This is a genomic window from Actinomadura sp. HBU206391, from assembly GCF_014323665.1.
Taxonomy (GTDB): Bacteria; Actinomycetota; Actinomycetes; order Streptosporangiales; family Streptosporangiaceae; genus Actinomadura_C.
Genome location: NZ_JABVEB010000039.1, coordinates 1 through 44,650 on the forward strand (window position 1 = coordinate 1; position 44,650 = coordinate 44,650).

The window sequence follows — 44,650 nt, forward strand, 5'->3', positions numbered from 1 at the left end:
TCTGGGGCTCATGCTCCGGGGCCACGGCGCTCCACTCCAGGGTCACCTCACCCAGCCGCCATCTGGCTCGGCCGCCGCCGGGTGGCCGGGTGACCACCGGCCAGGAGCGGGCGAGGGCCTCGACCGAGGCCAGCCAGCGCTGGCGGGGCCCGAACGCCGACTGCGGGGCCGAGGCGGCCCAGCAACGGTCGAAGTCGGTCAGGAGCGCGTGCACCGGCTCACCCGGCACGTTCCGGTGGATCAGCGTCTTGGGCAGCCGTTCGGCCAGTTCGGACGGGCGTGGCAGGGACGGCAGGTGCGCGGCGAACGTGATCGTCTGTGGCCCGTTCCGGCCGACGGCCACCCAGACGGCGCGCCGCCCGATCTCGTCGCAGGTGCCCTCCACGAGCAGGCCTCCTGGCGCGAGCTTTGCGCGGAGCCGGTCCCACGCCTCCCGGGCGGCGGACTCCTCGTACTGCCGCAGCACGTTGAAAGCCCGCACGAGGACCGGCGGCCGGTCGACCGGCAGCTCGAAGCCGCCCCGGCGGAAGGTCAGCCCGCCACGGGCGAGGGCGCTCATCGGCCCGGACGCGACGAGGAAGGCCTGACCCGCGGCGACGCGTACCGGGTCGATCTCCAGGCCGACCACCTCGACCGCCGGGCGTACGGCGCGGAGCCGGGCGTACAACTCGGCCGCGGTGACCGGGGAGGCACCATAGCCCAGGTCGACCACGAGCGGCCGGTCGGCCGAGCGCAGCACCGAGGCCTGGGTCGCGGCGATCCAGCGATCCACCCGGCGCAGCCGGTTCGGCGCCGTCGTGCCGCGGGTGATCTCACCTTCGGGTCTGCGTGATCGGGCCATGGTGGACGGTGACGGCTACGACGAGGGCGACGGCGGCGGCTACGACGAGACGCGGTGGATCTTGTACGGGGCGGCCTGCACCCGGGGCTGCACGTCGATCCGGTCGATGTTGACATGCTCGGGCCGGGTCACGGCCCACGCGACGCAGTCGGCCACGTCGTCGGCGACCAGCGGCTCGGGCACGCCCTCGTACGGCTTCGCGGCCTTGTCCGCGTCGCCGCGGAAGCGGACCAGCGAGAACTCCTCGGTCTGGACCAGGCCCGGGGCGATCTCGGTGACGCGCACCGGTTCGGCGACCAGTTCGAGCCGCATGGTGTCGTTGATCGCGGCGGCCGCGTGCTTGGCCGCGACGTATCCCGCCCCGTTCTCGTACGGAACGTGCGCGGCCAGCGACGTGATGTTCACCACGTGGCCGGCTCCGCCCGCGATGAGCTTGGGCAGCAGTGCCTTGGTGACGCGCAGGAGGCCCAGCACGTTCGTGTCGTACATCGCCTGCCAGTCGGCCGGGTCGGCCTGGGCCACCGGCTCCAGCCCGACCGCGCCGCCCGCGTTGTTGACCAGCACGTGACACTCGGGCAGCGCGGCGGCCAGGGCGTCGACCGACTCCTGCGACGTCACGTCCAAGGTCACGGCCATGGCCGCGTTCGGCCGACCCGACGGGTCGGCGTCCTGGATCTCTTTCACCAGGCCTTCGAGGCGGTCACGCCGCCGGGCGGCCAGCACCACGTTGAATCCCTCGGCGGCGAGGCGCCGGGCGGTCGCCGCGCCGATGCCGCTGCTTGCTCCCGTTATCACTGCCGTTTTCCGCACGGCCACATCATTCCAGGCTCGTCCCGTTCTTTCACGGCGGCTCCCCATCCGCTTCGTGCCGTTCGTCCGGCATGACGCGATCTTTGGTGGGAACACCTGGCAGGACCCGTGGGTTTCCGTATCCGGAGGTGGTGCCCGTGCCGCAGCGAATCACCCGGGTCGCGACGATCAGCATGCACACGTCGCCGTTGGACCAGCCCGGGACCGGCGATGCGGGCGGCATGAACGTCTACATCGTCGAGGTGGCCAAGCGGCTCGCCGGGCGGGGGATCGAGGTCGATATCTTCACCCGCGCCACCTCACGGGCGCTGCCGTCGGTCACCGAGCTCGCCCCGGGCGTCATGGTCCGCAACATCGTCGCCGGCCCGTTCGAGGAGCTGGACAGGACCGATCTGTCCGCCCGGCTGTGCGACTTCACCTCGGGGGTGCTGAGCACCGAGGCCGCCCACGAGCCAGGGCACTATGACCTCGTGCACTCCCACTACTGGCTGTCCGGGCAGCCCGCCTGGGCGGCACGGCAACGGTGGGGCGTGCCCATGGTGCACTCGATGCACACGCTCGCCAAGGTCAAGAACATCTCACTCGCCCCCGGTGACACCCCCGAGCCGGCCGAGCGCGTGCACGGCGAGGAGCAGGTGGTCGAGTCCGCCGACCGGCTGATCGCCAACACCGCCGACGAGGCCGGTCAACTCGTCGACCTGTACGGCGCCGACCCCGCGCTGGTCCAGACCGTACCGCCCGGGGTGAACCTGTCGATCTTCCGGCCCGGTTCGAGCGCGGCGGCGCGGCGGCGGCTCGACCTGCCCCGCGACGCGCACGTGCTGCTGTTCGTGGGTCGCATCCAGCCGCTCAAGGGCCCCGACGTGCTGATACGCGCCGTCGCCCGCATGCTGGCGCAGGACGCTTCGCTGCGCGGCCGGCTCGTCCTCGCCGTGGTCGGCGGGCCGAGCGGGTGGGCGCGGGCGCGTCCGGAGGAGCTGCAGCGGCTCGCGGCCGAGCTGGGCATCGCCGACGTCGTACGGTTCGAGCCGCCCTGTCCCCAGCCCGAACTCGCCGCCTGGTACCGGGCCGCCGACGTCACCGTCGTGCCGTCGCGGAGCGAGTCGTTCGGACTGGTCGCGGTGGAATCACAGGCCTGCGGCACCCCCGTGGTCGCCGCCGCGGTGGGCGGGTTGCGGACGGCCGTACAGCACGCCGATTCGGGCGTACTGATCGACGGCCACGATCCGGCCGACTACGCCGAGGTCCTCCGGCGGCTGCTCTCCCGGCCGCGGCTGCGCGACCGGCTCTCGCGCGGCGCCGTACGGCACGCGACCGGGTTCGGCTGGAACTCCACGGTCGACCGGCTGCTAGCGGTGTATACCGGGGCTATGGATGCCAAAGTCACCGAGTCGGTGGTCAGCGCGTGAGCGCCGTGTCACGCGTCATCCAGGAGGCACTGGACGCTGCGGAGCTCGAGTACGAACATCCGCGCGAGGGCGCCTACCTCGTCAAGCTGCCCGGCCGGCACAAGCTCGCCACGATGGCGTGGCTCATAGTCCGCGAGTACAGCCTGCACGTCGAGGCCTTCTTCTGCCGCCGCCCAGACGAGAATCACGCCGACTTCTACCGGTTCCTGCTGGAGAAGAACGGCCGGATGTACGGGGTGAGCTTCGCGCTCGACGCGGTCGGCGACGTCCACCTCACGGGCAGGGTGTCACTCGACTCGATCGGCCCCGAGGAGATCGACCGGCTGCTCGGCTGCGTGCTCACCTACTCCGACGACAACTTCGACAAGGCACTCGAACTGGGCTTCAAGTCGTCGATCCAGCGTGAGTGGGACTGGCGGGTCAAGCGCGGCGAAAGCCTGGCCAATCTGCAGGCCTTCGCCTCCTTCGCCGATCCCGACCGCCGCTGAGCTCCTGCCGGCGCCTCCCGTCGCCTCGCTTCGGTCCGCCCCTCCCCGCGTCGCCGGTCGCATCGTGGTGACCGGATAAGCTCGGGCGCATGGCGACGTTGGTTTTGCTGCGGCATGGCGAAAGCGTGTGGAACGCGGAAGGTCTGTTCACCGGCTGGGTGGACGTCGATCTCTCCGAGAAGGGTGAGACAGAGGCGACCAATGGCGGTGACCTGCTGTTGGACAACGACATCGTGCCGGACGTCGTGCACACTTCGGTGCTCAAACGGGCGATCCGTACTGCCAATATCGCGCTGGACGTGGCCGACCTGCTGTGGATTCCGGTCCGGCGGTCGTGGCGGCTCAACGAGCGGCACTACGGCGCTCTGCAGGGCAAGAACAAGGCCCAGACTCGCGAAGAGTTCGGCGAGGACCAGTTCAAGATCTGGCGACGTTCGTACGACACGCCTCCGCCGCCGATCGCCGACAACGACCCGCTGTCCCAGGTCAACGACCTGCGGTACGCGGGGTTGCCGTCGGAGCTGATCCCGCGCACCGAATGCCTGTCCGACGTCGTCGACCGGATGCTGCCGTACTGGTACGACTCGATCGTCCCGGACCTGGCGGCGGGCAAGACGGTCCTGGTCGCCGCGCACGGCAACTCGCTGCGCGGCCTGGTCAAGCACCTGGACGACATCTCCGACGAGGAGATCTCCGGCCTCAACATCCCGACCGGGATACCCCTGGTCTATGAACTCGACCACGACTTCGCGCCGCTGAAGCGCGGCGGCGAGTATCTCGACCCCGAGGCGGCGAAAGCGGCGATCGAGGCCGTCAAGAACCAAGGGACCGCCACGGCCAAGGCCTGATCAGGTCACAGCCGGACAATCGCGAGATCACGGCGTTCGGCAGCTCGTGATCTCGCGCTTGTCCGGTGCGGAGGTGGCTCCGCGTGGGCGTGGGTCAGGGCTTGTCGAGGATCTCTTCGGGGCGGTGGCCGGTGACCAGGTAGACCACGTCCTCGGCGACGTGCACGGCGTGGTCGGCGTAGCGCTCGAAGAACCGCCCGGCAAGAGTGATGTCGACGGCGGGCTCCACGCCGTACTTCCACCCCGGCGAGAGCAACTGGTCGAAGAGTTTGCGGTGCAACCGGTCCATGGCGTCGTCGTCGGCGTCGAGTTCCAGACCCAGTTCGACGTCCTGCGAGGCGATCACGCTGCCGGCCTTGGCGATCATGCGCTCGGCGATCTGTCCCATCTCCAGCACCGTCGCCTGCAGTTCCGGGGGGATGGCCGACTCAGGGTGACGCCGCCGCGCTGTCTTGGCGATGTGCACGGCGAGGTCGCCCATCCGCTCGAGGTCGCCGCTCATGCGCAGGGCGGTGACGACCGTACGGAGGTCGCCGGCGACCGGTTGCTGGCGGGCCATGAGATCGAAGACGACCTGCTCGATCTCCAGGTCGATCTTGTTGACCTGCTCGTCGGAGCTGATCACCTCTTCTGCGAGCCGGAGGTCGGCGTCGAGGAGCGCCGTCGTGGCCCGCGCCATTGCCGAGCGCACCAGCCGGGTCATCTCCACGAGCCGGTCGGAGAGGCCGTCGAGTTCCTCGTGGTAGGCGTCTCGCAATTCAAATCCTTCCATGGTGGGATCCATGGCGAACCCCGTAATTGTCCAGAGCACAGGATGTCCAGCGGTTGTGAACGAACCCGGATATAGAGGTGAACTCTGGGCGAACGCGCTCACGTTACGTCCTACTGTGGTGCATGAACGCATCGAATGGCACCTACGATCCAAAGTGTGGACGTCGAGGTTGTCGCTGGTCTGGCTGCACTCGCCGGCTTGGCGACCGGGCTGGTGACCGGATTGGCGGTGCGGGTGAGCGAGCGCGCTCAAGGCTCTGTGCATACCCAGCCGCCTACCTCCGGGCTCCCTCCTGGCGTGGCCTCGGTGCTGAGCGTCCTGTCGTCCTCCGCCGTCGTGGTGGACGCCGAGGACCGGGTGCTGCGCGCCAGCTCGGCCGCCCGCGCGTTCGGCATGGTCAGCGGTGATCGGCTGGTGGTCGACGAACTGCTCGCCATGGCGCGCCTCGTCCGCCGCGACGGTGAGATACGCGAGATCGAGATCCAGCTCGGCTCCACCCGGGGCCGCCGTGACGGGCGCTGGTTCGCCGTACGCGTGGCACCGCTCGGCACGCACGGACTCGTCCTGGTCCTGGCCGAGGATCTCACCGAGATGCGTCGCGTCGAGGCGATTCGCCGGGACTTCGTGGCGAACGTCAGCCACGAGCTCAAGACACCGGTCGGCGCACTCTCGCTGCTCGCCGAGACCGTGGAGGGCGCTGCAGATGATCCCGAGGCGATCCGCCGGTTCGCCGGCCGGATGCAGCAGGAGGCCGTACGGCTCACCAACCTCGTACACGACCTGATCACCCTCGCCCGGGTCCAAGGCGACGAGCCGCTGCCCCAGCTGCGGCCGGTGTGGCTCGACCAGGTGGCCGCCGAGGCCATGGACCGCTGCCGGCTCAAGGCCGGCGCCAAGAACATCGAACTCGCGATCGGCGGATGCGAGGGCCTGCAGGTCCGCGGAGACGACGAGCTGCTCGTCACCGCACTCCGGAACCTGGTCGACAACGCGGTCGCCTACAGCCCCGAGAACACCCGCGTCGTGATCGCCGCCCGCCGGGCGGACGCGGACCAGGTGGAGCTCAGCGTCACCGATCAGGGCATCGGCATTCCGGACGCCGACCTCGAGCGGATCTTCGAGCGTTTCTACCGCGTGGACCCGGCCCGTTCCCGCCAGACCGGGGGGACGGGCCTCGGGCTCGCCATCGTCAAACACGTCGCGACCAAGCACGGAGGTGAAGTGACCGTCTGGAGCAAAATGGGCTCCGGGTCCACCTTCACCCTCCGTCTGCCTCTACTCAGCGCACCTGTGAAAGAACCCGTCCAGGAGGCCACACCGTGACCCGCGTGCTCGTCGTAGAAGACGAGGAGTCATTTAGCGATGCTCTCTCGTACATGCTGCGCAAGGAGGGTTTCGAAGTCGCCATCGCGGCGACCGGCCCCGACGCTCTGGACACCTTCGAGCGCAACGGGGCCGACCTCGTCCTGCTCGACCTGATGCTGCCGGGTCTGCCCGGCACCGAGGTGTGCCGTGAGCTACGGGCACGTTCCAATGTGCCAGTGATCATGCTGACCGCCAAGGACAGCGAGGTCGACAAGGTCGTCGGGCTCGAACTCGGCGCCGACGACTACGTGACCAAGCCGTTCTCCTCACGCGAGCTGGTGGCCCGGATCAGGGCCGTGCTTCGCCGCCAGGGCGACGTCGAGGAGCTCGCGCCGGCGACGCTGGAGGCCGGCCCGGTCCGGATGGACGTCGAGCGGCACATCGTCAGCGTGGGCGGCGGGTCAGTGCAGCTGCCGCTCAAGGAGTTCGAGCTGCTCGAGGTTCTGCTGCGCAACGCCGGACGGGTGCTCACCCGCATGCAACTGATCGACCGGGTCTGGGGCGCCGACTATGTCGGCGACACCAAGACGCTCGATGTGCACGTCAAGCGGCTCCGCGCCAAGATCGAGCCGACCCCGTCGGCGCCGCGCTACATCGTCACCGTGCGTGGCCTGGGCTACAAGTTCGAGCCGTGAGCCCCGCGGCGTACGCCGTGCCGCCCCGGGTGTTGTGATCCGGGCCTGCGGCGACCTCTACTCGGCCGGCGAGGCCGGGGCCGACGGATCCGTCGAGGGCTCCGCCGGGGTCGACGGTTCTGCCGGAGTCGAGGGCTCTGTCGACGTCTGGGGAGCGCCGGGTGTCGTGGTCGGCGTGGTGATCGCCGAGGGCGTGGGCGGCGCCGGGGCGTAGGTCGCGTAGGGCTCGGCGTGAGGCACGACCGGAGCGAGCACGTTGAGGTCACCGCTCCGCTGGAAGCGCAGGGTCAGCTGGACCGATTCGCCGCCCAGCAGCACCTTGCCCAGGCCGCCGAGGATCACGGCGGTCGTCGGCCGGCTCTGGGCACCGAGCTGGACGATCTGCTGGGCCGGGAGATCGATGCCGCCACCGGTCAGCTGCGCGGGCTGCTGGAAGTCCGGGGAACCGACGGCGACGAGCCGGTCCGGCTCCCCGCCGGGGATGTCGTTGATGACGGCGGCGTAGACGGGGACGGAGGCGCCGGGAGTCAGCCTCTGACCGGGCGCCGGGCCGAGGATGAACAGATTGCGGACACTGATCCCGGAATCGGTCGAGACGTTGACGCCCTCGGTGAGTCGTTCCGGCGAGGAGGTCTCCGGGTTGTGGCCGGCGCCGCAACCGGACACCGCAGGTACGAGGGTGAGGACACCGGCGATGGCGAGGGTGGCCACTCGGCGGTTGTTGCGGCTCACGGCGTCGATCTCCTCGTCGGGGGGTTCGGGGGATGAGGTCGTCAGACGGAAGGGTAGCGAGTGCCACCTGAGACCCCTCCTCGGGGTCCTCCGAAATGAGGCCTTTGCCTGCCTCTCTCAAGCGTCCGTCGTCTCTCCGGACGGCCTGACGACGTCTCCTGGAGGCGCCGGAGGTCAGTTCTGGAGCCGCTGGAGCCGCTTCTCCAGGTGCAGGCCCGGCTGGAGGTTCTTCATCACGTCGTCGACGACCCCGTCGGCATGGACGAACACGGCGGTCAGCCCCGCGGCCTGGTAGGTCGTCGCGAGCACGGCGTCTTCGTCGCGTGCCACGATCGCCACGGCGTGCCTGGCCGCGCCCGCCAGCTTCCGCATCTCCTTGGCCGACTGCTGGACCGTCTCCTCGGCATCGCGGCGGTCGGCGACGAGGTAGAGGCCTATGCGGTAGTCGTTGGTCTGCCGGCTCATCTCGTCGATCGTGGTCTCGCAGCGGCAGCCCGGCGGCACGATCATCAGGACCGCCGGGCGCAGGTCGATCAGTTGCTTGCGATGCCCGGGGACGTCCACCTGGCCCTCGGGGAGCACTCCGCCGATCTTGCCGCGCGCCGCGGTCGGCCGTTGCGCGACGGGGGCGCCGGTGGCGCGCGGCACCGGGTTGGGGCCGAACACGGTGATCACCGTGCCGCTGATCAAGGCGATGAGCAGCGCCCCCGCGATGATCGGTGCGGCCAGCCCGTAGCGGGTGAGCGGTGACGCCACTCGCCGCCAGCGGCGTTGACGACGGCGGCGGCGCTCTTCGCGCCGGTAGGCGACGATGTCGGGGTCGAGTTCGCGGGCGTCGTCGGGCACGACGATGTCGACGTGCGGTAGTCCGTAGTCGTCAGGGTCGCCGCTGTGTCTCACACCGCACCTTGCCCTTCCGCTAGCCCGCCTGACGGCTTGCGTGGCCCGGTCCGTTCATCTCCAGTATGAGCCGCATCCATGACAGAGTGAGTCCTCCGCGGCAAGCTCGTTCGGAGGAATTGCCCGAACCGGGGGCCGGTGGTGACGCCTCGTGGCCGGGTTGCGATCGCGTTGCGATCGCATTGCGACATGAGCACGGCGGTGGTGACAGGCTCCGCATGCACCAAGCCCACGCTTTGTCAAGACCCCAATTAGGGTGCTGACCTGCGCATATGTCCCTAAGGCCCGTGCGGCCACCGCGCAGCCCGTGCTACCCTTGGGTTTAGCGGAAGGGGTACTTGTCATATGACTTTCACGGTCGGCGACACCGTCGTCTACCCCCACCATGGGGCTGCTCGGATCGAAGCCATCGAGACTCGCACCATTAAAGGTGAGGACAGGACCTACCTGGTCCTGAAGGTCGACAAGGGTGACCTTACAGTGCGCGTCCCTGCTGACAATGCCGAGCTCGTTGGCGTTCGTGACGTTGTAGGCCAGGAAGGCCTGGAGAAGGTGTTCGAGGTGCTGCGTGCACCCTACACCGAGGAACCGACGAACTGGTCTCGACGGTACAAGGCGAATCTCGAGAAGCTCGCCTCTGGGGATGTCAACAAGGTCGCCGAGGTCGTACGCGACTTGTGGCGTCGGGACAAGGAACGTGGCCTGTCGGCAGGCGAGAAGCGGATGCTGGCCAAGGCCAGGCAGATACTGGTGAGCGAACTGGCACTGGCCGAGAAGACCAACGAGGACAAAGCCGAAGCGCTCCTCGACGAAGTCCTCACCGGCTGAAACGGAGATGTGCCCACGAGTAGTGGGCTATCGCGAACGTGAGCACACTATGTCCACGGGTGGGCGTCGGTACCGACGTCCACCCGTTCGCATCTGGTCGTCCACTCAGAGTCGCGGGCCTCGACTGGCCGGGTGAGGGCGACGGCCTCGCCGGTCACTCCGACGGTGACGTGGCTGCGCACGCCGCGTGCGACGCCCTGTTGTCCGCTGCCGGGCTGGGCGATCTCGGCGCCGTGTTCGGTACGGCCGACCCTCGCTGGTCCGGTGCCGCCGGCGTCGATCTGCTTCGCGAGGTCGTACGGCTGCTGAACGAGGCCGGCTATGCCGTCGGCAACGTCGCCGTTCAGATCGTCGGAAACCGCCCCAAGATCGGGCGACGCCGCGCCGAGGCGGAGAAGGTCATGAGCGAGGCGATCGGCGGCGCGCCGTTCAGCGTCTCGGCCACCACCACCGACGGGCTCGGCCTCACCGGCCGCGGTGAGGGCCTGGCGGCGGTGGCGACCGCGCTGATCTGGCCTGTCGACTGATCCACTATCCACCTGTCCGGCCCGTCCACCGATCCGGCCATCAGCTGATCTGCTCCGTCCGCTGATCCGGCCATCGCGCGGCCGGACACGCGGATCGGCTGAGACTCCTAGTCGGTGGGCGGCGTCGGAGAACTGCGGAACTTGCTCGACGGCGGCCACTCGACATTCCGCGCGGGCTCTTCGAAAGGATCGCGGTGACGCCGCCGAAGGCGGCCGTCGGTCGATTCCGAGGCCCACCGTTGGACGTCCTCGGCATCCGCCGCATTCCAGCGGTCGACGTCCTCCTCGGTCTCGCCGGGCTCTGGCGCCGCCGCCGTCCCGTAGTCCTCGCCATCGAACCGCCCTGAGCCCATCGGCTCGTCCTCGCCGGCGTCCGGGTCCTCGGCGCGGTCGACGCCGGAGGCGTCGATGTCGTCCTCGGCCGGGTCCGGCGGATCCGCGATGACGATGTCGGGCCAGGTGGTGGCCGCCGGACCGGCGGGTGAACGGCCGACCAACTTGACGTCTGTCGGCAGGCTCGCCGGTGCCGGACGCGGTGGCTCTTCCTCGTGGACGACGCCGAGGTGCGGTTCCGTCTCCTCGGGTTCGGTGTCCGGGTCGGTATCGGCCGCGTCAGACGGCGTAGCCGGCTCTGACGGCTCGGCGGGCTCTGACGGCTCGGGCTCGGCCGGCTCGGCCGCTTCGGACGTCTCGGCCGGCTCGAACGGCGCGGACGGGACGTCGGCCTGTGGCTCATGGCCGGCCGGTACGGAGTCGACCGGCTGGGAAGCGTGGCCCGGTCGAGCGTCTGCCGGGTCGGTGTGGCCTGTGTCGGTGTCGGCTGGGTCTGTGTGGGCCGGGTCGGTGCGGCCCGGGGCCGTGTGAACGTGGACCGAGTCGGTGAGGACCGGGTCGTTCTCTTCGGCGTCCAGCCAGGACTCGACCCCGTGGGATCGCCGCTCGGGCCGCTCTTCCTCCCGCTCGGGCTCCTTCGGCAACGTCAGCGGTGGGGGTTGCTCCGTCATGTCGGTCATGCCAGGGACGAGGTCTCTGCTCGTACGGGCGCCGTGCGCGTGCGGCTGATCGGTGCTGGGCTCCGGGACGTGCCGCATGGGAACGGGTTCCGCTCCGACTTCGTGCACGGCGTCGGCCCTGGGAACGGCATCGAACCCCGCCTCGGCCGCAGACCAGGTGCCGACCTGCGGCCCATACCCGGCCCCGGCCCCGGCCCCGATCTCGGTTTCGTCCTGGCCCTCGGACTCGGGTTCCGGCACCGAGTTCGCCGGGCGGCCCTCGCCCGCCCGCCGGGCCAGCGCGGCCCGCGCCTGGCGGAACATGGTGATCCACAGCACGACCGCGATCACCAGCATCGCGTGCGGTGCCCCGGCCACTCCGGCCACCAGCGTCTGGTCGGGCAGCGGGTCGTAGCCGTCCACCGCCCGCTGGACGCTCGCCGCCGCAGCACCGCCCACCAGCACGAACAGCAGCAACCACCGCGACCAGCGGGACCACCAGCGGGCATGTCTGGCGACCACCAGCGACAGGATCGTGACCCCGACCAGCGTGTCGTACATGACCGGATAAAACGATGCGAACCGCCTGGCGGCACGACCAGCGAGCGCGAGGGCGCGCAGGTCGTCGAAGGACAGGACGAACAGCGCACCGGCGAGTGCGGCGACGCCGAGGCCGGCCGACAGCGTGAGCAGCCGTCGCTGCAACGTCGTGTAGCGCGGGACCCCGGGGGGGCCGGAGGAACCAGAGGGCATCTGACTCATCTCGGAGGGAGGGCCACATATGTGGGGGGACGTCTTACCGGCGGCCCTTTGGGGAGGGTAACGAAGAGGCCGTCGGTCTGGGTCCCATCTTGACTCCGCTGATCCCGTCCGGCCCGGAACCAACCGGCGCGTGTCGTGTCTTCGCGGTGCGCGTCGTACGGTGAAGAAGACGTAGAAGTCCGGATCTGGAGGGCAACGATGCCGTACTACCGGGCCGTGGGTGAGATTCCGCGGAAGCGCCATGTGCAGTTCCGCCGCCCAGATGGTGGCCTTTACGCCGAGGAGCTCATGGGCGAGGAGGGCTTCTCGTCCGACTCGAGCCTGCTCTACCACCGGCACGCGCCGACCGCGATCATGAAGAGCGAGGGAGTCCAGGACCCGGTGGGGGAGGCCGAACTGCGGCCCAACCACCCGCTGCAGCCGCGGGCCTGCCGGACGCACGATCTGCCGCTGGGCGGTGATCTCGTGCTGGGGCGCCAGGTGCTGTACGGCAACGACGACGTACGGCTGTCGTTCGTGGCGGCCGACAGGGGCAGTGACCTCTACCGGAACTCGGTGGGCGACGAGGTCGTCTACGTGCAGTCCGGTTCCGCGCGGTTCGAGTCGACGTACGGTGCGCTGGACGTCGGCGAGGGCGACTACGTCGTGATCCCGGCCGGCACGATCCACCGCTGGCTGCCGGTCGGCGGCGAATCCGGGACGCCGGCCGGCGCCGACGCCGGAGCGGTGGCCGGCGACGGCATGGTGCGCGCCCTGGTCATCGAGGCGCGCGGGCACATTCGCGCGCCGAAGCGCTACCTGTCGCAGTACGGCCAGTTTCTCGAGCACGCCCCGTACTGCGAACGCGATCTGCGCGCTCCGTCCGAGCCGCTGGTCCGCGAGGGCGGCGAGGTACCGGTGCTGGTGCGGGGCCGGGCCGGGCTGTCCCGGCTGACCTACCTGCGGCACCCCTTCGACGTGGTCGGATGGGACGGCTGCCTCTACCCGTACGCCTTCAACATCCGCGACTTCGAGCCGATCGTGAAGCGGACGCATGCCCCGCCCCCGGTGCACCAGACCTTCGAGGGGCCGAACTTCGTCATCTGCTCGTTCTGTCCCCGTCCGCTCGACTTCCACGAGGACGCGGTCCCGATCCCGTACAACCATCACAACGTCGACTCCGACGAGATGATGTTCTACGTCGGCGGCGACTACTCGGCCCGCAAGGGTTCGGGGATCGGCGTCGGGTCCGTCTCGCTGCACCCGTCGGGGTTCACCCATGGGCCGCAGCCGGGTGCCGTGGAGGCCTCGATCGAGGGCGTGCGCGGCGGCAGGACCGAGACCTCCGAGATGGCGGTCATGATCGACACCTTCCGGCCCCTGCTGCTCGGCCCCGCCGCCCGCCAATGCGAGGATCCCGAGTACGCGTGGAGCTGGGCACGGGCCTGAGCCGTTCGGCCGGTCGCCTCGGCCGGCATGATCATGAGTACGCTGTGGTCACAGCGTCACGAACGCACGGTCACACGAACGCACGGTCACACAATCACACGAACGCACGGTCACACAACGCACGGTCACACAACGCACGGGGGAGACCACGATGCCGCAGCCGTTGCCCGATGAGGCCCGCGACTTGTTCGACGGGACCAACTTCGTCACCATCGCGACGGTCAACTCCGATGGCGGCCCGCAGACGAGCATCGTGTGGGCCAAGCTCGACGGCGACGACATCGTGTTCTCGACGATCAAGGGCCGCCGCAAGCACGAGAATCTGGTGCGGCACCCGCGGGTGAGCGCGATCGTCTTCGATCCCGCCGATCCGTACCACTACGCCGAGGTTCGCGGCGCGGTGACGATCGAGGACGACCCGGGCGGCTCGATGCTGCAGGAGCTGGCGCGGAAGTACACGGGCGGCTCCTGGTCGGACAGCGACCCGGCCAATCGGGTGATCGTCCGGATCAGCCCGGACAAGGTCATCGCGCACTGAGGACGCGCACTCAGGACGGGCCGCGCCGCCGTTCGCCGTGAATATCGACGGCGCGGTACGGCCCGTCTATTAGCCTTGTCCTGTGAGCCTGCGCCTTTACGACACCGGAACCCGTACGATCCGCGACTTCCACCCGCTCAAAGCGGGCCAGGTCGGGATGTACGTGTGTGGTGCCACGCCGCAGGCCGCTCCGCACATCGGGCACATGCGGTCCGGCGTGATCTACGACATCGTCTTCCGCTGGTTGCTCCGATCAGGTTACGACGTCACGTTCGCCCGGAACATCACCGACATCGACGACAAGATCCTCGCGGTGGCGGCGGACAGCGGGGTGCCGTGGTTCGCCGTGGCCGAGGCCAACCAGCGCGTCTTCAGCCGGGGCTACGACGAGCTCGGCTGCCTCCCGCCCACCATCGAGCCGCGGGCGACCGGGCACGTCCCCGAGATGATCACGCTGATGCGGCGGCTGATCGACGCCGGTCACGCCTACGACGTCGGGGGCGACGTCTACTTCGACGTGACGTCCTGGGCCGATCACTACGGCGCGCTGTCCAACCAGAAGCTCGACAACATGCTCGACAGCCACGACACGGCGGGCGCCGGCCTCAAACGCGACCCGCGGGACTTCGCGCTGTGGAAGGGCGCCAAGCCGGGCGAGCCCACCTGGGAGACGCCGTGGGGGCCCGGCCGTCCCGGTTGGCACCTGGAATGCTCGGCGATGGCGAGAAAGTACCTCGGCGCCACGTTCGACATCCACGGCGGGGGGATGGACCTGATCTTCCCGCACCATGAGAACGAGGTCGCCCAGTCGCAGGCCGCCGGCGACGGCTTCGCCCGCTACTGGCTGCACAACGGGCTGCTCACCGTCAACGGCGAGAAGATGAGCAAGTCGGTCGGCAACGTCGTGCTGCTGACCGACCTCGTCGAGAAGGCCCGCCCCGTGGAGGTGCGCTACTACCTCGGCATGGTGCACTACCGATCGATCATCGACTACACCGAGGCCTCGCTGGCCGAGGCCGCCACGGCTTACCAGCGGATCGAGGGCTTCGTGACCCGCGCGACCGAGGTCGCCGGTTCCGTGGCGCCCGCCGCGGAGCTGCCCGAGGCGTTCATCGCCGCCTTGGACGACGATCTCGGCGTGCCCCAGGCGCTCGCGATCGTGCACGACGCCGTACGCGCGGGCAACAACACGCTGACCTCCGACGATCATGGCAAGGTCAGAGAGGCGCTCGCGTCGGTGCGTGCGATGCTCGACGTGCTCGGTCTCGACCCCCTGTCGGCACAGTGGGCCGCCCAGGGCGGCGATGATCTGCACTCCGTCGTCGACGCGCTCGTCGCCGTCACCCTCGAACAGCGGCAGGCGGCCCGCGCCCGAAAGGACTACGCCGCCGCCGACGCCATCCGCGACGGCCTCAGCGCGGCCGGGATCCTCGTCGAGGACACCCCGCACGGCCCACGGTGGGAGCTCAAGCGCGGCTGACCGACCGGCCGCCCCGCGCCACCTGGCACGCCGCGTACGCTTCCCTGATCGGGGGCGTCCGCCCGGTGTGCCGCCCGAGAACATGGAAGGCATATCTCCGATGAGCAAGAGTCGTAAGAAGGGGTCCGGCAACACCCCCAAGGCCGAGGACCGCCACTGGTACGGCAAGCGCCAGTCGGCCCGCAGCGCCAAGTCGGCGGCGCGAACCGGGACCCCCACGGCCCGCCGGGGCGGCAAGCGCCCGACCGAGTCGAGGACATCCGGCGAGGGCGGCGCCACGGCGGCGCGCCCGGGCGGCAGGGTGCCCACGTCGCGCCGTACGCCCGACGCGCCTGAGATCGTCACCGGCCGCAACGCGGTCGTCGAGGCACTGCGGGCGGCGGTGCCGGGAACGGCGCTGTACGTCATGTCCGACACGGACGAGCGCGTACGGGAGTCGATCCAGCTCGCCGCCGACCGCCGGATCCCGCTGCTCGAGGTGGGCAAGCCCGAGCTGGACCGGCTCACCGACGGGTCCATCCACCAGGGAATCGCGCTCCAGGTACGGCCGTACCGGTACGCGCATCCCGATGATCTGCTGCGCGGCGCCACCACACCGCTGATCGTCGCGGTCGACGGGATCACCGATCCGCGCAACCTCGGCGCGATCATTCGCTCGGCGGCGGCGTTCGGCGCCAACGGGGTCCTGGTGCCCGAGCGGCGGGCGGCCGGGGTCACCGCGGGCGCGTGGAAGGCGTCGGCCGGCACGCTGGCCTCCGTACCTGTCGCCCGGGCGACCAACCTGGCCCGGACGCTCAAGGCCTACCGGCAGGCGGGCTGCTTCGTCGCCGGCCTGGACGCCCGAGGCGGGGTGGCGATCGGCGATCTGGAGGTCGCCGCCGACCCCTTCGTTCTCGTCGTCGGCTCGGAGGGCAAGGGCCTCGGCCGGCTGGTGGCCGACACCTGCGACATGCTCGTGACCATCCCGATGAGCGGCAAGGCGGAGTCGCTGAACGCCGGCGTCGCCGCGGGCATCGCTCTGTACGAGGTGTCCCGCCGGCGCACGGACGCGTGACGCCGGGCGGTCGCCCTGTACGCGGTCGCCCGCCGTCCGCGGATAACGGTTTGGCCGCCCATGGTGACCCGCTGCTAGCCTATGAGCGCCATGCCGGTGTAGCTCAGTAGGCCAGAGCAGCCGCCTTGTAAGCGGCAGGTCGTCGGTTCGAACCCGTCCACCGGCTCCACGTATCATCCGGTGGCCGCGCCCCACGACGGGCGCCAGATCCGTGTGCCGAATCCGAGTGCCAGAGTCGTGCCGGAATGGGCGGATCACCGAGGTGTTTGACTCCGCCGTGGCACAATGATGGCCGCGCATGACGGTAGAGCTCAGGCGCCATCGCGAACACGGCGCCCCAGCAGCGGGCCGTTTTCCATCTTGCGATGGGGACGGCGCCGGCTCGACCGCCGCCGCTATCCGGGGAGGAGGTTCGGTGCCGTGTCCCATGCCGGCCGACGCCGACCAGGACAGGCCCGTAGATCCGCGGGAGGCGTCCGCGCCCCGCTCGGCATCCAGCTGACGGCCTCGGCGGTCACCCTGGCGCTCGTCACCGCCATGGCGGCCCCCGCGGTCGTCGCCCACGGCGCCACCGACGCGTCCCCCGGCAGTGCATTGCGCGGACCCCTCAGCGAAGCTCTCGACGGGTCCCCCGGCGGACCTTCCGAAGGGCTTTCCGCGGGATCTTCCGCGGCGTCTTTCGGCGGATCTCTTGGTGGCCCTCTCGGTGGATCGGGCATCGCGTCGGCCGCGTCGGCACCGGCCCCGGCGTGGGCCGCCGGTCTGCGGGGGGGTGTCGTCTCGGCGGACCTGATCCGCAGCCGCGAGTGGTGGCTCTCCGCCGTGCGCGCGACCGGCGCGTGGAAGTGGTCCAAGGGCAAGGGCGTGACCGTCGCCGTCCTCGACACCGGCGTGGACCCGCGCCATCCGGACCTCGTCGGGCAGGTCGTCACCGGTGAGGACTTCACCGGAGGTGTACGGCGCCCGGGGAACAAGTACTGGGGACGCCACGGCAGTGCCATGGCCGGGATCATCGCCGGGCACGGGCACGGCACCGGGATGACGGCCGGCGTCATGGGGGTGGCGCCCCAGGCCAAGGTCCTTTCGATCCGCGTCACCTGGGAGAACGACGACCCGCTGCGGACCGGCAGCGCCGAGGTGAGCCGCAGCCGAGACGCCGTGGCCAAGGGCATCCGCTACGCGGTCGACCACGGCGCCAACATCATCAACATGTCGCTGGGCGGCGGCAAGCTGTTCTACAACGGCAACCCCACCGAGGAGGACGCGATCAGGTACGCCCTGAGCAAGGGCGTCGTCCTCATCGCCTCCGCCGGAAACGACGGCGCCGGCGTCAACCGCAAGAACTTCCCGGCCGCCTACCCGGGCGTCCTCGCCGTCGGTGCCGTCGACCGGAACCTGCGCCCGTGGCGGAACTCCAACCGGCACGACTACGTCAAGGTGGCCGCTCCCGGAGTGGAGATCGTCAGTGCCGACGCGGGCGGGGGCTATGTGCTCGGCACGGGCACGAGCCCGTCGTCGGCCATCGTCGCGGGCATCGCGGCTCTCATCCGGTCCCGCTATCCCAAGCTCACCTCCGTACAGGTGGCGGAGGCGATGGCCGAGGGCGCCGGCGGCAGCGCCTCGGCCGGCGCCACTCCGGCGGTCGGCGCGGGCGTCACCGACGCGGTGAAGGCGATCCTGGCCGCGAACAGGATCAACAAGGCGGCGAACAGCGGCCAGGCCGTGGCTCCGCCCCCGGCGGCCCCTCAGACCGAGACGCAGACCAGTACGGGCGGACCGAACCTGCTCCTCATCGGTGTTCTCGTCGTCGGTGGCATGCTCGTCGTCATCGGTCTGGTGATGGGCTTCGTGCAACGCCGCCGGCGTGATGATTACGAAGACGATGAGCTGTCCTGGTCCGATGAGCATCAACCGCGTTACCCGGCAGGGACCGGCGCACACGGTCAGGGGCAGAACGGATGGGCGAGCGGGGACGGCCACCAGCCCCCCGCCGCGCACCGGCAGCCGTACGAGGCCGACGCGCCGTCACCCTGGCAGCAGGGAAGCAGCAACTGGAGCCATGCCGACGAGGTCCGGCAGGACGGCTTCGCGAACGAGTTCGGTGCGGACCCGCAACAGAGGGGTGCGGCGAGCGGGGTCCCGTCGATCGAGCCGCCGGCCGTCGACGAGAGCTGGCGGCCCGCTCGCAAGACGAGACGCCGGCCGGCGTCCTTCGGCCAACCGGCCGTTCCGCTGGAGGAGCAGCCGACCGGAGCCTTCTCGGCGGTGCCTGCCCCCCCGGAGGAGCAGCCGACCGGGTCGTTCTTCGCGGTGCCGGCGCCACTGGAGGAGCAGCCGACAGGCGCTTTCTACGCGGTACCGGAGGCCCCCGACGAGCAGCCGACAGGCGCTTTCTACGCGGTACCGGAGGCCCCCGACGAACAACCGACGGGCGCCTTCTACGCGGTACCCGAGGCGCCCGGCGACGAATTCGGCGGACCGCTCTCGTTGCCGGATGATCACACCACCGCAGCGCTCGTTCCGCCGCCGGAGGCCTTGAGCGACGAGCCCGCCGGGTTCCCGATGGTCGCCCCCGACGATTCGGCGGCCGACGATCCGCTGGGCGTACCGTTCGCCGCGCCGCCCGGCGGGCCCCTCGGCGCTCCGCCGGCCGAGCGCTTCGGTGACGAGTCCGGCGAGCGCTTCGGTGACGCGCCCGAGCCGGTGGGCGACCCGCTCAGTGACCCGGGTCCGTTCCCCGCTCAGGGTCCCTTCCCTGACGTGGCGGCTGCGGATCCCCTCTACGATCCGCCCGGCGATCGCCGGGCCGATCCCCTCGGCGACCCGCTGTCGGGCGAGTCGGTGAGCGGTCCTCTGAACGTGCCGTTCAGGGATCCGTTGAACGATCCGCTCGGCAATCGTCCTGGTGAGCCGTTGAGTGATCCGCTGGGGAACCGTGGCGGTGATCCGCTCAGCGATCCGCTGGGGAACCGTGCCGGTGAGCCGCTGAGCGACCCGCTCGGTAACCGAACCGATCCGTTGAATGATCCGCTGAACGACCCCCTCGGCGAGGGTGTCGGCGACCCGTTGAGCGATCCGCTCAGCAAACGGGTGAGTGACGTGCTCAGTGATCCGCTGGGCAAACGGGTCAGTAACGCGCTCAGCGATCCGCTCGGCGGCTCGCTGGGCGACCGTCCGGCGGGTGGCGCCTTTGCGGATCCGGTCGGCGGACCGGTCGGTGGACCCCTCGGCGGCCCCCCCAGCGGGTCGCTCGCCGATCCGCTGAACGGTGGTGGGTCTTTCGGTGAGCCGCAAGGTAAGCCGTTCGGCGATCCCCTCGGTGATCCGCTGAACGGTCCGGCCGGCGAAGCTTTCGGCGACCCGGCCGGCGATTCCTACGGCGGCGTGATGGGCGGCGCTCGCTACACGCCCAGGATCGATCCCGCGGAGGACGAGGGTCACCGCCTGCCGTGGCGCTGACCTGAGGGACGCAGGACCGAGCGACGCTGAGCTGATGCGAGCCGGGGTGCGTTCCGGGGTGATGCGCGGGCGCTCACCCGGTGCCGGAGCCGGTTCCTCCGGCCTCGGCCTCCTTGAAGATCCGGTCGATTCCGGAGGGGTCTATCGGACGCCTGGCGGCGGACTCCGTGAAACGGGTCAGCAGACGCGCGAACTCGCTGGACTCATCGGCGGTCCAGTCGGCCATCAGCTCGGCGATGTACATCCTGCGGTACCGGTCGGCCGCCTCCACGACGCGCCGGCCCGCGTCGGTCAGCTGAAGGTTGGCCCGGCGAGCGTCCGACGGTGAGGGCCGCCGGGAGACGAGGCCGGCGTCGATGGCGTGACCGACGAGGCGGCTCGCTGTGGACGGATCGACGTCGAGCCGGTCGGCGACGCCTCCTACGGTGACCTCGCCGCCCGTCTCAGGTGTCAGCCTGGCCACGGCCGAGACGACCGAGAGGTTGGACATCTGCAGCGGCCGCTCGCAGTGGGTCTGCTCTCGCAACTTGCGCATGAGGTCGGGCTTCGCCCACACCCGTCGCAGGTGAAAGAGCGCCACACCGATCTCGGTGAGGAGTTCGTCCGCAACGCCCTTTGGGACGCTCTTCGTCCCCATCGATGGCCTCCGTTTGATTGCATGCAACATACAGATGTACAGTGGCGCAGCCTATATGTGTACCGTACATGCGTTCTCTGTGTGAGGAAATTGATGAGTGACCAGAGTCCCGCCTTGACCCATCGGCAGACGCTGGTGGTGTTGTCGGGGCTGCTTCTCGGCATGCTGCTCGCGGCGCTGGACCAGATGATCGTGTCCACCGCGCTACCCACGATTGTCGGCGACCTCAACGGTCTCGAACACATGTCGTGGGTCGTCACGGCCTACCTGCTCGCCTCGACGGTGGCCATGCCACTCTATGGAAAACTCGGCGACATCATCGGCCGGAAGCCGATCTTCCTCTTCGTCATCGTCGTCTTCCTGATCGGATCCATCCTCTGCGGGATGGCGCAGTCGATGACGCAGCTGATCATCTTCCGTGCCATCCAGGGGCTGGGCGGCGGCGGCCTGATGCTCAGCGCCATGGCGATCGTCGCCGACATCGTCCCGCCCCGGAACCGCGGCCGCTACCAGGGGCTGTTCGGCGCGGTGTTCGGCCTGGCCTCGGTCGCCGGTCCGCTGGTCGGAGGGTTCTTCACCGACCACCTGACCTGGCGCTGGATCTTCTACATCAACCTGCCTCTCGGTGCCGCGGCTCTGATCGTGACCGTGCTGGTCCTGCACCTGCCCCGTCCGGCCGGCAAGGTGAAGATCGACTATGTCGGCGCGGCGCTGATCGCCGGAGCCGCTTCGTGTCTCGTGCTGCTGACCAGCTGGGGCGGCACGCAGTACGAGTGGGGTGACCCGGTCATCCTCGCGCTCGGTGTGGCCGGCGTCGTGCTGCTCGCCCTGTTCGTCCTGGTCGAGACGCGGGTCTCCGAGCCCGTCGTCCCGCTCCGCCTGTTCCGCAACCGTACGTTCAGCTCCTCCAGCGCGGTCAGCTTCTTCGTCGGCTTCGCGATGTTCGGCGGCGTCTCGTTCCTGCCGCTGTTCCTGCAGATCGTGACCGGCGTGAGCGCCACCAATTCGGGTCTGCTGCTCCTGCCGTTGATGGGCGGCCTGCTGCTGACCTCCATCGTCTCCGGGACCATCATCAGCCGGATCGGCCGTTACAAGATCTTCCCCATCATCGGTACGGCCATCGCGACGGGCGGCCTGCTGTTGCTGTCCAGCATGGGCGTGCACACCGGCCGGGTGACGGCCATGGGCTTCATGTTCGTACTGGGCGCCGGCCTCGGGCTCGTCATGCAGACGGTCGTCCTGGCCGTGCAGAACACCGTCGGCCCGCGCGACCTCGGCAGCGGTACGTCCACGGTGACCTTCGCCCGGCAGATCGGCGCTTCGTTCGGTGTCGCCGTGTTCGGCGCCATCTTCAACAACCGGATCGCGGCGGAGCTCGCGGACCATTTGCCGAGAGGGGCGCAGCCGCCGCCGATCTCGTCCATCACGCGCGAGACCATCGACAAGCTCGACGCCCCGGTGCGCGACGGCATCCTGCTGGCCTTCGCCAACTCGCTGACCGACGTGTTCCTGTACGGCACGCCGTTCATCGTCGTCGCGTTCGTCATCTCCTGGTTCCTCAAGGAGGAGCCGCTGCGCGGCGGCCCGGGCCACACGCCGGCCCCGGAGGTGGATGAGAAGGAACCCGAGCCGGCCAAGGCGCTCTGACCTGTCACGCGGCGAGCCTCCGCATGTGCGCCCGGCGGGGTGCTCTGAAGCTCCACCGCCGGGCCGCATGTCGGCCACTCCGCGTAACGTTCACCCGTTCCCGGAGAACTCCGGAAGACGTCCGTCCGGGCGCGTAGCATTACACCGGCCGAACCCGGACGACCGGGACCAGTAACCACAGAGGGGACCTCATGGGAGCGGCTGATGCCTTCGCCGACGATGTCCCCGCTCAGGACGGCACCGTGAACGCAGGCCCTGAAGACGACGGCTTCCCGACCGACCTCCTGTCCGAGCGTGACCGCCAGATCCTCGCCTTCGAGCGGCAATGGTGGAAGTACGCCGGAGCCAAGGAGCAGGCCATCCGCGAGATGTTCGACATGTCGGCGACGCGGTACTACCAGCTCCTCAACCTGTTGATCGACCGCCCCGAGGCGCTCGCCCACGACCCCATGCTCGTCAAGCGCCTCCGGAGGGTCCGCTCCCAACGGCAACGGCAGCGGGCCGCGCGGCGTCTCGGCATTCAGCCCTGACCCGGCCAGGATTGGCGACGTGCATAACGAGTTCCGTACCGACGCCGGTGCCGAGGCGTTCACCGCGATCAGGCAGAACCTCGGCGAGACCGTCATCGCCCTTGACTTCGACGGCGTGCTCTCCCCGATCGTCGAGGATCCGGCCGCGGCCCGCGCTCATCCTGAGGCGGCGGCCGTCCTCACCCGTCTCAGCCCGCTCGTAGGCGCGGTCGTCATCATCACCGGCCGTCCCGCCGGCCTCGCGGTGGAGCACGGCGGGTTCGCCGCCGTCGACGGTCTCACCGTGCTGGGCCAGTACGGCCGGGAGCGGTGGGAGGCGGGCGTACTGACCACGCCCGAGCCACCACCGGGTGTGGCCGAGGTGCGGGAGAAACTGCCGAGGGTTCTCGAGGCCGCCAGGGCGCCCGCCGGCACGCACATCGAGGACAAGGGTCACGCGCTCGCGGTGCACACCCGTCGTGCGGCCGAGCCCGCGGTCGCCCTGGAGCGGTTGCGGAGCATTCTTGGTGCGCTCGCCGAACACGCCGGGCTCGTGGTCGAGCCGGGCCGCTTCGTGCTCGAGCTCCGGCCGCCGGGCATGGACAAGGGCATCGCCCTCCGCGGCTTCGTCGCCGAGAAGAAGGCCGGGTCGGTGCTCTACGCGGGTGATGATCTGGGGGATCTCGCCGCCTACGACGCCGTCGACGCGTTGCGCGCCGAAGGGATGCCGGGCGTGAAGGTCTGCAGCGGCTCGGCCGAGGTCACCGCGCTCGCCGAACGCGCCGACCTGGTGGTCGACGGTCCGGACGGGGTCATGAGGCTTCTCTCGGAGCTGGCCTCCGGCTGAGCGCGCGACAGGCGGCAGGGGCCGTACGCGTTCTTGTCACCGAGGTCGACGGGTGCTGATGTCGGCCCCGGATCGTGCCCGCAGTCCGTTCGTGACGAGGGCCAGGAGCCGGTCGAGGAGATGGGTGTCCTCGGGTGTCTGCTCGCTCGTCCAGGCGATGGCGTTGACGAGTTTGAGTAGATCGATGATGTCGGCGTCCTCGGGTGCGGTGCCCTGGCGCTGTGCGCGGGTGAGCAGCGCGGCCCCGGTTGCGCGCATGGCCTCGTGGCAGGCCGTCAGGGCGGTCTGCGTTCCGGGCGCGGGCTCGCCGGCCATCTGAGTGGCGACGAGTCCGCGCATGGCGGTGGCGTGCAGTGCCACGGCGCGCAGCCAGGTGTGCAGGGCCTCGTCAGGGGACGGGTGGGTCAGGAGGGCGTGTCCTTTGGCGCAGAGCGCGTCGACATCGTCACTGATGATCGCCACCAGCAGCGCCTGAAGCGTGGGGAAGTGCCGGTAGAGCGTGCCGGCTCCGACGCCCGCCCGTTGCGCGACCTTGTTGAGGGACGCGTTTGCGCCGTGCTCGGCGAAGACCACCTTTGCCGCTTGTAGTACCCGGTCGCGGTTGTCCCGGGCGTCGGCCCGCATCCGCCGAGGAGGGTCGTTCGCCTCGCCGGTCCTCATCTGCGTACCCCCGCATTGCTAAGTGGAGAAGTTCTCCATATCCTAGCCGAATCTAAGCGGAGAACCTCTCCGCTCAAGCCCGGTGGTGCAGACCGTGTTCGCGCCTCCGAGACCACGACCCAGAGGGATGACGCATGGAGATCGGAATCGCCGTGGGCGACGTGCGGGGACCCGCGACCCTGGAAGAGCTCGTCGGCCAGGTGCGGACGGCGGCTGATGCCGGCTTCGGCATGGTGTGGTCGAGTCAGGCGTTCGGCTGGGACGCACTCACCGCCCTCGCGGTGGTGGGCGGCCGGGTGCCGGGGATCGGCCTGGGCTCGGCGGTGGTCCCGATCCCCCAGCGCCACCCCCTGGTGCTGGCGAGCCAGGCGTTGAGCGTGCAGGCCGCGGTCGGCGACCGGCTCACCCTGGGCATCGGTGCCGGCATCGCCATGATGGTCCGGGGCATGTTCGGCCTGGCCGCCGATCGGCCCGCTCGCCGCATGCGCGAGTACCTGTCCGTCTTGGGCCCGCTGCTGCGCGGGGAGAGCGTGACGTACCAGGGTGAGACGCTCACCGCCGTGGGGGCGGTGAACGTGCCCGGCGCGAAAAATCCGCAGGTGCTGGTCGCCGCACTCGGCCCGTCGATGCTGCGCCTGGCGGGAGAGCTCGCCGACGGCACCGTGACGTGGATGACGGGTCCGAGAACGCTCGCCGAACACATCGTGCCCTCGATCACCAAGGCGGCCGAGTCGGCGGGGCGTCCTGCCCCACGGGTGGCCGCCGGCCTGGTGGTGTGCGTCACCGCCGGCGAGGTCGCGGTGCGTGAGCGCATCGCCGAAGAGTTCGCTCTCGCCGGTCAGGTGCCCGAATACCGTGCGGTGCTCGACCGTGAAGGCGCGGCTGGCCCACAGGACGTCGTCATCGTGGGTGACGAGGACGCCGTCGCCCGTCAGCTCGGCCGGCTTGCCGACGCCGGTGTCACCGAGTTCATCGCGTCCCCGTACGGCAGCGCCGAGGAACAGGGCCGCACCATCGCCGTTCTCGCCGATCTGGCCGCGTCCGGTGCGTGGACCGAGATGGCGTCCCCTGTCGATCAGATGCGTGAGGGCACCCAGACCGGGTAGGACACCGTCGAGCACTATCTAAACGACTGATTAATTCGATGGGAGGTCCCGATGGGCGAGTCGACGACGTGTTGCATCGCCGGAAGCGGCCCCGCCGGGGCGGTCCTCGGGCTGCTGCTGGCCCGGTCCGGCATAGACGTGATCGTGCTGGAGAAGCACGGCGACTTCCTGCGCGACTTCCGTGGCGACACCATCCACCCCAGCACCCGCGAGGTGATCGACGAGCTCGGGCTCGGCCCGCGCTTCGAGGAGCTTCCGCAGCGCAAGGTCGAGCGCCTCAACGTGGTCACCGACACCGGTGAGATCGCGTTCGTGGACCTGGGTCTACTGAAGAGCCGGCACCCTTACATCACGTTCATCCCGCAGTGGGACTTCCTCACGATGGTGACGGAGGAAGCGGCGAAGTATCCGAACTTCCGGCTCCTCATGCAGGCCGAGGCATTCGACCTCGTACGCGAGCAGGGCCGGATCGCGGGGGTGCGCTATCGCGACGAGAAGGGCGAGGAACACGAGATCCAGGCCGCGCTGACGGTGGTCGCGGATGGGCGGAACTCCACGCTTCCGCGCGCTGCCGGACTGGTGAGGCACGACTACGACGCCCCGATGGACGTCGCGTGGTTCCGGCTCGACCGGGTACAAGGCGACCGTCCGGACACGTTCCTGCGCGTCGGCGCCGGGCATCTCCTCGTCGGCATCAACCGTATGAGCTACTGGCAGTTCGGTTATCTGGTGCCGAAGGGCCGATTCGGTGAAGTGCGCGAGGAGGGCATCGAGGAGTTCCGCCGACAGGTCGCGGACCTGGTCCCATTCCTGGGCGACCGTCTCGAAGAGCTCGATTTCGACGCGGTGAGCGTGCTGGAGGTACGGGTCGACCGGTTGCGTCGGTGGTACCGGCCGGGTCTGCTGGTCATCGGCGACGCCGCGCACGCCATGTCTCCCGTGGCAGGGGTCGGTATCAACCTCGCGGTCCAGGACGCGGTAGCCGCGGCCAACCGGCTCGCCGGGCCGCTGCGCCGAGGCGTCGTACGCACCGAGGACCTGGCGGCGGTGCAACGGCGACGGCAACCGCCGACCATCGCCGTTCAACGCTTTCAGATCGCACTGCAGAACGCCTTCATCGGTCCGACGCTGCAGGGGGACCGGCCGTCCCGCCCGCCCCGTGCGCTCGAGTTGGCCAGGCGGGTGCGCCCGCTGCGACGACTGATGGCCCGGCTGCTCGGCTACGGCCCGTTGCCCGAGCACGTACGTATCCCGGCCGCCCCTGCGGCCGGGTCGAGAGAGTGAAGGCTCGGTCCGGCGATCCGGCCGAGGAAGCGATGCGGGAGCCGATCCTCGGTTGACGGCGTCGAGCGATGCGGGGCGGCGTACCGCCAATCCGGAAGGACGTCTTCAGGGCTTGCCGGCGCGGATGGAGTAGGTCAGCGGATAGCGGGACGCGCCGGCCGGATGTCGATAGATCTCGCGCGGATGCCGCACGAGCGAACGGCGCTGAAGGTAGAACGTGTGGTCGTGTTCGTGCAGGAACTCGATCCGCAGTCCGGCCCCGGCGATGGCGGAGACGACGGACGACAGCATGTGATCCCACTCGATCGTCATGTCGTTCTCGGTCACCGCGGTCTCGTCGGCGTAAGTACCCGGCCCGCCCGAGATGTGCGGGCCTTCGTCGAAGTAGTCGTGTGTGACGGTCCGCCCGGTCTCGTCGTCGAGTACGAAGCTGAACGGGTGGAACTCGGCAAGGTAGAGGAATCCGCCGGGGGCGAGCAGTTCGGTGACGACCGCCGCCCAACGCGTGAGGTCGGGCAGCCAGTTCAGTGCTCCGAAGCCGGTGTAGACGATGTCGAAGGTCTGCCCGCCGAGAGCTGAGACCGCGTCGTAGACGTCCGATGCCACGAACCGTGCATCGATCCCCAGGGCGGCCGCCAAGTCCGAAGCCGCCTCGATTCCCGGTGCCGAGAAGTCCAACCCGGTGACCTGTGCTCCACGCGCCGCCCACGACAGCGTGTCGAGCCCGAAATGGCACTGCAGGTGCACCAGACGCCTACCAGTGACGTCTCCGACCTCGGCTTTTTCGAAGTCTTTCAGCGAATCGCGTCGCTCGCGGAACCCCTCCACGTCGTAGAAGGATCCGTTCAGGTGAATGCCCACCCGCTCATCCCACGAGGCCCGGTTCAGCTCCCGCCACCGCCCCGTCAGGTCGTCCATGAGCCAGAGGATAGACAGCGCGCGAGGGGTGAACAACGCGTATTCGCGCGACCACGGTGCCGCCCGAATGGTGCTGTCAATGACTGCACGCAATGATGGCCCCGGGTTTTGGTTCATGGGCCTTGGGGTTGGGCGCCTGCACCGGTGTCGCCGGTGGGGTTGTCGTCGGGGTGGGTTGCCCATGGGGGTAGGAGTCGTAGGACGTGTCGGCCGTGGTCGTCGCGGTGTTCGCGTACTTGGTGGGGGTGTTGTTCGACCCATTGGTTATGGAAGGAACACAACGGGGCGAGGCGGGTGATGTCAGTGGGGGTGCCGGTTTTCCAGCCGCCGCCGGTGTGGTGGATCTCGCAGTACCGGGCGGGGATCTCACACCCCTGTACCGCGCAGGTGTCATACAACGTCTCCAGCACCCGCCGCTGATGGAGGGTGGCGAAACGGGCGGTGCGGCCGAGGTAGAGCGGGTGCCCGCCCGAGCCGAGGATGAGCGCGGACACCCCCGCGGTCAAAGCGATCTGGCGGGCGCGTTCGGCCGAGATCAACCCGCCGCCGGGAAAGCTCCCAGGGTGGGTGCCGCCGTTGAGGGTGTCCAGGTCGATGATGACGGTGGCGGTGGTGCGCTGGTGTCCTTGGGACAGGATGCTGAACACCGCATCGGCGGTGCGGTGGGCGTGGTCGCGGTCGTCGGCGGCCCCGGTGGGTGTGGTGAGCGGGGCCAGGGTCTGGTTCCATACCGCGGTGTGTTCGGGTGACAGCCAGCCCTTGATCCAAGTGCCGCCGTCCAATGACGCCGACCGGGTGATCCAGGAGCGTTTGAACCCGCGGCGGGCATCGGGTGGGGTGGGTTCGCGGCCGTCGCGTTCAGCGACCACCTCCCCGATCCGCACCCCCGCCCGAGCGACCCGATCCGCACAAGCACCGTCATCTGCCAGCTCCAGGAGGATCTGCTCGCCGGCCGTCGCGTCGGCGTCGTCCAGGCGGGCCAGCGCGTCGGTGAGGGTGGCGGCATACCCATACGACAGGGTGCCGGTCCGCAACCGCTCGCCCGTGCGGGCCAGCCGCGGCAACTGACGCGCCAACATCAACCGTTCCCGGGCGCGGCCGGTGCGCATCCCCATCCGATCCCGCAGCCACGCCGACGTACACGAATACCCCGACCCCCGCACCTCACCAGCGCAATCCACCCGCCGCACCAGAGCGGCCAGCGCCGCCTCACCCACATCGATCACCCGGCCCAGACGCTCGGCCAGTTCCATGCACGCCACCGCCGACTCCGGGGGCCGGCGCGCGGCGAGCTCGGACACACACGCCGACAGCGCCTCCACCAACTCGGCGGGGGAGGCACCGCCCAGCTCGGTGACGGTCTCGGTCGCGGTCTGTCTCACACCCCTGACACTAAGCAACGCCACCGACAAAAATCGAACATATACTCGAAGATGACAGAGTCTGACCGCGTCGGTTCGCCTCTGATCGGGCCCGCTGCAGCGGGCAGCATGGCGAGGACCGGACGATGGATGGCTCATCACCGGCCTAAGCTCGCTGCACCCCGGCAACGATGGCATCACCGTCTATCTGCACGAAGTCGAGGATGTCGGCTCCGAGACCTTCCTGGACATCACCGAGTTCCCTCCGCTAGACGGCGGTGACGAAGAAGACTCCGGCTTCGGCCAGGACGTCGCTGTCGCCGCGACCCCAGAAGAAGCCCTCGACCTGGCTGAACGTCTAGTCGGTGCGCTGCCCGAACGCTGGGTCAATGGTGGAGTCGTCGGAGCCGAGTACCAGGACTACCGGACCAACCACAACACACCGCCGAACCTGTGAGGCTTCGGCGCTACCTGACACAGGTTCGCGCCAACATGTGCGTCAGGGCGCTGCGCCTTTGTATTTTGTCTCGGACCATTCGCAGCTGCCCCGCCCACCGATAACCGCCTTTCGGAGCAGCGAACAGTCGCCATAGTAAATGTGCGGAGAAGCTCGGACCGCCGACCCGTAATCAGTGCTGACCCAGCCGACGCCGAACATCGCCCGCGGCGGTGGTCATCACTGATCTGTCGTGGTCGAGGGAATGGTCAGGGCCCCGCGGTGACGGGCCGCCTGGCGCGGGCGCACGTCACCGCGATGACCGCCAGGAGCGTCACGGCCCCCACGTCGAACAGCGCTCCCGGGGCGGCATCGCGCCATGAGGAGCCCGGCAGAGAGAACATGAGCCCGAGGAAGGACGACTTGGTGGCGATCGCGGTGACGGCGACCGGCACCCGCACAGCGGCGTGGTAGGCCGACCAGACCAGCGACGCGCCGAGCGCTCCCTGCAGCACGCCTCGGTGCTTGAGCAGCGCCAGGACCATGGGGTCCGACGGGTCGCCGATGCCGTACGCGAAGTCGAGCGTCCCCGGCCAGCCGACCGCGAGCATCGGCGTCGCCGTCACGACCCCGAGGGTCACCAATGTCGCTCGGACCACGACCTCGGCCGTATGCGATCTCACAGAGCCTCCTGATGCCCGCGTCACGGTGTCAGAGTCCGCTGGCGGGTGTGCCGGGCGGCAGATCCATCTCTCGCCCGGCCGTGAGCCCGCCATCGACCGGCACGGACGCGCCGGTCATGTACGCGAACTCGTCCGAGGCGAGTCCCAGCACCGCGTCAGCGATCTCCCGCGGTTCGGCCATCCGCTGGAGGCCGTCGATGTTGAGCGGCCCGAAGGCCTTCTTGAACTCCTCCCATGCCGCATCGGGGATGCCCGGCGGCCGGGTGAACGCGGTGTCGGTGACGCCGGGCAGGATCGCGTTGACCCGGATGCCGCTGCCGCCGTACGCGAGTGCGGACGCCTTGACGATGCCCTGAACCGCGCGCTTGCTCGAGGCGTACGCCGCCTGCGTCGACCGCGTCACCTCGGTCGCCGCCGACGACGTACAGATGATCACCCCGCCGCCGGTCCGCAGCATGTGCGGCACCTCGTACTTGATCGCGAGGAAGACGCCCCGGGCGTTGGTGTGGTGTACGTCGTCCCACTCCTCGACGCTGATGAGGTGGGGCGGTTTGGCGACGCCGATGCCCGCGTTGTTGAAGGCGATGTCGAGCCGTCCGTACAGTGCCGCGACGCGGTCGACGAACGCCTTCACCTGGTCGGCGACCCGCACGTCGGCCCTGATGTAGGTCGCGGTGCCGCCCGCCTTGCGGATCTCCTTTTCGACCTGGCGGCCCAGGGCCTCGCGCCGCCCGCAGAAGCCCACCTTCGCGCCCTCGCGGGCGAACGCCCTGGCCGTCGCCTCGCCGATCCCCGAGGTCGCCCCGGTGATGAGGACGACCTTGCCGGCGAAACGCCTCCCCAGCCGGCCGGAGGTCGCCCCGGTCGCCGCCTCTGCCCGTGCCGCCGGGCCGAGGGCCGAGGCCGCCACGCCGGCGAGACCCGCTGCCGTGGCCCCCATGATCGCTCTTCTGCTGACCGGTGGTCGCCGCTGCTCGGTGTTCACGTCATCAGTGCTCATGTCGTCCGGCTCAGTGCTCATGTCGTCCGACCCAACCAGCGCTCACCTGCGCGGCGCCTCCGCCGATGAGCCCGCCCGCGCGGCACTGAGGCCGGTCGTCGCGGCCACTCGGAGGACCCGCACTCCTCCGGCGGGAGGATCCCCGGCGGACGAGCCGGTATCTATGATCGGGACGTGCTCGCCGAATGGGTGGAACGGGCCGTCGCCGGCAGATTCAGCCCCGTTCGCCTGCTCCTGCTCACCAGCCTGGCCATCGGCGATCTCGCGCTGTTGCACCGGCCGGGGACGGCCTGGGACTGGGTGCTCGTCCTGACGGGGTGCGCGCTGCTGCTGGGCGCGAGCGCGTGGCCGCTGCCCGCCGTACTCGGCCTGTCCGTCCTGCTCGGGATCGCCGGCGTCACCGACGCGGATGTCACGGTGCCCGTGAAGGTGATGGACGGCATCGCGCTGTTCGAACTCGCCGTACGCCGATCGGGCCGGCAACTGTCACTCGGCGGGTGCGCGCTCGCCATGGCCATCGCGGTCGAGTGGGCCGGCCGGCCTCCGGCGGAGGTCGCGCCCGTGCTGTACCGCGTCGGAACGGTCATGGGCGTTCCCTTGCTGGTGGGCGCCTATATCCGCTCCGTACGCGAAGGCGCCCGGCAGGCCAGGGAGAAGGCCGCCGAAGAGGAGCGGCGGCGGCTGTTGCAGACGCGCGCCGTGCGAGCGGCCGAGCGTACGGCGATCGCCCGTGAGCTGCACGACCTGGTGGCCCACCACGTGTCGTCGATGGTGCTGCGGGTGGGCGTGGCCCGGCACGTCATGCCGGACGCCGACCCGCGCGTCGCCGAGGTGCTCGGCGACCTGCACACCTCCGGTACGGCCGCGCTCGCGGATCTGCGCCGCCTGGTGGAGGTGCTCCGCGACCCCGCCTCGGTGAACGACAGCCCACCACTGATCGATCCGGCAGCTCTGCCCGCAGCGCTGAGCACCGTGGTGGAGCACGGGCGGAAGACGGGGCTCACGATCGACGCGTCGATCGACCCGGCCGTCGCCCGGCTCGACACGCTTCGCGGCTTCACCGTGCTGCGGCTGATACAGGAAGGGCTGGCCAACGTCGCCAAGCACGCGGGCCCGTCCGCGCACGCGCAGCTGTCGGTACGGATGGACGGCGGCACCATGATCCTACTCATCAGCAATGCCGCCGGCGCGGATCGCCCGGCGCCGGGCAAGCCCGGGCACGGTCTGACCGGCATGCTCGAACGCGTGGAACTGCTCGGCGGGCGCCTGCGCGCCGGTCCGAGCCGGCAGGGATGGTCGCTCTCCGCGGAACTGCCCGCCGCGGTTCCCGGCCTGGAACCGCAGCCGTGATCCGGGTGCTCCTCGTCGACGACCAGCACCTTGTCCGCATGGGCCTGACCATGCTGTGCGAGTCGGCTGACGACGTGGAGGTCGCGGGCGAGGCGAGCAACGGGCACGAGGCGGTGCGGCTGGCCGAGCGGCTCCTGCCCGACGTGGTGCTGATGGACCTGCACATGCCGGGCATGGACGGGGTGACCGCCACCGAACGGATCACGGCGGCCCGGCCGGCGACCCGCGTGCTGGCGCTGACCACCTTCGACGACGACGACCACCTTTACCCTGCGCTCGCCGCCGGGGCCTGCGGCTTCGTGGTCAAGGACACACCGCCGGGTGAGCTGCTCGACGCCGTCCGCCGCGCGGCCGAGGGCGACAGCCCGTTCAGCCGGACCGTCCTCAGCCGGCTGGTCGACCAGGCGGTACGCGCCCGCGGCGCGGTGAGTGGAGCGACGGCCGATCCGCTCCCCGGCCTGTCCCCGCGTGAACGCCAGGTGCTCGCGCTGGTCGCCGCCGGTCACTCCAACCAGGAGATCGCCCACCGGCTGCACCTCGGTGTCACCACCGTGAAGACACATGTCGGCAGCCTCATGGCCAAGACCGGCACCCGGAACCGGATCCGGCTCGCCGTCCTCGCCGTACGCGCCGGAATCACCGGCGACTGAGACCGGTCCGCAGCCGAAGATCAACGGGCCGGAGGACCCGTCGGTCACGGCCCCTTGGCTGGGGGGCTACGGCCCCTTGGCTTGGGGGGCTACGGCCCCTTGGCCTGGAGGCTGTCGAGGATCTGCTTGGTGAGGTCCTTGTCGTCGACCTGCTTGATCCGGATCCACAGGCCGAACTTTCCGCCGGTGTCGGTGAGCCCGATCTCGCTGATCGACGGAGTGCCCGTCGTGCACTTGGTGTAGCGCGTGATGGTGCCCTTCAGCGTGCCGCGCGCGTAGTTCTCAGGCTTCGCCTTGGTGCACTGGGAATGCTGTGAGGCGGTGGCCGGCGGCAGTTTGCCGGCGGCGACGTCGGTGGTCAGCCCGACGAAGACGCCCGGGGTCTTCCCTGCCGCGTTGCGGAAACCGGTGAAGTCCGGCGTGGCCCGCAGCACCGGCCGCTGGTTGGCGTCGGCCAGCGCCACCTCGGCCGGCAGCCAGGTGTTCTGCGGCTGCTTCGGCCAGGCCTTCGGGACCGTCACGGTGAGCTTGCCGGACGCGTCGCTGACCGTGGCGAAGTTGGGGTCGGGTTTCACCGGCTTCTTCTCGTCGTCGCCCTTGAACACGACGCCGAGCAGCAGGCCGACGACCGCCCCGATCACCAGGATTCCGCCCGCGATCGCACCTGGGATCAGGAGCTTGTTCCGCTCCGGGCCCCCGGGCGCGCCAGGGTCCGGGGTCCGGCGACGGCGTCCGGGGGCTCTGCCGCGCCTGCCCGGTCTCTGAGGGCCGCCCGGCCCCTGGGGACCACCTGGGCCCTGAGGGCCGCCCTGCCCCTGAAAGCCGCCCTGCCCCTGAAAGCCGCCCGGCCCGTGAGGACCGCCTGGACCGCCTGGACCGCCTGGACCGGAGCCGCCGGGGGGCATGGGCGGGCCACCCGGCCCCTGGGGCCACTGGCCGCCCTGCGGTGGGACCGGATATCCGCCCGGTGGAGTGCCGCCGCCGTGCGGACCATGCGGCATCGGCTGCGGGAGGATCGCGGTGCCGTCGGTCTGTACCGTCCGCGATTCACCCGTGCCGCCGCCGGTGCCGTGACCCGTGCCATGACCGGCGCCGGCGCCGGCGCCGTGGTCCACCATCGTCTCGTCGCCTGCGGGTCCCCGGCGGTGCGCGCCCGGTGGCACCCGCACCTCGGAGGTGTCGATCTCGTCCTGAGTCGCGGGAGCCGGGCCGGGTGGCGTGTGGTGGCCCTGCGCGGGCGGCCATGAGTCGCCGTACGCCTCGCTGGGCGGCGGCGGGGGACCTGGCGTGCCGTACGCGCCCCGCGGCGGCCCCTGGGGTCCCTGAGGGGCCGGTGGGGGCGGTCCTGGTGTGCCGTACGACCCCTCCTGCTCCGCCCCCGGTGCCGGGTGCGGCGGCCGGAGTGTGCGCAGTGCCTGCGCGAACGCCTCGGCGGTCGGCCATCTGTTCTCGCGCTGCACGTCCAGTGCGCGCATGACCACCTGATCGAACTCGGGGCCGAGCTCGGGCCGCAGCCGGGTCAGCGGGATGTTGACCGGCGCGGGGCCCGGGGCACGCCCGCTCAGCATGTGATAAGTCAGCGCGCCGAGGCCGTACACGTCAGCGCGCACGTCCAGGCCACCGCCGAACCGGGCCTGCTCCGGTGACATGTAGCCGGGTGTCCCCACCGGCAGGGTGAAGGCTCCTGAGGCGTGCGCGAGCGCCTTGGCCAGACCGAGGTCGGCGATGAGCAGGCGCTCGCCGCCGTCCGGCGTGGATTGGAAGAGCACGTTGGAGGGCTTGAGGTCGCGGTGGATGATGCCGAGCCGGTTGATGACCTCGACGCCGTACGCGATCTCCTGGGCGAGCGCAAGGGCTTCGTTGGCCGGAACCGGTCGGTGCTGCATTCGGTCGGCGAGAGTTCCCCGGTCGGCGTACGACATCACGAAGTAGGGGCGGCCGTCCGGAAGCTCGCCGATGTCATGGACGCGCACCAGCCGCTCGGAGTCGGCCCGGCGCAGGATGCGGGCCTCCTCGAGGAAGCGGTTGCGCACGTCCAGGTCATCGAGAAGGCTTCCCGACAGGACTTTTATGGCGACAGGGGCGGCGAGCGCGTCGTCGTGGCCCAGCCACACTGAGGCGAACGCCCCGGAGCCGAGGACGCGGTCGATTCGATAACGACCGACAGATGTAGGCATGGACACCCCCGTATCATGCCCAAAAACCGGGTCTCCTCGGGAACCGGCCGGACGGAAGGCGGCGATGACCGGACAGAAGTGTGCGCCGATGCACGACGAGCGGCAGCCGGGCGAAGGGGAAAAACAGCGAGGACGGCATGGCATTTGACGAGCGGACGGAGGCCCTGGCCGTACGAGCCGCACAGGGCGACCAGGCGGCTCTCAACGATCTGCTCCGGGCGATCGAGCCGGACGTGATGCGGCACAGCTCGCGATTCCTGCCGTGCCGTCAGGACGCCGAGGAGGCCTGCCAGGACGCGCTTTTGCAGGTGGCCCGCAACATCGGGAAGTTCGAGGGGCGCTCCAGGTTCAGCACCTGGCTGCACGTCGTCGTGGCCAACTCGGCCCGGTCCACCTACCGGTCGCTGAAGCGGCGTTCGGTCGAACAGGTCGGCGAGCTGCCGCAGCAGCGCCCGGACCCGCACCGTACGAGCGTGATCGCCGGCTCCAGGGTCGACATCCTCGATGCGATGGAGGAACTCGAGGCGCGCAAGCCCGATCTGATCCAGGCGCTAGTGCTCCGCGACGTCTCCCAGCTCGAGTACTCAGAGATCGCCGAGCAGCTCGGGCTGCCGCTCGGCACGGTGAAGTCGCGCATCCATGAGGCGCGCAAGCAGTTCCGCCAGACGCTGGGCGAAAGTTACTGATCCATGTCCGAGTCCTCGGGTCAGTTGTCCTTCGACGTCGTCGGAGGCGCCTCGCGTCAGCACGCCGGGCCGCAAGGCCCTGAGGCGGTTCCGGGGCTGCTCTACGTCGGCGACTGGCTCCCGCCGGGCGCCTGCGAGTCCCTGCTCTCGTCCATCGACGCAGCCGAGTGGTCGACCGGGCTGCGGCGGAGAGTGCAGCACTACGGTCACCGGTACGACTACGGTCGCCGCAGCGTGGCCGCGGACGGCGGGGCCGAGCCCGCTCCGCCGCTTCCGGCCTGGGCGCGCGAACAGGCCGCGCGACTGGTCCGTGAAGGCGTCATGGACCAGGAGGCGGACCAGGCGATCATCAACGAGTACCACCCGGGGCAGGGCATCAGCCCGCACGTCGACTGCGTGCCGTGCTTCGGCCCGGTCGTCGCCGCGATATCGCTCGGCTCCCCGTGCGTCATGGACTTCACCCACCCCGAGGAAGGTACGAAGGCGGCGGTGCCGCTCGCTCCCGGCAGCCTGTGCGTCATGACCGGACCCGCCCGCTACACCTGGCGCCACAGCATCGCCGCGCGCAAGAGCGACCCCGGTGCGGCCGGCCGTGCCGCGCGTGGACGACGGGTGTCGGTGACCTTCCGCACGGTGGTCGATCCCGTTGTTGAGGCCGACCCCGCCCTATGACCGGTGGTGGGTCATGAGTCGGCAATGTCGCGGCAAGCTTGCGCGAAGGTTCGAGGCGGTGCCCGGCGAATCGGGCCAGCATCCCTGGTATGCCTTCCGATCGGCCGATCTTCGTTGTCGGGTGCCCTCGCTCGGGCACGACGCTGCTGCAGCTGATGCTGCACGCCCATCAGAGAATCGCCATTCCGCCGGAGACACGGTTCCTGCTGCCCGTCTATGAGTCGAGGTGCGGCTTCGGCGACCTCCGCGAGCCGGCCAACCGCCGCGAGCTGGCCCGCTGGATCGTCGACGCCAAGGAGACGAAGTTCACCGACCTCGGTCTCGACGCCGACCAGGTCGTCGACGAGGTCGTCGCGGGACCGCCCACGGTGGGCTCGGCGCTCGGCATCGTGTTCCGTGCCTACGCGCGGCGCTTCGGCAGAGCCCGGTGGGGGGACAAGCGGCCGAGCTACTTCCGCCGCCTCGACGTGCTGCTGCGCATGTTCCCTGACGCCCAGATCGTCCACCTGGTGCGTGACGGCAGGGACTGCGTCGCCTCGCTCAAGGAGATGCCGTGGTTCCACATGGGCACCTTCCACGCGATCTCGACGTGGAACGAGGCGATCGACGCCGGGCGGCGGGCGGCGCAGCGGCTGGGCCCGGCCGCCTATTACGAACTCGGCTATGAACGGCTGGTCGCCGACCCGCAGACCGAGCTCACCCGGCTGTGCGGCTTCCTCGGCGAGGACTACGACCCGGCGATGACGGAGCCGCACCACATGGCGAAGGTCGCCGTACCGGCGCACAAGAAATGGCACGCGCGCACCTACGGCTCGGTGGGCACCGACCGGGTGGGTTCGTGGGCCCAGCGGCTGGAGCCGTGGGAGATCGCACTGTGCGAGAGCGTGATGGGCTCGCGGCTGACCGACAAGGGATATGAGCGCACCGGCGTGCCGCGCCCGTCTGCCACGGACGTGGCCCGTTACCTGCGCGTCGCCGCGCACCGCCGGCTCGCGGCGCGCAAGTGCGCCGCGCTCGACCAGATCCGGCGGCGGCGCGAGCCGAATCCCGTGGCCTCGTACATCGCCGAGTCGACCTACGCGGACGCCTGACCTGACCCGACCGGCTCACGCGAGGCTCGCGTGTTGCGGGCGCAAGCGCGGGGGTCGATCGCGTACGGGTCCAGTCGCGTACGGGTCCGGTCGCGTACGCGGGTTCAGCCGAGGGCGGCCAACTGCTCGGCGAACCATTGCTGCGGGGGGAGCGCCATCGCGGTCGCCGCGAGCCGCTCGCATCGGGTGGCCCGCTCGTCGCGGGGCATCAGCAGCGCCTGGTGCAGTGCCTCGGAGGTCTGTGAGACGTCGTACGGATTGACCAGCAGCGCGTCGTCGCCGAGCTCGGCGGCGGCCCCGGCCTCCTGTGACAGCACGAGGGCACAGCCGTGCTCCGACACCACCGGGCCTTCCTTGGCGACGAGGTTCATGCCGTCACGGATCGGGTTGACCAGCAGGACGTTGGCCATCCGGTAGGCCGCCAGCGACCGCGGATAGTCGTCGTAGACCTCCAGGATCAACGGCTCCCAGCCGTCGTCGCCGAACTCGTCGGTGATCTGCCGGGCCATGCGCTCGACCGCCTCGGTGTACTCCCGGTACTCGGGCAGGTCGTACCGGGACGGGTAGGCGAACGCCACGTGCACCACCCGGCCGTGCCACTCCGGGTGGTTGACGAGCAGCTCCCGGTACGCGGCCAGCCCCCGTACGAGGTTCTTCGACAGCTCGGTGCGGTCGATCCGTACGAGCATCTGCCGGTCGCCGACCCGCTTGCGCAACTTGGCGGCGCGGTCGGCCACGTCCGCCTCGGCGGCCCGTCGGCGCAGAGCCGGTCCGTCGACGCCGAGGCCGTGCACGCCGATCCGGGTGGCCCGGCCCTGGTAGGTGACGGTCGGGGTGATCCGGTCGACCTTCGCGCCGAGCACCGCCTCGCAGCAGTCCAGGAACGCCTTGGCCCAGCGCTCGGTGAGGAATCCGGCGCAGTCGGCGCCGAGGATGCCCTCGAGGACCTGTACGCCGATGTCGTCGGGCAACATCCGGTAATAGTCCGGGGGCGCCCAAGGGGTGTGGGAGAAGTGGGAGATCCGCACGTCGGGACGGCGTTCCCGCAGCATGTGCGGCGTCAGCGTCAGGTGGTAGTCCTGGATCGCCACCTTGGCGCCACGGGCCGCGTCGCGGGCCAGCGCGTCCGCGAAGGCCGCGTTGTAGGCATGGTAGGACTGCCAGTCCCGGTGGAACCCGGCGTCGAAGTGCGGCTTGTTCGGAGTGTCGTACAGCAGGTGGTGCACGAACCAGAGTGTGGCGTTGGCCACTGAGTTGTAGGCCCGGTGGAAGGTGGCGGACGGGATGTCGAGCATGCGCACCGCGCCGCCGCCGGTGTCAAGGCCGGCCAGGTCGAGGCGGCCGTCCGGGGCCTGCCGCGCGGCCGCGCGATCGGCGTCGGACAGCGCGGCGCAGACCCACAGCGCGCTCGCCTGGGCATCGCTCTCGGCATCGGGGCTCTCGGCGTCGGCGATCTGGGCGCCGGGGCCCTGGCCGGCCACGGACGCCAGGGCGGAGACCAGCCCGCCGCCGCCGCGGCGCATCGTCAGGGCTCCGTCGTCGGTCAGTGAGAAAGACACCGGACCGCGGTTGGAGGCGACAAGAACCTGCGCGTCACTCATATTCGGCAGCGTAGCCCGCCAGCGGATCTAGGTTCGATGCGAGCCTGCCCCAGCGCTCGTGCGTTTCGCGCCAGGCCCCGGCGTAGAGGCCTGCTCCATGGGTCGGGCAGGTAAAATCGGGAAGAACGGCGCCGAGACCAGGAAACAGTGCTCGCCGCCGGGGCCGCGAACGTTGCCATCGCCATCACGAAGTTGATCGCCGGTCTCGTCGCCGGCTCGAGCGCGATGATGGCCGAGGCCGCGCACTCGGTCGCTGACACCCTCAATCAGGGATTCCTGCTCGCGTCGCTTCGACGAAGCGCCCGCCCGGCCGACGCCAGGCATCCGTTCGGGTACGGCCAGGAGCCGGCCTGGGAAGGGTAGTGTCCCGACCGGTGAGACGCGCTTGCCCGCCATCCGGGCGGTTCAGGTACAGTTTTGCGTACAACTTCATATTGCTCATCCAGAGGGGTGGAGGGATCGGCCCTGCGAAGCCCCGGCAACCCTCCCGTCGCACTCGTTACTCAGCAGCGAGGCCGCGCGGGACAGGTGCCAAATCCGACCTGTGACCAAGGTGGCACAGGACAGATGAGGGAAGGCCTCGCTTCCATGGCACAAAGCCCTGCGACACCCGCTCTCGGACCCGCCAAGGCACTCGTCTGCCGTGAGTGCGGAGCGTCCGCCGAACTCGGCCCCCACTACGCCTGTGAAGAGTGTTTCGGACCACTCGAGATCTCGTACGACTTCAGCGGTGTGACCCGCGCCGGCATCGAGGCCGGTCCGCAGAACATCTGGCGCTACCGCGGCCTGCTGCCCGTACCGCCGCATGTGATCGATACGCCCAACACGGAGCCGGGCTGTACGCGGCTCGTCCGCGCCGACCAGCTCGCCGAGTCGCTGGGGATCCGGGCGCTGTGGGTCAAGGACGACAGTGGGAACCCCACCCACTCGTTCAAGGACCGGGTGGTCGCGGTCGCGCTGGCCGCTGCACGCGAGCTCGGGTTCAAGGTGCTCGCCTGTCCCTCCACCGGCAACCTGGCCAACGCGGTCGCCGCCGCGGCGGCGCGGGCCGGGATCCGGTCCGCCGTCTTCGTGCCCTCGAACCTCGAAGAACAGAAGATCATCACTACGGCGGTCTACGGCGGCACGTTCGTGACGGTCGAAGGCAACTACGACGACGTGAACCGGCTCGCCTCCGAGATCGCGGGTGAGCAGGACGACTGGGCGTTCGTCAACGTCAACGTGCGCCCGTACTACGCCGAGGGGTCCAAGACCCTGGGCTATGAGATCGCCGAGCAGCTCGGCTGGCGGCTGCCCGACCAGATCGTGGTCCCGGTCGCCTCCGGCTCACAGCTCACCAAAATCGACAAGGCGTTCCAGGAGTTCATCAAGCTCGGCCTGGTCGAGGACAAGCCCTACCGCGTCTTCGGCGCGCAGGCGCTCGGCTGCAGCCCGGTGGCCGCGGCGTTCAAGGCCGGCCACGACGTCGTACGGCCGGTCAAGCCCGACACCATCGCCAAGTCGCTCGCGATCGGCAACCCCGCCGACGGGCCGTACGTGCTCGACGTCGCGCGCCGCACCGGTGGCGCGGTGGAGGACGTGACGGACGCCGAGGTGGTCGAGGGCATCCAGCTGCTCGCGCGCACCGAGGGCATCTTCGGCGAGACCGCGGGGGGCGTGACGGTCGCGACCCTTCGCAAGCTGGTCCGGTCGGGGCTGCTCGACCCCGACGCCGAAACCGTGATCATCAACTCGGGCGACGGGCTCAAGACCCTCAACGCGGTGGCGCCGGTGGCCAGGCCGTCCGCCCAGATCGCGCCCACCCTCGAAGCCTTCCGCGCCTCCGGGCTGGCCTGAATCCACGTCCGCCCGAATCCCGCAAGCCGCTCAGAGCCTGAGAGTGAGTGATCGAACAATGAGCACGGTCTCCGTCCGAATCCCGACGATCCTGCGGACCTACACAGGGGGCGAATCCGAGGTCAAGGCAGTCGGCGCCACCCTGCGCGACGTCATCGCCGACCTCGAGGCCAACCACCCCGGCATCGCCGCCCGGATCCTCGACGACGGCGGCAAGGTCCGCCGGTTCGTGAACGTCTATGTGGGGGACGAGGACGTCCGGTTCGCCGACGGGCTGGACACGCCGACTCCCGAGGGCGTTCAGGTCTCGGTGATCCCCGCCGTGGCCGGCGGCTGAGACCGCCGCACGGCCGCACCACCGGCCGGCGCGCGGTACCCGAGACCGCTCTGCCCCGCGCCAGCCGAGCACCCCGCCCCGCCCCGCCCCGCACCCGCCGACCGGCCGGCCGGGTGCGGGGCGCCGCTCGTTCAGTGCGCCGAGGCCGCTTAGAGCACCGGACGGGCCATCACCCATCCGCCGTCCGGCGTGAGGAGCCGGTCGAAACGCAGGCCCGCCTCGCCCAGCGTCGCGGGGAGCGTCTCGTCGTCGAGCCGTCGCGTCGTGAACGAGTGCGACCACGTCCGCTCGCCGATCCGGTATCGCATCGTCGCCGACAGGACGCCTTCGGCTCGCCGTTCGAGGTCGCGCAGCTCATAGCCGACCTCGCCCCTCGCCCAGGTGCTCGGCCGCACCGTGTCGTACCACTCCGGCGGCTGGCGCTGGAAGATGACACAGCCGTCCGGCGCGACGTGGCGCCGGCAGGACGCCAGCATGCGCCGCCTGTCCACGCCGACGTATTCGAGCACGTAGGAGGCCAGGAGCACCGCGTCGAACGAACGCCCGAGGTCCAGTTCCTCGATGCTCGCCCGTACGGTCTCGGCGCCGCGAACGTGGGCCAGCATCTCCGCGGACTCGTCGACGGCCACCACCGGGTGGCCAAGCCCGACCAGCGGCTGCGTCATCCGGCCGGTGCCGCAGCCGAGCTCGAGGATCGAGGCGCCCGCCGGGATCGCGCCGTGCACCAGTGCCGCGCTTTCGTCGTCGGGCGGCAGGGCGGCGTAGAACTCGGTGGCCGAACCGTCGGGTGCGATGGCTCCGGGGCCGGCGCCCTTCGGGCTCTCATCTGTCATGGCGCTTCTCCCGTCATAGCGCTTCTCCATGAGGCTCGCTGTCCTCACCGGGGGTCACCTTGATCAGGTAACGCCGTCCTGCCGGACATGTCCAACCTTGAGGCGGAAACAGGTGCCGACGGCTGACCATTATCGGCCGTTCGGTGCTGTGCCGCAGGATGTCGTGGGTATGGTCTTTGCCGATCGCCGCGGGGGCAGGCGGACCCGAGGGCTGATCAACGGGCCTCGCGGTAGCCGGGGTGGGGCTCGCAGGATCCGCCGTGGCCGGCGCGGTCGCGGTTCGTCGGCAGGATTGGTATGGCGCAGGGCACTGTCAAGTGGTTCAACGCGGACAAGGGCTATGGCTTCATCGCCGTCGACGGCGGCGATGACGTGTTCGTGCACTATTCGGCCATCCAGTCGGATGGCTACCGCAGCCTCGAACAAGGGCAGCGGGTCGAGTTCGAGATCACTCAGAGCGATCGCGGACCCCAGGCGGACGTCGTCCGCGGGACCTGATCCGATATAGCGAGGGCCCGGCCGCCACGGCCGGGCCCTGCGTCGTCCATCGGGGATGGTTCTCCGTTGCGCTCGCCCGATCACCCAGTGAAGTCTGCCTGTGTCGCTGTCACGTTGCTGTCAGGCAGCACCGTGGTGGGGAGCTCATGCTCGTATACCCCTCCTGACCAGCACCATCAGGATGGAGAGGGCTCCGTGCATTAGCTGGGCAGCTCGGCTGCCCGTAATTGGGCGATGGTCTGAAGCCACCGCCTTGAAAGGGCGGGCATGGCCTTGTTCGCTGACCTGGCGATTCGCTGACCAGCGGGGTACATCGGCCGTCTGCCGTGAGCGACCGCGAGTCCCCCTTGATCACCTTCCTGACGGGCACGCGTGTCGGTCCGGCGTGCTCGTCCGCGCGAGCGCTGAGATGTGGTGACAGACAGGAGGGCGCGGGCGAACACTCCGGCTCGCGGGGGCCTGGGGGCGGTGGAGCCCCAGTGTCACGCTCGACCAACCCGGCATGATCAGTCGGCCCCCTTACAGAGTTTGAGCCCCCGCCGGAGGCGTGTTCGATCTAGGCCGGATCCCTCTGGGCCAGGCTCGGGTGGAGTTCCGGTCGAGGACGGCTTGCAATCGGTCGAGGTCCGCCGGTGTTGCGGCGCCGCGCTTGGGAAGGACGACGATGCCGATGCCGTGCTTGTCGGGCGTCATCAGGACGAACAGCTCATCCGTCTCTGCATACCGGGTGAGCATCGGCCACTGGTACGTCGTCTCGGTATCCCGTGAGGTCACCCGCACCCCGCTGTCGTCCACGATGGCCTGGAATTCCCCCTGCGGGGCGACCATCCTGTACATCCGCCGCCCCCGGAGCGTAGGAAGCAGCACATACATACCGATGAGCAGGGCCAGCCCCGCGAGGCAGCGCACCGTCGAGCCGGGCTCCCTCGACCCCGTGAGGATCAAGACAAGAGCGCCCAGCACAATGATCACGCCGGCCAGGAGGATCCCGTTCTGTAGCCGTCCCGACGAGGTGGCCCGCATCCGCGCGCGGATCGCCCCCACCGCGTCCGCGGTCGTCGGCAGGTAAGCCAACTCCACTGCGCTCGTTTCCTGCACGGCCACTCTCCAGGTTTGTCACGCTGCCGAGCCGCGATTCTAACGGGACCAACAGACGGGCCCCCGCTACGCCCTGTTGAGCCGTCCGACCGGCACGCCCGAAGGGACCGGCGCCCCCGCCGCACGCCCGTAGGGCGTGCCGGAGCGGGCGGCTGCTCGGGATCTTCTGGTGGGGGCTGCCAGGGGCGAGTCCGGGTCCGGAGGTCAGGCGCGTGCCGTGCTCTTGGTGGCTTCGGGATGCGGTGCCGCTCGCGCGTGCCTACGGGGCCCGTTCGATCCTCCGCGCACGGTGGGCGATGTGGTGCGGCTGTACGAGCAACGCCGCCCTCGGCCAGATGGGCGGCTTGGGTCCGCGTGGTATCGGTGAGATCGAAGTGGCGCTCGTCTTCGCGGGCTAGGTCCAGCCGCACCGGCACACCCACGGCGGCGCTACCCGCCGGCGGTGATCCGGCCGGTGTGACCGCGACCTGCGGCCTTTGACCCACTACAGCAAGCAGACAGGTCTACGGTCCACCTCGTACCCCGTGTTCCGCGAGCGTTCCGCGACTACCGGCGTCTGGCGAGAGACATCGGCTCACGGCGGCACACGCGTCTGGACGCCGCTGACGGCGTTCTGCCAGGCGAGGCTGAAGGTCCCTAGATTGAGGACGTTAGCCCTGGTGGGGAGGGTTCCCGGTTGCACTCGCCGGATGAGAGTGCTAAACAGTCGTTGGCACTCTAATGTGGAGAGTGATAATTCCACAGTCTGGGTCGGGGCGATGAGGCCTGTGCTCTGCGGTGGCATGGATGCCGCTGGGTCGGGTCGTCCGTCGCGGGCGTCGGCTCGATCCATCATGGCCACCCTGTTCCGGGAGGACTGGAGCCT

General features: G+C 70.0%; 42 protein-coding genes, 1 tRNA gene and 1 riboswitch. Of the genes, 27 read left to right on the plus strand and 16 right to left on the minus strand.

Annotated elements, in window-relative coordinates:
• Nucleotides 1-841: class I SAM-dependent methyltransferase (locus HKK72_RS15165; RefSeq protein WP_187235006.1), on the minus strand; the 841-nt coding region annotated here is incomplete at its 3' end.
• Between the two features lie 39 nt (nt 842-880).
• Complete coding sequence (locus HKK72_RS15170) at nt 881-1,651, minus strand: SDR family NAD(P)-dependent oxidoreductase (RefSeq protein WP_187235007.1); 771 nt, start codon at nt 1,649-1,651, stop codon at nt 881-883.
• A gap of 137 nt (nt 1,652-1,788) precedes the next feature.
• Between HKK72_RS15170 and mshA the strand changes: the two genes are divergently transcribed.
• From mshA to HKK72_RS15185, 3 genes are all read left to right on the plus strand, one after another.
• Complete coding sequence (mshA, locus tag HKK72_RS15175) at nt 1,789-3,060, plus strand: D-inositol-3-phosphate glycosyltransferase (protein WP_315987267.1); 1,272 nt, start codon at nt 1,789-1,791, stop codon at nt 3,058-3,060.
• Nucleotides 3,057-3,548, plus strand: coding sequence for a YbjN domain-containing protein (locus tag HKK72_RS15180; protein WP_315987269.1), 492 nt, complete (start codon nt 3,057-3,059; stop codon nt 3,546-3,548). Before mshA ends, HKK72_RS15180 begins: the two co-directional genes overlap by 4 nt.
• Before the next feature lie 89 nt (nt 3,549-3,637).
• On the plus strand, nt 3,638-4,396 hold the full coding sequence (locus tag HKK72_RS15185) for a phosphoglyceromutase (RefSeq protein WP_187235009.1): 759 nt from the start codon (nt 3,638-3,640) through the stop codon (nt 4,394-4,396).
• A gap of 94 nt (nt 4,397-4,490) precedes the next feature.
• On the opposite strand, the gene phoU is transcribed toward HKK72_RS15185, so the two are convergent.
• A complete protein-coding gene (gene phoU / locus HKK72_RS15190) occupies nt 4,491-5,153 on the minus strand; it encodes a phosphate signaling complex protein PhoU (protein ID WP_187235043.1) in 663 nt (220 codons plus the stop codon).
• A gap of 171 nt (nt 5,154-5,324) precedes the next feature.
• Here phoU and HKK72_RS15195 point away from each other — a divergent pair, with 171 nt between their 5' ends.
• A complete protein-coding gene (locus HKK72_RS15195; RefSeq protein ID WP_315987271.1) occupies nt 5,325-6,491 on the plus strand; it encodes a sensor histidine kinase in 1,167 nt (388 codons plus the stop codon).
• Complete coding sequence (locus tag HKK72_RS15200) at nt 6,488-7,168, plus strand: response regulator (RefSeq protein WP_187235011.1); 681 nt, start codon at nt 6,488-6,490, stop codon at nt 7,166-7,168. The genes HKK72_RS15195 and HKK72_RS15200 overlap by 4 nt, the downstream gene beginning before the upstream one ends.
• A gap of 57 nt (nt 7,169-7,225) precedes the next feature.
• Here the strand turns inward: HKK72_RS15200 and HKK72_RS15205 are convergent, their stop codons facing one another.
• Nucleotides 7,226-7,900, minus strand: coding sequence for a hypothetical protein (locus HKK72_RS15205; RefSeq protein ID WP_187235012.1), 675 nt, complete (start codon nt 7,898-7,900; stop codon nt 7,226-7,228).
• A gap of 174 nt (nt 7,901-8,074) precedes the next feature.
• Entirely contained in the window at nt 8,075-8,800 is a 726-nt protein-coding gene (locus HKK72_RS15210) for a hypothetical protein (RefSeq protein ID WP_187235013.1), read from the minus strand.
• Nucleotides 8,801-9,145: 345 nt separating this feature from the next.
• On the opposite strand from HKK72_RS15210, the gene HKK72_RS15215 reads away from it, so the two are divergent.
• Both HKK72_RS15215 and ispF read left to right on the plus strand, forming a co-directional pair.
• Nucleotides 9,146-9,628: a CarD family transcriptional regulator gene (locus HKK72_RS15215; protein WP_187235014.1), complete on the plus strand. Its 483-nt coding sequence runs from the start codon at nt 9,146-9,148 to the stop codon at nt 9,626-9,628.
• 59 nt (nt 9,629-9,687) lie between these two features.
• Nucleotides 9,688-10,155 carry a 2-C-methyl-D-erythritol 2,4-cyclodiphosphate synthase gene (gene ispF, locus HKK72_RS15220; RefSeq protein ID WP_187235015.1) on the plus strand — a complete coding sequence of 156 codons (468 nt, stop codon included), beginning with the start codon at nt 9,688-9,690 and terminating at the stop codon, nt 10,153-10,155.
• A gap of 107 nt (nt 10,156-10,262) precedes the next feature.
• On the opposite strand, the gene HKK72_RS15225 is transcribed toward ispF, so the two are convergent.
• Entirely contained in the window at nt 10,263-11,900 is a 1,638-nt protein-coding gene (locus tag HKK72_RS15225) for a DUF2637 domain-containing protein (protein ID WP_187235016.1), read from the minus strand.
• Nucleotides 11,901-12,107: 207 nt separating this feature from the next.
• Between HKK72_RS15225 and HKK72_RS15230 the strand changes: the two genes are divergently transcribed.
• From HKK72_RS15230 to HKK72_RS15255, 6 genes are all read left to right on the plus strand, one after another.
• On the plus strand, nt 12,108-13,337 hold the full coding sequence (locus HKK72_RS15230) for a homogentisate 1,2-dioxygenase (RefSeq protein ID WP_187235017.1): 1,230 nt from the start codon (nt 12,108-12,110) through the stop codon (nt 13,335-13,337).
• Nucleotides 13,338-13,488: 151 nt separating this feature from the next.
• Entirely contained in the window at nt 13,489-13,875 is a 387-nt protein-coding gene (locus tag HKK72_RS15235; protein ID WP_187235018.1) for a PPOX class F420-dependent oxidoreductase, read from the plus strand.
• Between the two features lie 82 nt (nt 13,876-13,957).
• A complete protein-coding gene (gene cysS, locus HKK72_RS15240; RefSeq protein WP_187235019.1) occupies nt 13,958-15,355 on the plus strand; it encodes a cysteine--tRNA ligase in 1,398 nt (465 codons plus the stop codon).
• 100 nt (nt 15,356-15,455) lie between these two features.
• Nucleotides 15,456-16,409: a 23S rRNA (guanosine(2251)-2'-O)-methyltransferase RlmB gene (rlmB, locus tag HKK72_RS15245; RefSeq protein WP_187235020.1), complete on the plus strand. Its 954-nt coding sequence runs from the start codon at nt 15,456-15,458 to the stop codon at nt 16,407-16,409.
• Nucleotides 16,410-16,501: 92 nt separating this feature from the next.
• Nucleotides 16,502-16,578: transfer RNA gene (locus HKK72_RS15250), tRNA-Thr, on the plus strand.
• 251 nt (nt 16,579-16,829) lie between these two features.
• On the plus strand, nt 16,830-19,868 hold the full coding sequence (locus HKK72_RS15255) for a S8 family serine peptidase (RefSeq protein WP_187235021.1): 3,039 nt from the start codon (nt 16,830-16,832) through the stop codon (nt 19,866-19,868).
• 73 nt (nt 19,869-19,941) lie between these two features.
• Here the strand turns inward: HKK72_RS15255 and HKK72_RS15260 are convergent, their stop codons facing one another.
• Nucleotides 19,942-20,505 (minus strand): MarR family winged helix-turn-helix transcriptional regulator, encoded by a 564-nt coding sequence (locus HKK72_RS15260; protein ID WP_187235022.1) that lies wholly within the window; start codon nt 20,503-20,505, stop codon nt 19,942-19,944.
• 93 nt (nt 20,506-20,598) lie between these two features.
• On the opposite strand from HKK72_RS15260, the gene HKK72_RS15265 reads away from it, so the two are divergent.
• The 3 genes from HKK72_RS15265 to otsB all read left to right on the plus strand — a co-directional run bounded on the left by HKK72_RS15265 (nt 20,599) and on the right by otsB (nt 23,508).
• Entirely contained in the window at nt 20,599-22,152 is a 1,554-nt protein-coding gene (locus tag HKK72_RS15265; protein ID WP_187235023.1) for an MDR family MFS transporter, read from the plus strand.
• Nucleotides 22,153-22,343: 191 nt separating this feature from the next.
• The gene (locus HKK72_RS15270; RefSeq protein ID WP_187235024.1) at nt 22,344-22,682 is read left to right on the plus strand and encodes a DUF3263 domain-containing protein; all 339 of its coding nucleotides are present in this window, start codon (nt 22,344-22,346) and stop codon (nt 22,680-22,682) included.
• A 19-nt stretch (nt 22,683-22,701) separates the two neighbouring features.
• Nucleotides 22,702-23,508 carry a trehalose-phosphatase gene (gene otsB, locus HKK72_RS15275; RefSeq protein WP_410050306.1) on the plus strand — a complete coding sequence of 269 codons (807 nt, stop codon included), beginning with the start codon at nt 22,702-22,704 and terminating at the stop codon, nt 23,506-23,508.
• 36 nt (nt 23,509-23,544) lie between these two features.
• On the opposite strand, the gene HKK72_RS15280 is transcribed toward otsB, so the two are convergent.
• A complete protein-coding gene (locus HKK72_RS15280; protein ID WP_187235045.1) occupies nt 23,545-24,132 on the minus strand; it encodes a TetR/AcrR family transcriptional regulator in 588 nt (195 codons plus the stop codon).
• Nucleotides 24,133-24,302: 170 nt separating this feature from the next.
• Here HKK72_RS15280 and HKK72_RS15285 point away from each other — a divergent pair, with 170 nt between their 5' ends.
• Together HKK72_RS15285 and HKK72_RS15290 are read left to right on the plus strand one after the other, a co-directional pair.
• The gene (locus HKK72_RS15285) at nt 24,303-25,274 is read left to right on the plus strand and encodes an LLM class F420-dependent oxidoreductase (RefSeq protein WP_187235025.1); all 972 of its coding nucleotides are present in this window, start codon (nt 24,303-24,305) and stop codon (nt 25,272-25,274) included.
• Between the two features lie 51 nt (nt 25,275-25,325).
• Nucleotides 25,326-26,558 carry an FAD-dependent oxidoreductase gene (locus tag HKK72_RS15290; protein ID WP_187235026.1) on the plus strand — a complete coding sequence of 411 codons (1,233 nt, stop codon included), beginning with the start codon at nt 25,326-25,328 and terminating at the stop codon, nt 26,556-26,558.
• Between the two features lie 105 nt (nt 26,559-26,663).
• Here the strand turns inward: HKK72_RS15290 and HKK72_RS15295 are convergent, their stop codons facing one another.
• From HKK72_RS15295 to HKK72_RS15310, 4 genes are all read right to left on the minus strand, one after another.
• A complete protein-coding gene (locus HKK72_RS15295; RefSeq protein ID WP_187235027.1) occupies nt 26,664-27,476 on the minus strand; it encodes a class I SAM-dependent methyltransferase in 813 nt (270 codons plus the stop codon).
• Between the two features lie 113 nt (nt 27,477-27,589).
• Nucleotides 27,590-28,858: an HNH endonuclease signature motif containing protein gene (locus HKK72_RS15300; RefSeq protein ID WP_187235028.1), complete on the minus strand. Its 1,269-nt coding sequence runs from the start codon at nt 28,856-28,858 to the stop codon at nt 27,590-27,592.
• A gap of 684 nt (nt 28,859-29,542) precedes the next feature.
• Entirely contained in the window at nt 29,543-29,956 is a 414-nt protein-coding gene (locus HKK72_RS15305) for a hypothetical protein (RefSeq protein ID WP_187235029.1), read from the minus strand.
• Nucleotides 29,957-29,984: 28 nt separating this feature from the next.
• Nucleotides 29,985-30,977: an SDR family NAD(P)-dependent oxidoreductase gene (locus HKK72_RS15310; RefSeq protein ID WP_187235030.1), complete on the minus strand. Its 993-nt coding sequence runs from the start codon at nt 30,975-30,977 to the stop codon at nt 29,985-29,987.
• A gap of 153 nt (nt 30,978-31,130) precedes the next feature.
• Between HKK72_RS15310 and HKK72_RS15315 the strand changes: the two genes are divergently transcribed.
• Entirely contained in the window at nt 31,131-32,306 is a 1,176-nt protein-coding gene (locus HKK72_RS15315) for a sensor histidine kinase (protein WP_222720739.1), read from the plus strand.
• Nucleotides 32,303-32,956, plus strand: a complete 654-nt coding sequence (locus HKK72_RS15320) for a response regulator (protein ID WP_187235031.1) — start codon at nt 32,303-32,305, stop codon at nt 32,954-32,956. The genes HKK72_RS15315 and HKK72_RS15320 overlap by 4 nt, the downstream gene beginning before the upstream one ends.
• A gap of 89 nt (nt 32,957-33,045) precedes the next feature.
• On the opposite strand, the gene HKK72_RS15325 is transcribed toward HKK72_RS15320, so the two are convergent.
• Nucleotides 33,046-35,133, minus strand: coding sequence for a serine/threonine-protein kinase (locus tag HKK72_RS15325; protein WP_222720741.1), 2,088 nt, complete (start codon nt 35,131-35,133; stop codon nt 33,046-33,048).
• 137 nt (nt 35,134-35,270) lie between these two features.
• Here HKK72_RS15325 and HKK72_RS15330 point away from each other — a divergent pair, with 137 nt between their 5' ends.
• The 3 genes from HKK72_RS15330 (at nt 35,271) to HKK72_RS15340 (ending at nt 37,582) form a co-directional block, all read left to right on the plus strand.
• Complete coding sequence (locus HKK72_RS15330; RefSeq protein WP_187235033.1) at nt 35,271-35,819, plus strand: RNA polymerase sigma factor; 549 nt, start codon at nt 35,271-35,273, stop codon at nt 35,817-35,819.
• A gap of 3 nt (nt 35,820-35,822) precedes the next feature.
• Nucleotides 35,823-36,491, plus strand: a complete 669-nt coding sequence (locus HKK72_RS15335) for an alpha-ketoglutarate-dependent dioxygenase AlkB (RefSeq protein ID WP_187235034.1) — start codon at nt 35,823-35,825, stop codon at nt 36,489-36,491.
• 89 nt (nt 36,492-36,580) lie between these two features.
• Nucleotides 36,581-37,582, plus strand: a complete 1,002-nt coding sequence (locus tag HKK72_RS15340; protein WP_187235035.1) for a sulfotransferase family protein — start codon at nt 36,581-36,583, stop codon at nt 37,580-37,582.
• A 104-nt stretch (nt 37,583-37,686) separates the two neighbouring features.
• Here the strand turns inward: HKK72_RS15340 and HKK72_RS15345 are convergent, their stop codons facing one another.
• Nucleotides 37,687-39,183 carry a trehalose-6-phosphate synthase gene (locus tag HKK72_RS15345; RefSeq protein WP_187235036.1) on the minus strand — a complete coding sequence of 499 codons (1,497 nt, stop codon included), beginning with the start codon at nt 39,181-39,183 and terminating at the stop codon, nt 37,687-37,689.
• A gap of 147 nt (nt 39,184-39,330) precedes the next feature.
• On the opposite strand from HKK72_RS15345, the gene HKK72_RS15350 reads away from it, so the two are divergent.
• From HKK72_RS15350 to HKK72_RS15360, 3 genes are all read left to right on the plus strand, one after another.
• Nucleotides 39,331-39,546 (plus strand): cation transporter, encoded by a 216-nt coding sequence (locus HKK72_RS15350; RefSeq protein WP_187235037.1) that lies wholly within the window; start codon nt 39,331-39,333, stop codon nt 39,544-39,546.
• A 72-nt stretch (nt 39,547-39,618) separates the two neighbouring features.
• Nucleotides 39,619-39,757, plus strand: a riboswitch (SAM riboswitch).
• Nucleotides 39,758-39,771: 14 nt separating this feature from the next.
• On the plus strand, nt 39,772-41,019 hold the full coding sequence (thrC, locus tag HKK72_RS15355) for a threonine synthase (protein ID WP_187235038.1): 1,248 nt from the start codon (nt 39,772-39,774) through the stop codon (nt 41,017-41,019).
• A gap of 58 nt (nt 41,020-41,077) precedes the next feature.
• On the plus strand, nt 41,078-41,356 hold the full coding sequence (locus HKK72_RS15360; RefSeq protein ID WP_187235039.1) for a MoaD/ThiS family protein: 279 nt from the start codon (nt 41,078-41,080) through the stop codon (nt 41,354-41,356).
• Nucleotides 41,357-41,505: 149 nt separating this feature from the next.
• Here HKK72_RS15360 and HKK72_RS15365 read toward each other — a convergent pair whose 3' ends face one another.
• A complete protein-coding gene (locus HKK72_RS15365; protein ID WP_222720742.1) occupies nt 41,506-42,237 on the minus strand; it encodes a class I SAM-dependent methyltransferase in 732 nt (243 codons plus the stop codon).
• A 249-nt stretch (nt 42,238-42,486) separates the two neighbouring features.
• On the opposite strand from HKK72_RS15365, the gene HKK72_RS15370 reads away from it, so the two are divergent.
• Entirely contained in the window at nt 42,487-42,687 is a 201-nt protein-coding gene (locus HKK72_RS15370; protein ID WP_187235040.1) for a cold-shock protein, read from the plus strand.
• Between the two features lie 519 nt (nt 42,688-43,206).
• On the opposite strand, the gene HKK72_RS42145 is transcribed toward HKK72_RS15370, so the two are convergent.
• Nucleotides 43,207-43,785 (minus strand): YcxB family protein, encoded by a 579-nt coding sequence (locus HKK72_RS42145; protein WP_187235041.1) that lies wholly within the window; start codon nt 43,783-43,785, stop codon nt 43,207-43,209.
• Nucleotides 43,786-44,650 lie beyond the last annotated feature (865 nt).

Coding starts and splice junctions, on each gene's coding strand:
- HKK72_RS15370 (WP_187235040.1), top strand. CDS start 42,487: ATGGCGCAGGGCACTGTCAAGTGGTTCAACGCGGACAAGGGCTATGGC.
- HKK72_RS15225 (WP_187235016.1), bottom strand. CDS start 11,900: ATGCCCTCTGGTTCCTCCGGCCCCCCCGGGGTCCCGCGCTACACGACG.
- HKK72_RS15185 (WP_187235009.1), top strand. CDS start 3,638: ATGGCGACGTTGGTTTTGCTGCGGCATGGCGAAAGCGTGTGGAACGCG.
- thrC (WP_187235038.1), top strand. CDS start 39,772: ATGGCACAAAGCCCTGCGACACCCGCTCTCGGACCCGCCAAGGCACTC.
- HKK72_RS15215 (WP_187235014.1), top strand. CDS start 9,146: ATGACTTTCACGGTCGGCGACACCGTCGTCTACCCCCACCATGGGGCT.
- HKK72_RS15325 (WP_222720741.1), bottom strand. CDS start 35,133: ATGCCTACATCTGTCGGTCGTTATCGAATCGACCGCGTCCTCGGCTCC.
- HKK72_RS15265 (WP_187235023.1), top strand. CDS start 20,599: ATGAGTGACCAGAGTCCCGCCTTGACCCATCGGCAGACGCTGGTGGTG.
- HKK72_RS15335 (WP_187235034.1), top strand. CDS start 35,823: ATGTCCGAGTCCTCGGGTCAGTTGTCCTTCGACGTCGTCGGAGGCGCC.
- HKK72_RS15285 (WP_187235025.1), top strand. CDS start 24,303: ATGGAGATCGGAATCGCCGTGGGCGACGTGCGGGGACCCGCGACCCTG.
- HKK72_RS15360 (WP_187235039.1), top strand. CDS start 41,078: ATGAGCACGGTCTCCGTCCGAATCCCGACGATCCTGCGGACCTACACA.
- HKK72_RS15345 (WP_187235036.1), bottom strand. CDS start 39,183: ATGAGTGACGCGCAGGTTCTTGTCGCCTCCAACCGCGGTCCGGTGTCT.
- HKK72_RS15295 (WP_187235027.1), bottom strand. CDS start 27,476: ATGGACGACCTGACGGGGCGGTGGCGGGAGCTGAACCGGGCCTCGTGG.
- HKK72_RS15280 (WP_187235045.1), bottom strand. CDS start 24,132: ATGCGGGCCGACGCCCGGGACAACCGCGACCGGGTACTACAAGCGGCA.
- rlmB (WP_187235020.1), top strand. CDS start 15,456: ATGAGCAAGAGTCGTAAGAAGGGGTCCGGCAACACCCCCAAGGCCGAG.
- HKK72_RS15330 (WP_187235033.1), top strand. CDS start 35,271: ATGGCATTTGACGAGCGGACGGAGGCCCTGGCCGTACGAGCCGCACAG.
- HKK72_RS15230 (WP_187235017.1), top strand. CDS start 12,108: ATGCCGTACTACCGGGCCGTGGGTGAGATTCCGCGGAAGCGCCATGTG.
- HKK72_RS15340 (WP_187235035.1), top strand. CDS start 36,581: ATGCCTTCCGATCGGCCGATCTTCGTTGTCGGGTGCCCTCGCTCGGGC.
- HKK72_RS15310 (WP_187235030.1), bottom strand. CDS start 30,977: ATGAGCACTGAGCCGGACGACATGAGCACTGATGACGTGAACACCGAG.
- HKK72_RS15270 (WP_187235024.1), top strand. CDS start 22,344: ATGGGAGCGGCTGATGCCTTCGCCGACGATGTCCCCGCTCAGGACGGC.
- HKK72_RS15235 (WP_187235018.1), top strand. CDS start 13,489: ATGCCGCAGCCGTTGCCCGATGAGGCCCGCGACTTGTTCGACGGGACC.
- HKK72_RS15260 (WP_187235022.1), bottom strand. CDS start 20,505: ATGGGGACGAAGAGCGTCCCAAAGGGCGTTGCGGACGAACTCCTCACC.
- HKK72_RS15290 (WP_187235026.1), top strand. CDS start 25,326: ATGGGCGAGTCGACGACGTGTTGCATCGCCGGAAGCGGCCCCGCCGGG.